The sequence below is a fragment of the Cupriavidus sp. DF5525 genome (assembly GCF_040149425.2).
Classification (GTDB): domain Bacteria; phylum Pseudomonadota; class Gammaproteobacteria; order Burkholderiales; family Burkholderiaceae; genus Cupriavidus; species Cupriavidus pickettii_A.
Map to the genome: position 1 here is coordinate 2,710,920 of NZ_CP168265.1, position 57,671 is coordinate 2,768,590.

Annotated in this window: 48 protein-coding genes (1 of these 48 only partly in view); 21 read left to right on the forward strand and 27 right to left on the reverse strand. The window is 65.9% G+C overall.

The features are described from left to right. The 5 genes in view from ABNX08_RS12625 to ABNX08_RS12645 are tightly spaced (at most 41 nt apart) and all read left to right on the forward strand, a layout consistent with a single transcriptional unit that may run on beyond the window. Positions 1–938, forward strand: partial view of an FAD-binding oxidoreductase gene (locus tag ABNX08_RS12625; protein WP_022535591.1) — the 3' portion only. It extends 190 nt beyond the left edge of the window; the window shows 938 of its 1,128 coding nt (coding positions 191–1,128); its start codon lies beyond the left edge, outside the window; its stop codon occupies positions 936–938. Continuing rightward, positions 928–1,293: a (2Fe-2S)-binding protein gene (locus ABNX08_RS12630; RefSeq protein ID WP_022535592.1), complete on the forward strand. Its 366-nt coding sequence runs from the start codon at positions 928–930 to the stop codon at positions 1,291–1,293. The genes ABNX08_RS12625 and ABNX08_RS12630 overlap by 11 nt, the downstream gene beginning before the upstream one ends. Then, a complete protein-coding gene (locus tag ABNX08_RS12635) occupies positions 1,286–2,665 on the forward strand; it encodes an NAD(P)/FAD-dependent oxidoreductase (RefSeq protein WP_022535593.1) in 1,380 nt (459 codons plus the stop codon). The genes ABNX08_RS12630 and ABNX08_RS12635 overlap by 8 nt, the downstream gene beginning before the upstream one ends. Then, a complete protein-coding gene (locus ABNX08_RS12640; protein ID WP_349609250.1) occupies positions 2,640–3,812 on the forward strand; it encodes an FAD-dependent oxidoreductase in 1,173 nt (390 codons plus the stop codon). Before ABNX08_RS12635 ends, ABNX08_RS12640 begins: the two co-directional genes overlap by 26 nt. A 41-nt stretch (positions 3,813–3,853) precedes the next feature. After that, positions 3,854–4,207 (forward strand): RidA family protein, encoded by a 354-nt coding sequence (locus tag ABNX08_RS12645; RefSeq protein WP_022535595.1) that lies wholly within the window; start codon positions 3,854–3,856, stop codon positions 4,205–4,207. Positions 4,208–4,276: 69 nt separating this feature from the next. Here ABNX08_RS12645 and ABNX08_RS12650 read toward each other — a convergent pair whose 3' ends face one another. Continuing rightward, a complete protein-coding gene (locus ABNX08_RS12650; RefSeq protein WP_022535596.1) occupies positions 4,277–5,194 on the reverse strand; it encodes a YihY/virulence factor BrkB family protein in 918 nt (305 codons plus the stop codon). A gap of 359 nt (positions 5,195–5,553) precedes the next feature. Here ABNX08_RS12650 and ABNX08_RS12655 point away from each other — a divergent pair, with 359 nt between their 5' ends. Together ABNX08_RS12655 and ABNX08_RS12660 are read left to right on the forward strand one after the other, a co-directional pair. Continuing rightward, positions 5,554–5,943 (forward strand): hypothetical protein, encoded by a 390-nt coding sequence (locus tag ABNX08_RS12655; protein WP_349609247.1) that lies wholly within the window; start codon positions 5,554–5,556, stop codon positions 5,941–5,943. Positions 5,944–6,137: 194 nt separating this feature from the next. After that, positions 6,138–6,599, forward strand: a complete 462-nt coding sequence (locus ABNX08_RS12660; RefSeq protein ID WP_022535598.1) for a transposase — start codon at positions 6,138–6,140, stop codon at positions 6,597–6,599. Positions 6,600–6,720: 121 nt separating this feature from the next. Here ABNX08_RS12660 and ABNX08_RS12665 read toward each other — a convergent pair whose 3' ends face one another. From ABNX08_RS12665 to ABNX08_RS12685, 5 genes are all read right to left on the reverse strand, one after another. Next, complete coding sequence (locus ABNX08_RS12665) at positions 6,721–7,449, reverse strand: GntR family transcriptional regulator (protein ID WP_022535599.1); 729 nt, start codon at positions 7,447–7,449, stop codon at positions 6,721–6,723. Between the two features lie 95 nt (positions 7,450–7,544). Then, a complete protein-coding gene (locus tag ABNX08_RS12670; RefSeq protein ID WP_022535600.1) occupies positions 7,545–8,786 on the reverse strand; it encodes an NAD(P)/FAD-dependent oxidoreductase in 1,242 nt (413 codons plus the stop codon). Between the two features lie 3 nt (positions 8,787–8,789). Continuing rightward, positions 8,790–9,113 (reverse strand): 2Fe-2S iron-sulfur cluster-binding protein, encoded by a 324-nt coding sequence (locus tag ABNX08_RS12675; RefSeq protein WP_022535601.1) that lies wholly within the window; start codon positions 9,111–9,113, stop codon positions 8,790–8,792. A gap of 21 nt (positions 9,114–9,134) precedes the next feature. Further along, complete coding sequence (locus tag ABNX08_RS12680; RefSeq protein WP_349609244.1) at positions 9,135–10,571, reverse strand: glutamine synthetase family protein; 1,437 nt, start codon at positions 10,569–10,571, stop codon at positions 9,135–9,137. 79 nt (positions 10,572–10,650) lie between these two features. Next, the gene (locus tag ABNX08_RS12685; protein ID WP_022535603.1) at positions 10,651–11,964 is read right to left on the reverse strand and encodes an aromatic ring-hydroxylating dioxygenase subunit alpha; all 1,314 of its coding nucleotides are present in this window, start codon (positions 11,962–11,964) and stop codon (positions 10,651–10,653) included. 375 nt (positions 11,965–12,339) lie between these two features. Here ABNX08_RS12685 and ABNX08_RS12690 point away from each other — a divergent pair, with 375 nt between their 5' ends. Next, the gene (locus ABNX08_RS12690) at positions 12,340–13,122 is read left to right on the forward strand and encodes a gamma-glutamyl-gamma-aminobutyrate hydrolase family protein (RefSeq protein ID WP_022535604.1); all 783 of its coding nucleotides are present in this window, start codon (positions 12,340–12,342) and stop codon (positions 13,120–13,122) included. Positions 13,123–13,565: 443 nt separating this feature from the next. On the opposite strand, the gene ABNX08_RS12695 is transcribed toward ABNX08_RS12690, so the two are convergent. Next, positions 13,566–13,913: a hypothetical protein gene (locus ABNX08_RS12695; protein ID WP_022535605.1), complete on the reverse strand. Its 348-nt coding sequence runs from the start codon at positions 13,911–13,913 to the stop codon at positions 13,566–13,568. A 309-nt stretch (positions 13,914–14,222) separates the two neighbouring features. Here ABNX08_RS12695 and ABNX08_RS12700 point away from each other — a divergent pair, with 309 nt between their 5' ends. From ABNX08_RS12700 to ABNX08_RS12715, 4 genes are all read left to right on the forward strand, one after another. After that, the gene (locus ABNX08_RS12700; RefSeq protein WP_022535606.1) at positions 14,223–14,906 is read left to right on the forward strand and encodes a heavy metal response regulator transcription factor; all 684 of its coding nucleotides are present in this window, start codon (positions 14,223–14,225) and stop codon (positions 14,904–14,906) included. Continuing rightward, complete coding sequence (locus tag ABNX08_RS12705) at positions 14,903–16,321, forward strand: heavy metal sensor histidine kinase (RefSeq protein WP_349609241.1); 1,419 nt, start codon at positions 14,903–14,905, stop codon at positions 16,319–16,321. The genes ABNX08_RS12700 and ABNX08_RS12705 overlap by 4 nt, the downstream gene beginning before the upstream one ends. Before the next feature lie 290 nt (positions 16,322–16,611). Next, entirely contained in the window at positions 16,612–18,204 is a 1,593-nt protein-coding gene (locus ABNX08_RS12710; protein WP_022535608.1) for an aspartate:alanine exchanger family transporter, read from the forward strand. 52 nt (positions 18,205–18,256) lie between these two features. After that, the gene (locus ABNX08_RS12715; RefSeq protein ID WP_022535609.1) at positions 18,257–19,252 is read left to right on the forward strand and encodes a 2-hydroxyacid dehydrogenase; all 996 of its coding nucleotides are present in this window, start codon (positions 18,257–18,259) and stop codon (positions 19,250–19,252) included. An 18-nt stretch (positions 19,253–19,270) separates the two neighbouring features. Here the strand turns inward: ABNX08_RS12715 and ABNX08_RS12720 are convergent, their stop codons facing one another. From ABNX08_RS12720 to ABNX08_RS12740, 5 genes are all read right to left on the reverse strand, one after another. Continuing rightward, the gene (locus tag ABNX08_RS12720) at positions 19,271–20,188 is read right to left on the reverse strand and encodes a LysR family transcriptional regulator (RefSeq protein ID WP_022535610.1); all 918 of its coding nucleotides are present in this window, start codon (positions 20,186–20,188) and stop codon (positions 19,271–19,273) included. A 198-nt stretch (positions 20,189–20,386) separates the two neighbouring features. Beyond that, positions 20,387–21,835 carry an efflux transporter outer membrane subunit gene (locus ABNX08_RS12725; protein WP_349609239.1) on the reverse strand — a complete coding sequence of 483 codons (1,449 nt, stop codon included), beginning with the start codon at positions 21,833–21,835 and terminating at the stop codon, positions 20,387–20,389. Next, positions 21,832–25,014 (reverse strand): efflux RND transporter permease subunit, encoded by a 3,183-nt coding sequence (locus ABNX08_RS12730; RefSeq protein ID WP_022535612.1) that lies wholly within the window; start codon positions 25,012–25,014, stop codon positions 21,832–21,834. The genes ABNX08_RS12725 and ABNX08_RS12730 overlap by 4 nt, the downstream gene beginning before the upstream one ends. Next, positions 25,011–26,198: an efflux RND transporter periplasmic adaptor subunit gene (locus ABNX08_RS12735; RefSeq protein ID WP_349609237.1), complete on the reverse strand. Its 1,188-nt coding sequence runs from the start codon at positions 26,196–26,198 to the stop codon at positions 25,011–25,013. Before ABNX08_RS12735 ends, ABNX08_RS12730 begins: the two co-directional genes overlap by 4 nt. A gap of 72 nt (positions 26,199–26,270) precedes the next feature. Continuing rightward, positions 26,271–26,675 (reverse strand): hypothetical protein, encoded by a 405-nt coding sequence (locus ABNX08_RS12740; protein ID WP_022535614.1) that lies wholly within the window; start codon positions 26,673–26,675, stop codon positions 26,271–26,273. Positions 26,676–27,104: 429 nt separating this feature from the next. On the opposite strand from ABNX08_RS12740, the gene ABNX08_RS12745 reads away from it, so the two are divergent. The 3 genes from ABNX08_RS12745 to ABNX08_RS12755 are packed head-to-tail and all read left to right on the forward strand — an operon-like array spanning position 27,105 to position 30,142. Next, entirely contained in the window at positions 27,105–28,247 is a 1,143-nt protein-coding gene (locus ABNX08_RS12745) for an alkene reductase (RefSeq protein ID WP_022535615.1), read from the forward strand. 57 nt (positions 28,248–28,304) lie between these two features. Then, entirely contained in the window at positions 28,305–29,243 is a 939-nt protein-coding gene (locus ABNX08_RS12750; RefSeq protein ID WP_022535616.1) for a TIGR03571 family LLM class oxidoreductase, read from the forward strand. Continuing rightward, positions 29,240–30,142 (forward strand): LysR substrate-binding domain-containing protein, encoded by a 903-nt coding sequence (locus ABNX08_RS12755; protein WP_022535617.1) that lies wholly within the window; start codon positions 29,240–29,242, stop codon positions 30,140–30,142. Before ABNX08_RS12750 ends, ABNX08_RS12755 begins: the two co-directional genes overlap by 4 nt. A gap of 73 nt (positions 30,143–30,215) precedes the next feature. Here the strand turns inward: ABNX08_RS12755 and ABNX08_RS12760 are convergent, their stop codons facing one another. Continuing rightward, positions 30,216–33,683 (reverse strand): adenylate/guanylate cyclase domain-containing protein, encoded by a 3,468-nt coding sequence (locus ABNX08_RS12760; RefSeq protein ID WP_349609233.1) that lies wholly within the window; start codon positions 33,681–33,683, stop codon positions 30,216–30,218. Positions 33,684–33,884: 201 nt separating this feature from the next. Between ABNX08_RS12760 and ABNX08_RS12765 the strand changes: the two genes are divergently transcribed. The 3 genes from ABNX08_RS12765 (at position 33,885) to ABNX08_RS12775 (ending at position 35,575) form a co-directional block, all read left to right on the forward strand. Beyond that, positions 33,885–34,301 carry a cupin domain-containing protein gene (locus ABNX08_RS12765; protein WP_022535619.1) on the forward strand — a complete coding sequence of 139 codons (417 nt, stop codon included), beginning with the start codon at positions 33,885–33,887 and terminating at the stop codon, positions 34,299–34,301. A gap of 9 nt (positions 34,302–34,310) precedes the next feature. Then, the gene (locus tag ABNX08_RS12770) at positions 34,311–34,766 is read left to right on the forward strand and encodes a carboxymuconolactone decarboxylase family protein (RefSeq protein ID WP_022535620.1); all 456 of its coding nucleotides are present in this window, start codon (positions 34,311–34,313) and stop codon (positions 34,764–34,766) included. Positions 34,767–35,035: 269 nt separating this feature from the next. Next, positions 35,036–35,575, forward strand: coding sequence for a YkgB family protein (locus ABNX08_RS12775; protein ID WP_022535621.1), 540 nt, complete (start codon positions 35,036–35,038; stop codon positions 35,573–35,575). A 156-nt stretch (positions 35,576–35,731) separates the two neighbouring features. Here ABNX08_RS12775 and ABNX08_RS12780 read toward each other — a convergent pair whose 3' ends face one another. From ABNX08_RS12780 to ABNX08_RS12795, 4 genes are all read right to left on the reverse strand, one after another. Then, on the reverse strand, positions 35,732–37,759 hold the full coding sequence (locus tag ABNX08_RS12780; RefSeq protein WP_349609230.1) for a galactose oxidase-like domain-containing protein: 2,028 nt from the start codon (positions 37,757–37,759) through the stop codon (positions 35,732–35,734). A 311-nt stretch (positions 37,760–38,070) separates the two neighbouring features. Further along, positions 38,071–38,568, reverse strand: coding sequence for a DoxX family protein (locus tag ABNX08_RS12785; protein WP_022535623.1), 498 nt, complete (start codon positions 38,566–38,568; stop codon positions 38,071–38,073). A gap of 38 nt (positions 38,569–38,606) precedes the next feature. Beyond that, the gene (locus ABNX08_RS12790; RefSeq protein WP_022535624.1) at positions 38,607–40,745 is read right to left on the reverse strand and encodes a xanthine dehydrogenase family protein molybdopterin-binding subunit; all 2,139 of its coding nucleotides are present in this window, start codon (positions 40,743–40,745) and stop codon (positions 38,607–38,609) included. 12 nt (positions 40,746–40,757) lie between these two features. Further along, positions 40,758–41,213: a (2Fe-2S)-binding protein gene (locus tag ABNX08_RS12795; protein WP_022535625.1), complete on the reverse strand. Its 456-nt coding sequence runs from the start codon at positions 41,211–41,213 to the stop codon at positions 40,758–40,760. Positions 41,214–41,586: 373 nt separating this feature from the next. Here ABNX08_RS12795 and ABNX08_RS12800 point away from each other — a divergent pair, with 373 nt between their 5' ends. After that, positions 41,587–43,362: an ABC transporter ATP-binding protein/permease gene (locus ABNX08_RS12800; RefSeq protein WP_022535626.1), complete on the forward strand. Its 1,776-nt coding sequence runs from the start codon at positions 41,587–41,589 to the stop codon at positions 43,360–43,362. 39 nt (positions 43,363–43,401) lie between these two features. Here the strand turns inward: ABNX08_RS12800 and ABNX08_RS12805 are convergent, their stop codons facing one another. From ABNX08_RS12805 to ABNX08_RS12815, 3 genes are all read right to left on the reverse strand, one after another. Further along, the gene (locus ABNX08_RS12805; protein ID WP_022535627.1) at positions 43,402–43,932 is read right to left on the reverse strand and encodes a lecithin retinol acyltransferase family protein; all 531 of its coding nucleotides are present in this window, start codon (positions 43,930–43,932) and stop codon (positions 43,402–43,404) included. Positions 43,933–44,431: 499 nt separating this feature from the next. Next, positions 44,432–46,018, reverse strand: a complete 1,587-nt coding sequence (gene aceB / locus ABNX08_RS12810; RefSeq protein ID WP_349609227.1) for a malate synthase A — start codon at positions 46,016–46,018, stop codon at positions 44,432–44,434. Between the two features lie 49 nt (positions 46,019–46,067). Beyond that, entirely contained in the window at positions 46,068–46,769 is a 702-nt protein-coding gene (locus tag ABNX08_RS12815) for a haloacid dehalogenase type II (protein WP_022535629.1), read from the reverse strand. Between the two features lie 261 nt (positions 46,770–47,030). Here ABNX08_RS12815 and ABNX08_RS12820 point away from each other — a divergent pair, with 261 nt between their 5' ends. Both ABNX08_RS12820 and ABNX08_RS12825 read left to right on the forward strand, forming a co-directional pair. Continuing rightward, positions 47,031–47,981: a LysR family transcriptional regulator gene (locus tag ABNX08_RS12820; protein ID WP_022535630.1), complete on the forward strand. Its 951-nt coding sequence runs from the start codon at positions 47,031–47,033 to the stop codon at positions 47,979–47,981. A 169-nt stretch (positions 47,982–48,150) separates the two neighbouring features. Then, positions 48,151–48,585, forward strand: a complete 435-nt coding sequence (locus tag ABNX08_RS12825) for a universal stress protein (RefSeq protein WP_022535631.1) — start codon at positions 48,151–48,153, stop codon at positions 48,583–48,585. 1,153 nt (positions 48,586–49,738) lie between these two features. Here the strand turns inward: ABNX08_RS12825 and aceA are convergent. From aceA to ABNX08_RS12860, 7 genes are all read right to left on the reverse strand, one after another. Continuing rightward, positions 49,739–51,034 carry an isocitrate lyase gene (aceA, locus tag ABNX08_RS12830; RefSeq protein ID WP_022535633.1) on the reverse strand — a complete coding sequence of 432 codons (1,296 nt, stop codon included), beginning with the start codon at positions 51,032–51,034 and terminating at the stop codon, positions 49,739–49,741. A gap of 395 nt (positions 51,035–51,429) precedes the next feature. Beyond that, positions 51,430–51,846: a gamma-glutamylcyclotransferase family protein gene (locus ABNX08_RS12835; RefSeq protein WP_349609224.1), complete on the reverse strand. Its 417-nt coding sequence runs from the start codon at positions 51,844–51,846 to the stop codon at positions 51,430–51,432. Positions 51,847–51,848: 2 nt separating this feature from the next. Then, positions 51,849–52,346, reverse strand: a complete 498-nt coding sequence (rraA, locus tag ABNX08_RS12840; RefSeq protein ID WP_349609222.1) for a ribonuclease E activity regulator RraA — start codon at positions 52,344–52,346, stop codon at positions 51,849–51,851. A gap of 43 nt (positions 52,347–52,389) precedes the next feature. After that, positions 52,390–54,129, reverse strand: coding sequence for a thiamine pyrophosphate-binding protein (locus ABNX08_RS12845; protein ID WP_349609220.1), 1,740 nt, complete (start codon positions 54,127–54,129; stop codon positions 52,390–52,392). A 59-nt stretch (positions 54,130–54,188) separates the two neighbouring features. Then, positions 54,189–55,436: an MFS transporter gene (locus ABNX08_RS12850; protein WP_041681517.1), complete on the reverse strand. Its 1,248-nt coding sequence runs from the start codon at positions 55,434–55,436 to the stop codon at positions 54,189–54,191. 144 nt (positions 55,437–55,580) lie between these two features. After that, a complete protein-coding gene (locus ABNX08_RS12855; RefSeq protein ID WP_022535638.1) occupies positions 55,581–56,408 on the reverse strand; it encodes a LytTR family DNA-binding domain-containing protein in 828 nt (275 codons plus the stop codon). 81 nt (positions 56,409–56,489) lie between these two features. Beyond that, positions 56,490–57,671, reverse strand: a complete 1,182-nt coding sequence (locus ABNX08_RS12860; RefSeq protein WP_349609217.1) for a sensor histidine kinase — start codon at positions 57,669–57,671, stop codon at positions 56,490–56,492.

Below are 57,671 nucleotides of genomic sequence, written 5' to 3' on the forward strand. Positions count from 1 at the left end.
GGACCATGGGCTCGGCCCGGCTCTGGCCGCAACTGCGCGATGCCTTGCGCGATGAAACCGATATCGATGTGCAGCTCAGGCAGCCAGGCGGATTTCATCTGTGTTTCTCCGGGCAGGAGATGGCGGCACGCCAGCAGCGCCTGCAGAGCATTCAGGACGATCTGGGCGGCGACTATCCGTTCGAGATGCTCGACCATCATGCGGTCGCACAACGACTGCCCGGTGTGGGCCCCGCTGTCATCGGTGCCAGCTACACGCCGATGGACGGGCACACTAATCCGCTGAAGCTTCTGCGCGCCCTGCACAGCGCCTGCCAGCGCCGCGGTGTGCACATCCTTGGCCGGCACGGCGCGCAGCGAATCACGCCCGAAGCGGGCGGCTTTACGGTCCATTCCGGCAATACCCGTTTTGCGGCACCGCGCATCGTGCTCGCCGCCGGCCTTGGCAATCGCCTTCTGGCGGAACAAGTCGGCCTGCATGCACCGGTGGCACCGAACCGCGGGCAGGTCCTCATCGGCGAACGCGTCGCGCATTGGCTCGACTTCCCGACGACCTACGTCCGCCAGACCGACGAAGGCACGATCCAGCTCGGCGACTCGATGGAGGACGTCGGCCTTGACGACGGCACCACCGTCGACGTGCTCGCCAGCATCGCGCAACGCGGCGTGCGCAGCTTCCCGGCCCTGGCCGGGCTCAAGCTGGTACGCGCGTGGGGCGCGTTGCGCGTGATGAGCCCGGACGGCTTTCCGATCTACCAGGAAAGCGCCAGCCATCCGGGCGCTTTCGTCACGACCTGCCACAGCGGCGTCACGCTGGCGGCCGCGCACGCCTTCCTGGTCGCCCCGTGGGTGGCCGGCGGCTCGCAGCCACCGGGCATCGACGTCTTTGCGGGCGACCGCTTCCTGAATGCCAACCAGCCTTTCCATCATGCCCACTGAGCGCTTGTTCCAACGGATCGCCCCGCCTGCAGGCAGTGCCGGCGCGGCCACCGTCACCATCGAATTCAACGGCGACCCGCGCCAGGTGCCGGCACAGTGCAGCGTCGCCGCGGCACTGCTGGCCAGCGGCGTGACGCGCTTCCGCAATTCCCCCGTCAGCGGCGCACCGCGCGCGCCGTACTGCATGATGGGCGTGTGCTTCGAATGCCTGATGGAGATCGACGGCGAGCCCAGCCGGCAGAGCTGCCTGGTCACGGTCCGCGAGGGGATGCGCGTGCGCACCCAGGATGGCGCCCGCACGCTGCCCTTGCCGCCCGTGCAAATCGATCACGCCGAGGAGGTCGAGCATGGCTGACATGGACGTCGATATCGCCATCATCGGCGCGGGCCCGGCCGGCATGGCTGCCGCGGTGGCCGCCGCCGCAAACGGCGCACGCGTGGCGCTGCTCGACGAGCAGGACGCCTGCGGCGGACAGATCTATCGCGCGATCCAGAGCGCCACGCCGGAACGCCTGCGCATTCTCGGCCCCGATTATGCCGCGGGGCGCGCGCTGGCCGACCGGTTCGCCGCCAGTGGCGCGCTGCATATCACCGGTGCGGCGGTCTGGCAGGTCACACGCGAGCACACCGTCCACTACCTGCGCGGGGGCAGCGTCGCCAGCCTGCAGGCAAGGCAGGTCATCCTGTGCACTGGCGCCATGGAACGCCCCTTCCCGATTCCGGGCTGGACCTTGCCCGGCGTACTGACCGCGGGCGCCGCGCAGATCCTGCTCAAGAGCGCTGACGTGGTACCGGCCGAACCCGTGGTGCTGGCCGGCTGCGGGCCGCTGCTCTACCTGCTGGGATGGCAGTACGTCCGCGCCGGGGTGCCGATTCGCGCCATCGTCGATACGACGGATGGCGCGGATCACCAGCGCGCACTCGCGCACCTGGGCGGTGCGCTCGCCGGCTGGCGCTACCTGAAGAAGGGACTGGCGCTGATGCGAACGCTCAAGCGCAGCGGTGTGCCGTTCCACAAGGGCGCCGCCGCGCTGCACGTGGAAGGCGAGACGGCCGTGCAAGCACTGCGCTTCACCAGCGGCGGCAAGGCCCAACGCATCAAGACGTCAGCCGTACTGCTGCACCAGGGCGTCGTGCCGAATACCCAGTTCACCTGGGCCCTGCGCGCGGCGCATCGCTGGGACGACGCCCAGCTTTGCTGGCAACCCGTAGTCGATGAATGGGGCGCGCTGGACATCCCCGGCATCCTGGTGGCTGGCGACGGCGGCGGCATTGGCGGCGCCGTGGCTGCCGCCCTGCAGGGCGAGCTGGCCGGCCTTGCCGCAGCCCACAATGTCGGCAAACTCGACGCGGCGCAACGTGACCGGCTGGCGGCGCCGCTGCGCCCGGCGCTTCGGTCCAACCTCAGGATCCGGCCTTTCCTCGATGCGTTGTACCGCCCCAAGGCGGCAAACCGCGTGCCGGCGGACGATGTGGTCGTCTGCCGCTGCGAGGAAGTGACCGCGGGCGATATCCGCGGCTTTGTGCAGCTCGGCTGCAGCGGCCCCAACCAGACCAAGTCCTTTGGACGATGCGGCATGGGCCCGTGCCAGGGCCGCCAGTGCGGGCTGACCGTGACCGAGATCATCGCCGACGCGCGCAAGGTCTCGCCGCAGGAAGTGGGCTACTACCGCATCCGCCCCCCCATCAAGCCAATCACGCTTGGAGAGCTGGCCCGTGAACCCTGATACCGCAACGGGTGCCGATGTCATTGTCATCGGCGGCGGGCTGCAGGGAACCTCCAGCGCGCTGCATCTGGCACGCCGGGGTCTGCGCGTCACGCTGCTGGAAGCCGAGTATTGCGGCCGGCATGCCTCCGGCGTCAATGCCGGGGGGGTGCGCACGCTGGGCCGGCACGTCGCCGAGATCCCGCTCGCGTTGGCCGCGCGCGAGTTGTGGCACCGGCTCGCCGAACTGACCGGAGACGACGCGGACTTCGTGCCGAGCGGACAGCTGAAAGTGGCGGAAACCGACGCGGAACTCGATGTCCTGCGCCAACGCGTGGCGGAACTCGAGGCCCTCGGCTTCACCCACGAGACCATCGTTGACGGGCACACCGTGCGCGAACTCGTACCCGCCATCGCGCCGCATGTGACGGGCGCTATCTGGGTGCGGGACGATGGCCACGCGTTGCCCTATCGTGCCGTCACCGCCTTCCGCAGGGCCGCCGAGCGCGCGGGCGTGAGCGTGCATGAAGCCACGCCGGCACAGCGCGTGGCGTACATGGGCAACCAATGGCAGGTGAACACGCCGCGCGGCGTATTCCGCGCAGGCCAGCTGGTCAACACAGCCGGCGCCTGGGCAGGCGAGTTCGCGGCGCAGATCGGCGAACCGGTGCCCGTCGAGGCGGGCGGACTGATGCTGATGATCACCCATCGTGTCGCGCCGTTCGTCAAACCCGTGCTTGGCGCGACCGGACGTGCCCTTTCATTCAAGCAGTTTGCCAACGGCACGGTACTGATCGGCGGCGGCCTGCGCTGCCCGGCGGACATCGAGGCGCGTCACGGCGAAGTCGACATGCTCAAACTCGGCACCAGCGCGCAGACCGTGACCGCCCTCTTCCCGCATCTCGGCCCGCTCGGCATCAATCGCGCGTGGGCCGGCGTGGAGGCCTTCATGCCCGACCAGATCCCGGTCATCGGTCCCAGCCGCACGGCGCCGGGCGTGGTGCATGCGTTCGGGTTTTCCGCACATGGCTTCGAGCTGGGGCCAATCGTCGGGCAGATCGTCGCCGAGCTGGTCACCAAAGGACGTAGTACATTGCCGATCGACGCCTTTGCCGTCGACCGCTTCAGCAAACCCCGCGCCGCCGTTGCAGGCGCGTTGCGGGACTAGCCATCTTTCTTGTTCAACCCTGAGCCTTGAGGAAATACACAATGAGCGAAATCCAGCGCTTCGATTCCAGCAAACGCCTGTCCCGCATCGTCGTGCACAACGGCGTGGTCTACGTAGCCGGCGTCACCGCAAGCGACACCTCCGGCGATATCGGCGCGCAAACCCGCGACGTGCTTGCCAAGATCGAGGGCTATCTCTCCAGCGTCGGCAGCGACAAGACCAGGCTGCTGTCCGCGCAGATCTGGCTCAAGGACATCGACAGCGATTTCGCCGGCATGAACGCAGCCTGGGAAGCGTGGATCCCGGAAGATGCCGTGCCGACCCGCGCCACCTGCGAAGCGAAGCTGGCCCGGCCGGAATTGCTGGTCGAGATTATCGTGACTGCGGCGGTCTGATGACCATCCGAAATCGATAGCCAGTGAAGCGGCCTGTCCCGTGCGTTGAGAGAACGGACAGCGCCGCCTTCAGTTCGTCGCCTCGGCGGCTTTTGCGCGCTCCTCCGCCGCTTCTTGCCGGCGCGAGCCGAAACGCCGTGCGTACTGCCAGGTAAATTCCGCGCCCAGCAGGAATATCTGCGCGGAGTAGTACACCCACAGCAGCACCACCACCAGTGATCCAGCTGCCCCATACCCGTTGGCCACGCCGCTCTTGCCGATATAGAGGCCGATCAGGAACTTCCCGAGCGTGAACAGCAACGCCGTCACCGCTGCCCCCAGCCACACGTCGGGCCATCGCACTTTCACCCGGGGCATGATCTTGTAGATCATCGCGAACACCACCGTGATCAGGACCAGGCTGACGATCATATCGAGCAGGTGCCCGATCAACTCTTCCGCGCCAAACAGCGGCCCCCAAAGCCGGTTAAGCGCCGAGATGGCCGCGCTCAGCACCAGCGACACCACCAGCAGGAAGCCGATGCCGAGAATCATGCCGAAGGACAGCAACCTCGCGCGCAGCAGCGCCAGGATGCCGGAGATCTTGCGGCGCTCCGGCACGCGCCAGATCCGGTCCAGCGCTGATTGCAGCTCGGCGAATACCGTGGTCGCGCCCACCAGCAGGACAAAGACCCCGAGCACCGCGGTCAGCGTGCTGGCAGCCGGCTCGCTGACCGCCAGCAACATGGTCTCGATGGTCTTGGCCCCATCCGGCCCCAGCAGGCCCTGCAGCTGCGCCACCACCTCGCCGCGCGCGGCTTCGGCCCCGAACACCACGCCGGCCACCGAGATCACGATCAGCAGCAGCGGCGCGATGGAAAAGACTGTGTAATAAGCCAGGGCCGCGCCCATGCTGGGCGCGTAGTCGTCGATCCACGCACTGACCGTATCACGGAGCAGTTCGAAGAGTAGGCGAGGTGAGGACACAATAACGGACAGGGACGGCATCGCTCGGAGGGAATGAGGGACACTGACCCACTGCTGCAATTCTCGTTCCCGCCGGCCTGGCAACGCTGTCATGGCGGGAGTGGCGGCGGCCAGATGTGGCGCCGTGCCGTTTTTCACCGCATTCCGTGCCGGGTTGTTTGCATCCTTTACAACTGGCGCCTTGCACCAGATGGCCAATCTGCAATGGCTACCCAGCCAAACACTGCGGGCGCTAATCAACAACACGCGCGCGTACCTAACCCGCCCCGGTGTCGATGGCAAGTCTCGTAAATCACCGTTGCAAAATCAAACAGAATGTCAGGGGCCTCGGCGCTAAAGTGGCTATTCCCATGCCTGTAGGCACTCTAGGAGGTACACGAATGAAGCAACATCTGGCGAAATCCCTGTTGATGGCTGGCGCGATGATCGCGTCCTACCCGCTGTTCGCACAGCAGGCACAGCCCCTTCAGCCGGCCCAGCCGATGCCCATGACTCAGCCGATGCAATCCCCCCAGCCGGCGCCATCCGCCCAGCCCACGCAAGCCATGCCGGCGGCAGCACCGATGGCGCAGGGAACGGTACCCGCCGCGCGCGACCCCTATGCGCAACCTGCCGGCCAGGCGGCGCAGCCCGGCATGGCGCCCGCACCGGGTGCCCCGGCGCTGGCCGGCAGCCCTGATCCGTCGCTTGACCCCGCCAACCGGACCCTGCCTCCCGATGCGCTCGGGACCCGCGTGGGCCAGCGCAGCCCGTTCCTCGACGGCGCCTGAGCGTTACAGCTTGTATCGCCCGTTGATTCGGTGTTAGCTGTCATGCGCAGCAGTTCGTCGTGCGCCCGGAACAAAAAGGCCGCGGCATAGGCCACGGCCACTGATTCTTGACAAGCTTTACGCGCGGCATACCGACGCGCGCTCCTTCGTTGAGGCTCCGGCCCTCTCCCCCACCCATCTCCCGCGCGCGGGAGATGGGTGCGTATGCCTGGGCACGGGGCTTTGCTCAGATGTGCGAGCGTGCGGATGCGCGGCTTTTAACTCGATGGCCTACCGAGAAACACTTCACCGCATGGATGGGCCTGGCACCGGGAAGCCGCCAAAGCGGCAAGCGCCGCGGCAGCGTCAAACGCCACCGCAATCGCGCCGGTCGACTGTTCTGCCTGATGGCCCGGAGTCTGGCGCGTAGCAAGGACATCGCCTTGGGTGGCTTCTACCGACGCATGGCAGCACGACGCGGCGCACTGATTGCCAACATTGCGTTGGCACGCAAGCTGGCCATCCTCTTCTGGCGCGTCATGGTTAAGGGAATGCAGTACGTCGAAAGTGGCTTGGCACACTACGAGGCCCGCGTCCTCGAAACCAAACGGCGGGCACTCAGGCACCTGGCCAAACAACTCGGCCAGGAGCTAGTTCCCCTCCCTACTGCCGCATAGAAACCAATGGTTCATGGAAAGGGGCGGGCGAGAGGGCAGGCGCTTCCGGATGCGTCGCGCCTTGCCAAACCAAACCACCTCTCCCACTGAGACGACGCCCATTGCGCAGCGGCGCTTAACCTTAAGCCGCGCTGACAAACAACCGCATCGCCGGCATCACCTGCGATGCCTGTTCAGGCCGATCCAGCGCACTCTCCAGATTCATGCGTGCCACGTTGACGTGTTCCGTCGCAAGCGCCTGCGCGCGCGCGCCTTCGCCGCGCCGCATGGCGTCGAACAAGCTGTGATGCTGCCGGTGTGCATAGACCAGCCATTGCCCGCCCTCTTCCACCGCCGACTGCATCGGCAACATGGCGCTCGCCGCGGCGAATGGCAACCGGTTGTTGAGTTCGATGGCCCGTGCCAGCGCGCTGTTGCCGCTGCCCTCGACGATCAGCGCGTGAAAGCGATCGTTCATATTGCTGTACGCGACATAGTCGTCGTAGTCGAGCTGTGCCTTGGTCAGGACCCGGTCGCCTTCGCGCAGGCAGTCCTGGAGGTCCAGCGATAGTTGCCGTGACAGCCCATGCTCGGCAACCAGCCGCGCGGCCATGCCCTCCAGGTGTCCGCGTACCGCGATCGCATCCTGGATCTCCCGCGGCGTGAAGCGGCGCATCATGTAGCCGCTGCTCGGCGAAGGCTCGATCAGCCCCTCCTGCTCCAGCGCGGCGAGCGCAAGCCGGACCGGCGTGCGCGAGACGCCGAGCTTCTCAGCCAGCGGGATCTCGGCCAGGCGGGCGCCCGGTTCGAATTCGCCCTTAAGAATCAGGTCGCGCAGTTGCACCAAGACCCGTGTCTGGTGGGATTCCATTACACACCCTCGTCAAATCGTAGCCGCGGCCGCTGCATGCGAGGTTGGCCGGGCTGCATACAATATGCGTCATGGTACACCAGACAACGGCCTGATCAGCTCGGAAACAGGCTCTTCAGCGCGACAGAGTCATCAGCGAGCACATCGGGATCGGGGCGAACGCGCGCGGCGATCAGGCGCCGTGCCGCCATGTGATCCTGCGGGCGGTTGATCGAATCCGCGGCGACGATCACTTCCTGCTTCAGGTACACGGCCGTGAATCGCCCCGCCAGCACGTCGCCGCGCACCACCGCCTGGTCATGCCCCGCCGAGAAGCCAGCCATCTGCAGCTTGTAGCCATGCTGGTCCGACCAGAACCACGGCACCGCCTCGTACGGCGCGGGACGATCGGCAACCGTCGCACCGGCCACCCTGGCGAGGTCGTTCGCGCTTTGTATAGATTCGACGCGCACGCACCGGCCTTGCGCTTCGCTCGCATCCGTAGGCATCCATGGATTTGGATACGCAGCACAATCGCCGGCCGCGACAATGGCGGGATCGCTGGTGCGCGCAAAGCGGTCGACCACGATGCCGTTGTCCACCGTCAGGCCGCAGTCCTCGGCAAGCTCCACGTTCGGTACCACGCCGAGGCCTGCGATGACCAATTCCGCCGGAAGGACCTCGCCGGAATCGAGCTCGACCCCGCTGACCGCATCATTGCCGAGCAGCCGCAGAATCCGGGTCGCAAGCCGAATGCGGACCCCTTGCCGCTGATGCACCGTCTGCAGGAACGTCGAGATCAGTGGCGGCACCGCGCGCTGCAGCAACCGCTCCTGCAACTCGACCACGGTCACATCGAGGCCGAGCGTGCGCAACGACGCCGCCACCTCCAGCCCGATAAAGCCGCCGCCCACTACCACGGCCTTGCTGGCCTCCCGCGCACGCGCCTTGATGTCGCACGCATCCGCGAGGTCGCGCAGGTAGTAGACGTGGCGCAGTTCCGCTCCCTCGCATGGCAGGCGCCGACAGCGCGCCCCAGTGGTCAGGGCCAGGTGGTCGTAGCGCAGCAGTGCCCCGTCGGACAATGCAACCGTGCGCGCCTGCCGGTCGATGCGGCGCGCCGAGACTCCGGTCCGCAGCGTGATCCGCTCTTCCCTGAACCGCTCGGGCGACTGCAGCGGCAGGCTCGATGCATCCACCGCGTCGCTCAGGAAGCCCTTGGACAGCGGCGGCCGCTGGTACGGTGCGTGGGGCTCGTCGCCGATCATGGTGATGCTGCCCTGGAAGCCGTTGGCGCGCGCGGCCAGCGCCAGCTGGGTGCCCGCGTAGGAGGCCCCGATGATGACGAGATCGGCCATGGTCTACCCCTGCTTTTCCGGGACGCGCACGACCAGGCCGTCGAGCGCGTCGGTCACGACGATCTGGCAGCTGAGCCGGCTGGCCGGCTGCCGTACGGCCGCCACGCCCTCGAGCAGTTCGTCTTCCATTTCGTCGGGCGCGGGCATATGGTCGGCCCAGGGCGAATCGATATACACATGGCAGGTCGCGCAGGAACAGCAACCGCCGCACTCCGCATCGATCCCGCGGACATTGTTGGCGATCGCGACTTCCATCAGCGTCTTGCCGCTGGCCGAAGCCACTTCCTTGCGGCTGCCGTCTTTCAGGACATAGGTAATCGTCGGCATGACATCCTCACTGCGGTTCGGTTAAAACGTGTCGAAGTACTCGCGCTGCTCCCAGTCGCTCACCTCAAGATTGAAGCGCGCGATCTCGGCCTGCTTGATATGGCAGAAGTAGTCGACAAAGCCACTGCCCATGCCTTCACGCAGGGCATCGTCTTCTTTCAGGCAGGCCAGCGCCTCGTCGAGCGTCCTGGGCAGATGGGGTGCGGGGGTCTCGTATGGCGAATCGGCGGACGGGCCCGGATCCAGGCGCCACTGGATACCGTCCAGCCCCGAGATGGCCTGCGACGCGAGATAGAGATAGGGATTTGCCGCGGGTTCGCCCACGCGGTTTTCGATGCGCGTGGCCGCATCGCCCGCGCCGCCCAGCACCCGCAGCATTGCGCCGCGGTTGTCGCGCGCCCAGATCGCGCGGTCGGGCGCCAGCGAATAGGCACGGAACCGCTTGTAGCCATTGATGGTCGGCGTGGAGAACGCGGTCGCCGCGCAGGCGTGCTGCAGCAGGCCGGCCAGGTAATGACGCCCGGTCGCGGACAGGTCTTGCCCGACCTCGTCCGGCATCATCGCATTCGCGCCGTTGTCCAGCCGCTTCAGCGACTGGTGCAGGTGCCATCCGCTCGACACTACGTTGCGGATCTTCGGGCGGCACATAAAGGTCGCGTGGTAGCCATGCCGCTTGCACACCTGCTTGACGGCGCTGCGGAACAACACCATCGCGTCCGCGGTGGCAACCGGCGTCGCCGGCGCGAAGGTGAATTCGAACTGGCTGGGACCGAACTCGATTTCCAGCGACCGCACCGGCAGGCCGAGCTGCTGCACGTTCTTGCGGATCAGCTCGATCACTTCCTCGGTCGCGTCATAGCGCAGCTCTGTCAGGAACTGGTAGCCGTGCGACAACAGCTCGACCTCGGGCGGCTCGCCCGGCTGGCCGGCATCGTCCGGCGTCATGTGTTCGCGCAGCAGGCGGAACACATGGAACTCGACTTCCAGTCCGGTGACGAGCTGGTATCCCGCTGCCGCGAGGCGCTCCTCCGCGTTGCGCAGGATGCGGCGGGTGGCAAAGGGCACCGCCCTGCCATCCTGGAAATACGGATCGCAAAGCAGCCAGCCGGTGCGCGGCGACCAGGGCAGCACGCGGAAGGTGGTGGGATCGGGAACCAGCGTGACGTCCGCCCCGCCCAGCATGCCAGGCATGTCGAAGCCGCCGCCAGAACTGAACACGGGGAACACCGTCCGGTGCGAAGTGTCCTTGGCGAACAGCGTGGTGGTCACGTTCACGCCGCCGCGCAACGCCTTGATCGCCTCCGACGCGACCAGCGTCTTGCCGCGCAGCACGCCATGCTGGTCCGGGAAGGAAAAGCGCACCACGTCGATGTCTCCCCCGGCGAGCTGACGCGCAACGTCGTCAGCAGCACGGGCATGGGTATCGGTCCAGAGGCTGAATTGTTCTACAAGCGCCATATGGGTCCGGCTCGCCGCATCGTGCAACGCGGTGGAGCCGCCTCGGTTAGTTAGTCGTGATCCTGTGGCTGCGTACCGGTCAGGCGCGCGACGCCCATTCCGATTCGGCCCGGCGCTTGGCATCGGCCCCGACCCAGTAGTCGTCGGGCGACTGCTCCACGCTGACCCCGTCGATCGATGCCGGCCCGGTAAGCGTACTGGCCTGCTGCGCGTCCACCATCATCAGCGCCCTCTCGCCGCGCTGGTTTGCCTCGATCGCCGCGACCAGCTGCTTGCGGTAGGCGATGATGCCCTTGTCGGTGGTGCCCAGGTGCTCGCGGGTGCGGTCCTGGATCGCGCCCTGCGATTCCACGGCCCACTGGTCGTGGACGTTGATGTCGTGGCCCATGCCCGTGTAGGTCTGCGTGCGCTGCTCGTAGGGGTTGAAGCCGTAGTGGTTGCGCTTGTTCAGCCGCGGGCGGTAGTCGGGCAGTTCGTACAGCGCCAGGCGCTGGTCGCGCATCTGCTGCTTGTCGACCGGCGCGGTGAAGCTGGTGAAGATGGCGTACCAGTAGCAACTGGTGTCGTCGACCGGCACATGCCATTGCGCAATCGTCATCTCGGCGCTCATCGGGATAATGAACGCCTGCGGAAACACGACGTTGGTCACGCGCACATGCTGCTGGCCGTCGCCGAGTTCGCGCAAGGCGGTCAGCCGCATGCCGTAGTCGGTCGGCGCGATGCTGATTTCCGGGCAGTCGAATTCACGGAGCACCTTCGTGATCGGCATGCCGGAATCGGCCGACGCGCCGCGAAACTGCTTGCCGTAGCTTTCCGCGACGTCTTCATCCTCGAAGAACCGGTGCAGGAAGGAAGCGTGCGCCGGATCGATGCCGACCTCGAGCGCCTGCAGCCAGTTGCACTCGAGCAATCCCTTGAAGGCGAAGGTGTACTGGTCAGGGGCGACAAAGCAGTCAAAGGCCGGGAATGCCGGCGGCTCGCCTTCGCCGATAAAGGCAAACAGCACGCCGCCGCGCTCGACGATCGGATAGGCGTTCTGGCGGATGCGCTGGCACAGCTTGCTGCCGGCGGGTTCCGCGGGCGTTTCCAGGCACGTGCCGGTACGGTCGAACAGCCAGCCGTGAAACGGGCAGCGCAGGCCGCCGTCCTCCAGCCTCCCGAAGCTCAGGTCCGCACCGCGGTGCGGGCAATCACGATCCAGCATCGCGTAGTGGCCTTGCTCGTCGCGGAACACGACGAAGTCCTGGCCCATCAGGCGCACGGCGCGCACCGGGCGCTCACCTTCGAACTCGTCCACCAGCGCAACCGGTTGCCAGTATTGCCGCAACAGCTTGCCGGCTGGGGTATCCGCGCCGACGCGGGTGATGAGTTCGTTCTGTTCCTTGGACATCATGATGGGGACATCTCCTGCTGGGTGGGTGGTTCCTGGGTGGGTTTTGCTGTATGCAGCGTCGTTGTATGCAGCATATTATTTGCTGCATACAGTCAAGACAAGGTCGATTTTGGGCGCATGCTCGGAAGCCATGCCGAACTTACTCCGCACTCGCGCCATTAAGTCACAATAGGCTATTGTTTTTATTACATATTTTCAGATATTTAGGGCCCATGAACTGAGGATTTAAGTGTTTACCCGCACCAACGAGGCGAGCTTCATATGACTGCTAAATAGCGCCTGTTGGTGCACATATTTTCATCTTTCTGGAATATCTGCATGCAGTGATATATTATCTGCATGCAGTGATGACCAGATGACCCAGGAGACCCACCTTTGCCCGCCCCCAACCCAATATCCGCCCAGCCCACACGTACCCATTGCCCGCTGGTCGGCATCGTCTGCGACCGGTTCTTCGTCGGGGATCACGACGTGCATGGCGTCAAGGAGAGCTACCGGCGCGCCCTTACCGAGGTCGCGCGCGTCGCACCGGTCTTTATCCCGGCCAGCGAGGACATCGATGACTTCAGCCCCTATCTGGCGTCGCTGTCCGGGCTGCTCTTTCCTGGCGGCGCGTCCAATGTCTCGCCCGGCCGTTACGGTGGACGCGAGTCTGCCGAATTCCTGGTCGACCGAGCGCGCGATCATGTCGCGCTGCACCTGATCCGGCGTGCCGCCGACCTCGGCATCCCGATGCTGGCGATCTGCCGCGGCTTCCAGGAAATGAACGTGGCCTTCGGCGGCACGCTGCGTGCCGATATCCATGCGGCCGGCCATTCGCCGGAGCACCGGGAAGACGCGTCGGAAGACCTGGTCGCACGCTATCGCTACAAGCACACGGTCGCGCTCGCGCGGGACGGCATGTTCAGCGCATGGATCGGTGACGCAAGCGCGCGCGTCAATTCCCTGCATACGCAAGGCATCGACACATTGGGGAACAACCTCGCGGTCGAGGCCAGCACCGATGACGGCCTGGTCGAGGCGATCCGCGTCGAGGGCGTCAAGTTTGCGGTGGGTGTGCAATGGCACCCGGAAGTCACGGCCGATTCCGATCCGCTATCCCGGTCGTTGTTCACCCACTTCGGCGACGCGTGCCGGCGTTACGCACGGCACGCCTGAGCGCCGCCTTGCCGGAACCTGGACGGGTTCCGGATCGAACCCCTCGAATGAGGCGAACTCATTCACCGCAACATGGTGGTGGCGCTCAACGACGGCGCAGCGCTCGGTGACCCGAGAGGATGGTGCTACGGCGGCTGGGCGGTTCCTGTCCTCGAAGATCGCGTCAAACACGCGCAACAGGTTGAGATCGACTCTGCCGAGGTTCATGGCGCCGCTCCAGCTCGCTACCGATTCACGAGTGTATTGAGCTGGAAGCGGCGTCCCGTTGTGCGCGGGGCGCGTGGATTCTCTCTGGCGATCGCCCTCCTGCGTGTGGGTCAAAGCCATGAGCCGGCACGCGGCGTGTGCCGGCCAGACTGCAAGGCGATAGTGATACCGACAGCGACGGACGCGGCCGCCAGCGGTCGGGGGTGCGGTTGGGGTGTTTACGGCCCTTCGCGGGCTCAGCCGTTCGCGTCCGCCGGCCGCGACTCACTACGCGCGCCATCCGTGAATGTGTCGCGCGGACCATTCACGCTGGCCCCGTCGGTGTACACATCGAAGCGCTTCTCGGCCGCCGCCGCGCTGGCCGCGCCATCGGTGTACGGATCCGCCGGCCGCGGCGCCGCCTTGGCCGATAGCGCAAAGGTGGCGCTGACCATCATCAGCAATGTCGGGAGCAAGGCATGCAGCATGGCGCGGCGGTAAGTTCCGGCATGCAGCCAACGCAGGTGCGGCCAGCGCGTTCTGGTCGCCCGCGCGGCGCGGCGGCCTGCGGTGTCAGGGAGGCGGGAGAGCTTGGATAAGGTCATGGAAGGACTCCGGTGCGTGAAGGAAAGCCGGCCTGGCCAGGCACCGGTGGAGTCTAGCGATCGCAGCCGACGCCGCCCTGACCCTACCCTGACAATTCCGTCAGGCAGGCGCGTTATCGGGGTGTGCCTTGCGCCAACAGTCTTTCCAGCCACGCAGAATCATGCCGGCGCGCAGCTGTGCCATGCTTGCGCAGCAGGCGCGCTCGGCACGCCCGCACCTGTTCAGTGCAGCCCCCGCAAAACTGACAAGACTGACAGGTTGGATTCGCACGCATCTTCTATATTTCTAGGATTCCGAGGAATGGACCCATGAAACTCCTGCTGGTCGAAGATGAGATCAAGACGGTCGACTACCTGCGCCGCGGCCTGTCCGAGAACGGCTACGTGGTCGACACGGCGCACAACGGGCTGGACGGCCTGCACCTGGCCTGTACCGAGCCGTATGACGCGATCGTGCTCGACGTCATGTTGCCCGCGCTGGACGGTGTCTCGCTGCTGAAGTCGCTGCGCCGCGAGCAGCAGACACCGGTGCTGATGCTGACCGCGCGCGACGACCTCGACGATCGCCTCAACGCCTTTGATGCCGGTGCCGACGACTACCTGTCCAAGCCCTTCTCCTTCCTGGAACTGCTGGCGCGCCTCAACGTGCTGACGCGCCGCGGCCGGCAGACCGAGCCATCGCAACTCACCGTCGGCGACCTGCGCATTGACCTGCTGTCGCGGCGGGCGACACGCGGCACGCGCCGGCTGGACCTGAGCGCGCGCGAATTCACGCTGCTGTCCGTGCTGGCGCGGCGGCAGGGGCAGATCGTTTCCAAGACCGCGATCACCGAACTGGTCTGGGACATCTCCTTCGACTGCAACACCAACGTGGTCGAGGTCGCCGTCAAGCGCCTGCGCGCCAAGCTGGACTGGCCCGGCGAGCCCAAGCTGCTGCACACCATCCGCGGCATGGGCTACGTGCTGGAACCCCGCGACGGGCTGACGGCATGAACCGGCATCGCTCCATCGCAGCGCGCCTGGCCGCGATGTTCGGCCTCGCGGCGGCCTTTGTCTTCGCCATCACGGGCGTGGTGCTCTACCAGGTGCAGTGCGTGGAACTGGAGAAGCGCCAGCTCGAAGAGATCCACGCGCGCTTCGACCTCGCCGGCCCCAAGGCGGCAGGCCTGGGCACCACGGCGCAATGGGAGCGCTTTGCCACCATGCTGCGCAGCATGACGCCGGCAGACCGCAGCGTGCGCTACTTTGTCGAGAGCACCGATCCGCGCTTCCGCTACGGCGAGCCGTTCCCGCGCGAGGCCGAAGCCACGCCGCGCGCCCCGCACGTGTGGGCGGTGGAGTTCGGCGACAACCGTTTCCTGATGCTCAAGCGCCCCATCCCCGCACTGCAGGACCGGCCGGAGGTGGCGCTGGCGGTCGCGGTCGACCAGGCGCCCTTCTTCGAGACCAGCCGCACGCTGGGCATTGCGCTGGTGGTGTCCTCGGTGCTGGGCGTGATCGCGGTGAGCCTGCTCGGTTGGCGTATCGCCAAGTCGGGCCTCGCGCCGATCGAGCGCTTGTCGCGCCATGCCAGCGCGCTCGATCCCAAGCAGCTCGAGCGCCTGCCCGACGCCAACCTGCCGGGCGAACTGTGTGGCCTGGTCCATGCCTTCAACGGCGCGCTCGACAAGCTCGAGCGTGCCTACCGGCAGCTTTCCGCCTTCAATGCCGACGTGGCGCATGAATTGCGCACGCCGCTGGGCAATGTCATCGGCCAGACCCAGGTGGCGCTGTCGCGGCCACGCAGCACTGCCGAGCTGGAAGAGATCCTGCAGTCCAACCTGGAAGACCTGGAGCGGCTCAGCCGCATCGTGATCGACATGCTGTTCCTGGCCCAGTCCGACCGCGGCGCGCTGGCGCGCGACCTGGTCGAGGTCTCGGTCGCGCACGAGGTGCGGCGCAGCGCGGACTTCCTCGACCTGCTGTTCGAAGACGCCGGCTCCACGCTGCACGTGACGGGCGATGCGCGGGTGCGCGTCAATGTCTCGCTGCTGCAGCGCGCGCTGACCAACCTGATGAGCAACGCCCTGCAGCATGGAAGGCCCGGGCGGCCGGTGACGGTGGCGATCGCGCAGGCGGCAGGCACGCTGACCATCACCGTGCGCAACGAGTCGGACCGCCTGTCCGCGATCCAGCCGAACCGCCTGTTCGACCGCTTCTACCGTGCCGACGCGGCGCGCAGCGACAGCCGGCAGAACCACGGGCTGGGGCTGGCCATCGTCAAGGCGATCGCCACCATGCACGGCGGCAGCGTGTTCGCGCAGGTGGAGCCGCACGCGATCCGGATCGGCATGACGCTGCCGGTCAGCCAGCCGGTGCCCGACGCGCCCGCGCCGGCGCGCCCGCTGGCGCGTCCCGCCGCAGCCTGAGGGCGGGCCGATTGCAGGTTTGGCAGATTTGGCAGGCCTGGCATCCACCACTGGCGCGCCGCTTCGATTCTTGAATTCGTGCGGCGCATCGTATATTTTCGAGGGGCATTCCCGTGGTTGCGCCGTGCCAGCCAGTGCCTGTCACGATGATCGGATTCGCGGCAAGCCACACCCGACAACGCATGTCCGGAACCGAAGGGCCTGGCAACCCCGTCCGCGCGGTGTGCGCGTGATCCTGCGCGGTTGCCTGTCGCTGCGCCCTTGCTCCTGTCCATCGAAGAGGAGCTGCCATGGATGCAGTCAGGACATTGCTCGAAACCCAGCCGCTGCTCACGCTGTTCCTCACGGTTGCGCTGGGCTATGTCATCGGCGAGATCAATATCAAGGGTGTGTCGCTCGGGTCGGGCGCGGTGCTGTTCGTCGGGCTGGCGATCGGCGGGTTCGCGCCCAAGTCCGCACCGCCCGCCCTGCTCGGCACGCTTGGGCTGCTGCTCTTTCTCTATGGCATCGGGATCCAGTACGGCGAGCAGTTCTTCAAAGGCCTGACCAGCCCGGACGGCCTCAAGGCCAACGCCGCCGCCGTGCTCGGCGTGGTCGGCTCAGGGCTGGTCGCGGTCGCGCTGGTGCCGCTGGTCGGCGTGAAACTCGACGAGTCGCTGGGCATGTTCGCCGGCGCGGGCACCAGCACGGCAAGCCTGCAGGCCGCAATGGCGGCGATGAAGAGCGACGGCGCCGCGGTGGGCTACAGCGTCGCGTACCCGGTCGGCGTGGCCGGGCCGATCCTGTTCCTGTATGCCCTCACCGCGCTGCTCAAGCCGAATATCGTGCGGCCGCCGCCAAAGCTGATCGAGACCGCCGAGATCGCACTGACAAACCCTGCGTTCATCGGCGCGCGGCTGTCGGAGCTGGTCGCACGCCTGCCGGACGGGGTGGTGATTGCTGCAGTGCGTCGCGCACACCACAACCAGCCGCCCGCCGACGACCTGGTCCTGCAGGCGGACGACGTGCTGCTCGCGACCGCCACCGACCCGGCCGTGCTGCGTGAAGCCACCTCGCTGTGCGGAGAGCTGCAGCCAGGCCGCATGACGAGCCATCGCGAAGACCTGGACTATATGCGCGTGTTCGCCTCGAGCCGGCTCGTGGTCGGGCACACGCTGCGCGACATCCGCTTTCCCGAAGGCATGGCCTGCTCGATCGCCCATGTGCGGCGCGGCGATGCCGACCTGATGCCCAGCCAGGATCTCATCCTCGAATTCGGCGACCGCGTCGGCCTGCTGGTCAATCGCGCCCACATGAAGCCGATTCGCGCGCTGTTCGGCGACTCCATCAAGGGCACCGCCGAGCTTAGCTTTATCTCGATCGGCATCGGCGCGGCCCTCGGGCTGCTGGTCGGGCTGGTCCCGGTGCCGATTCCCGGCGTCGGCACGCTGGCGCTGGGGCTCGCCGCGCTGCTGCTGGTCGCCCTCGTGCTCGGCCGGGTGCGCCGTCTCGGGCCGTTCGTCTGGACCATGCCGCTATCGGCCAACCTGGTGCTGCGCAACTTCGGGCTGACCATCTTCCTGGCACAGGTGGGCATTGCGTCGGGGCCGAAGTTCTTCGCCACCATCGGCGTAACCGGGGTGTCCTTCCTGATCTATGGCGTGGTGATCCTGCTCGCCCTGCTGCTGATCACTGCGATCTTCTGCCTCTGGGTCTTCAGGCTGCCGTTCGACCTGGCGGTGGGCGTGATCTGCGGCGCGACCGGCAATCCCGCCATCCTGGCCTTTGCCAACCGCGTCGCGCCCACCGACCGTCCCGACCTCGGCTACTCGATGATCTTCCCGTCGATGACCATCGTGAAAATCCTGTTCGTACAGGTCGCCGCCACGCTGGCTGGCGGATAGTGCGGCGCAACTTGGGCGCATCGCTGCACGCGATTCGCCGCGGAGACACATCATGGAAATCGCCGTCTTCAGCGCAAAGTCCTACGATCGCCAACATCTGGATGCCGCGAATGCGGCGGAAGGTCATCAGCTCAAGTACTTCGAAGTCCCCCTGGACAGTGAAACGGTGGGCCTCGCCGCGGGCCACGGCGCGGTGTGCATCTTCGTCAATGACCGGGCCGATGCGACTGTGCTGGAAGCGCTCGTGCGCGGCGGCACCAAGCTGGTCGCGCTGCGCTGCACCGGGTTCAACAACGTCGACCTGAAAGCCGCCCAAGCGCTCGGGATCAAGGTAGTCCGCGTGGTCGACTACTCGCCCAATTCGGTCGCCGAGCATGCGGTGGCCCTGCTGATGGCGATCAACCGCAAGATCCACCGGGCCTACAACCGCACGCGGGATTTCAATTTCTCGCTCGAAGGCCTGATGGGCTTCGACCTGTGCGGCAAGACCGTGGCCGTGATCGGCACCGGCAAGATCGGGCGCGTGTTCGCAAAGATCATGGTCGGGTTCGGCTGCAACGTAATCGGGTACGACAAGTACCCGTCTCCGGAATTCGAGGCCCTTGGCGGCCGCTACGCGGACGAGGGAGAAATCGGCGCAAGCGCGGACTGCATCTCGCTGCACTGCCCGCTCACGCCCGAGACCCATCACATCATCAACGCCGAAACGCTGTCGCGCGCCAAGACAGGCGCCTTGCTGATCAACACCAGCCGCGGCGGGCTGATCGACACGGAAGCGGTCATCGACGCGCTTAGGAGCGGACAACTCGGCGGGCTGGCGATCGACGTGTACGAGCAGGAGGCGGAGCTGTTCTTCCGCGACCTGTCCAGCACCATCGTCGACGACGCCGTGCTGCAGCAGCTCATCACGTTCCCGAACGTGATCGTGACCGGGCACCAGGCCTTCCTCACGCGCGAAGCCGTGACGACCATCTGCGAGACCACGCTGCGCAGCGCGACGGAATTCGAGGCCGGCAAGCCGCTGACGAACGAGGTCAGCGCCAGTTGAACGCGGCCGCTGCCGGCCTCATGCCGCGCCGCGCAGCGGCCCGAATCGCTCGACGTACAGCCCCGCCACCCAGTCCACGAACACGCGCACGCGCGGCGCCAGTTGCCGGTGGAACGGGTACAGCGCCGACACCGGCAGGTCCGGGCACGGCCACTGGGCCAACACCTGCACCAGCCGGCCAGCGCGCAGGTGCTCCTCGACGCGGAAGCGCGGCACCTGGACCAGGCCGCAGCCGGCCAGCGCCGCGCTGGTATAGCACTCGGCATCGCTGACCGAGATCCAGCCGCGCGCCTTGAACTCCTGCACCTCGCCATCGACGGTCAGCGTGAACGGATACCGGTTGTCACTGTTGCGCGAGAAGAAACCCACGCCCACATGCTCAGCCAGCTCGGACGGCTCCTGCGGCGTGCCGTGCGCGGCCAGGTAGCCGGGGCTGGCGCACAGCACCTCCGGCATATCCGCCAGCCGCCTGGCCACCAGCGACGAATCGCGCGGACGCCCCGCGCGCACCACGCAGTCGATGCCCTCGCCGACCAGGTCGACCAGCCGGTCGCCGCTGCTGACGACCAGGTCGATATGGGGATAGCGGTCGCGGAACTCACCGATGCGCGGCAGGATGATCATGGTCGCGTGGGTGCCGTGCAGGTCGAGCCGCAGCGTGCCGCGCGGGCTGGCCACCTGTGTGCTGAGCGAGGTCTCGGCGTCTTCCAGGTCCTGCAGCACGCGCTTGCTGCGCTCGTAGAACGCCTGGCCGTCCAGCGTCGGGCGCACCTGGCGCGTGGTGCGTTCCAGCAGCCGTGCGCCCACGCGGGCCTCCAGTTCCTTGATGGCGTGCGTGGCGGTGGCGCGCGGGATATCCAATGCGCTGGCGGCGCCGGTGAAGGAGCCCAGTTCCACGATCCGGGTGAAGAGTTGCAGCGCGTCGAAGCGGTCCATAGCGGGCAGTCATAACGGAACGGTCACCCCCGGATTGGAAGCAGGTTCGAGGCTGGCGTCAAGCCCGGCCGCAGCCGGCGCGCAGGGGCGGGTCGCGTTCGGGCCTGCCGCACAAGGGGCAGGTATGGGTCATGAACGGTCTCTTCAGGGAATGCCCCGCCGGAGGCGGGGCTGTTCAGGAAGGCCGGCGCCGGGGCCCTACTGGCCCAGCGCCGTCACCACGCCCACCTGGCTGCGCAGCGCGGCGGCCTGGGCGATGGAGAGCTCTTCCTCTGCCTCCAGCAGCGTGCGCTGGACCTGCAGCGTGTCGATAAACGCGGATTCGCCGGCGCGCCAGGAGCGGTTGATCTGGTCATACGCGGCCCGCGCACTTGACGCCGCCTGCTCCAGCCGCGCCACTCGGTCGCGGTTGCGCGCCGATGCCGCCACCGCGCCCTCGACCTCGGTGACCGCGCGCAGCACCGTGGTGCGATAGCGCTGCAGGGCCTGCTCTGCCTCGGCCTCGCGCAGTCGCACCGTGCTGCGCCGGCGCCCGCCGTCGAACAGGGGCAGCGCCGCGTCGGCGCCGAACATCCACGCCAGCGAGCGCGCCAGCGTGGCGCCGGAAACCGCATCCGCGGCCACGCCGATCGCGCCGGCCAGCCGCAGGTGCGGCAGCAGCTCGGCTCGTGCGACGCCGACACGTGCATACGCCGCCACCACGACGCTTTCGGCCGCCTTCACATCGGGACGCAAGCGCAGCAGGTCGGCCGGCGTGCCGATCCCCGCCGGCGGCGTCCACTGCGGCCGGGCCGCGAGCGGCTCCATGCGCGCATAGATGTCCTGCGGCGTGGTGGCGACCAGGATCGAGAGCCGGTGCAGCGCGTTCTGCCGCTCCAGCTCCAGCAGCGGCAGCTGCGCGTGCGTGGCTTCGGACTGGGCGCGGGCGCGGTCGACATCGGCAATGGGCACCGCGCCGGCATCGAACAGGCGCCGCGTCAGCGTCTCGGTTTCCGCCTGGCTGCGCGCGTTGGCGCTGACCAGTTGCAACCGGTGCTCCAGGTTGCGCGCGCCCAGGTAGGTCTGCACCACCTCGCCGGTCACGGCCACGCGCACGGCCTGCGCGGCGTCGGAGGCGGAGCGCAGCTCGGCATCGGCCGCGGCCACGTCCTGCCGGATGCGGCCGAACAGATCGACTTCCCATGACGCGCCCAGCCCTGCGCCGAAGACGTTGCCGGTGTCCGGGTTGCCCGAGGCCGATTGCGATGCTGACAGCCGCTGCCGGCCCGCCGAGGCGCCCAGCCCCAGCTGCGGCAGCCCCTGCGAGGCCGTGCCGGCCCGCAGCGCACGCGCGGCATCGATGCGAGCGATCGCGGACTTCAGGTCGGTGTTGCCGTCCAGCGCGGACGCGACCAGCTCGTCAAGCACCGGGTCGCCGAAGCGCTGCCACCAGTTGGACAGGTCCGGCACCTCGCCGGCCGCGGCCAGCGATGCGTTAGCGTAGCCGGTCGCCAGCGGCAGCGGTGTGGGTGCGACCGGTTGCGGTGTGGCGCAGGCAGCCAGCAGCATGGCGCCGGTGGTCAGCGCCGCTACGAGCGGGAGGCGCTTTGCGATTGCGATTGCGATTGCGATTTCGATTGCGATTTCGATTGCAACTGGGGCCTTCATTGCGCCACCTCCACCGCCACAGCCGGCACAGTCTTCGCGCCACCTGCAAGCCGCCGCACCACCACATAGAACACCGGCGTGAAGATCAGCCCGAACACGGTCACGCCGATCATGCCGAGGAACACCGCCGAGCCCACCGCCTGGCGCATCTCGGCGCCGGCGCCTTCTGAGATCACCAGCGGCAGCACGCCGAGGATGAACGCCAGCGAGGTCATGATGATCGGCCGCAGCCGCTGCCGGCTCGCCTCCACCACCGCCTCGACCAGCGCACTGCCCTGCTGCTCGAGTTGCCTGGCCACCTCCACGATCAGGATCGCGTTCTTGGCCGCCAGCCCGACCAGCACGATAAAGCCGATCTGCGTCAGGATATTGATGTCCTGCCCCATGGCGCGCACGCCCAGCGACGCGGCCAGCAGGCACATCGGCACGATCAGCAGGATCGACAGCGGCAGACTCCAGCTGCCGTACTGCGCGGCCAGCACCAGGTAGACCAGCAGCACGCACAGCGGGAACACCAGCAGCCCGGTATTGCCGGCCGTGGTCTGCTGGTACGAGAGATCCGTCCACTCGTAGGTGATGCCCGGCGGCAGCACTTCTGCCGCGAGCCGCTCCATGGTCTGGATCGCGTAGGCCGAGCCCAGGCCGGGCAGCGTGTCGCCATTGATCTCGGTGGCCGGGTAGAGGTTGTAGCGCGGCGCGCGGTCCACGCCGAGCGCTTCGCTGACGCGCGTCACACTGCCGATCGGCACCATCTCGCCATCCTTGTTGCGCACCTTCAGCCGCGCCAGGTCGTCGGGGGTCACCCGGAACGGCAGGTCGGCCTGCGCGGTCACGCGGTAGGTGCGCCCGAGGATATTGAAGTCGTTGATATAGGTCGAGCCGAAATAGGTTTCCACGGCGTCATTGATCTCCTGGCTGGGCACGCCCAGCATCTCCGCCTTCTCGCGGTCCAGCTCGACGAACACCTGCGGCGTGGTGGCCGAATACGGCGAATACACGCCGACCATGCCCGGCGCCTGGTTGGCCGCCGCGATCAGGTCCTCGGTGGCCTTGGCCAGCGCGGCGGTACCCAGCCCGTTGCGGTCCTCCAGGCGCATCGAGAAGCCGCCCGTGCTGCCCAGCCCCTGCACCGGCGGCGGCATTGCCACCACGATCGAGGCTTCGGTCACGCCGGCCAGCCGCGCGCGCAGGTCGGCCGCGATCTTGTCGATGGTCAGGCCCTGAGGCTTGCGCTCCTCCCACGGCTTGAACACCGGGAACAGGCCGGCATTGCTGGCGGAGTTGGTGCCGGTGGCCGCGGAGACGCCCGAGAACACCGGCACGCGCTCCACGCCCGGCACCTGCAGCGCGATGTCTTCCACCTTGCGCGCCACCGCACTGGTGCGTTCCAGCGTAGCGCCGTCCGGCATGCGGATCAGCACCACCAGGTAGCCGCGGTCCTGCGCCGGGATAAAGCCCTTGGGCGTCGACACCAGCAGGTAGACCGTGCCGGCGATCAGCAGCACGTACAGCGCGAGCATCGCCGGCGTGATCGCCACCACGCGCCGCACCACGCGGCCGTAGCCATCGGCAAAGCGGTCGAAGCCCGCGTTGAAGCGGCCGGCGAGCCACCGCACGGGCCGCAGGATGCCGCCAAACCGGGACGCAGCCTGGCCGTGGCCGGCTTCGCCCTGCGCATGCCGCTTCAGGATCGCGGCCGACAGTGCCGGCGCCAGCGTCAGCGAACTGAACAGCGAGATCGCCGTCGATACCGCGATGGTGATGCCGAACTGCCGGAAGAACTGGCCGGAGATGCCGGTGATAAAGGCCGTCGGCACGAACACCGCGCACAGCACCAGCGTGATCGCGAACAGTGCGCCGCCCACTTCCTTCATCGTGACCAGCGTCGCTTCGCGCGGGGTGGCGCCAAGCGCCAGGTGGCGCTCCACGTTCTCGACCACCACGATGGCGTTGTCCACCACGATCCCCACCGCGAGCACCAGCCCGAACAGCGTCAGGTTGTTGATCGAATAGCCCAGCATCGCCATCACGGCAAAGGTGCCCACCAGCGACACCGGGATCGCCAGGATCGGGATGATCGACGGGCGCCAGCCCTGCAGGAACACCAGCACCACCAGCACGACCAGCACCACCGCCTCGTAGATGGTCTTGACCAGTTCGTCGATGCTGTCGCCGATAAAGGCGGTGGGGTTGTAGCCGATGTTGTAGACGATGCCCTTGGGGAAGGCCTGGCTCAGCTCGGCCATCTTGTCCTGCACCGCGGCCATGGTGGCGACGGCGTTGGCGCCGGGGCGCTGCAGCACCTGCAGCGCGATGGTGGGGTTGCGCAGCATGTAGCTGTCGGTGGCGTATGCAAGCGCGCCTACCTCCACGCGCGCCACGTCCTTCAGGCGCACCACGCGCCCGCCATCACCCTGCTTGACGACGATGTCGTTGAACGCCACCGGCTCGCGCAGCCTGCCTTCGAAGATCAGGTTGGGCTGGAAGGCCTGGTCCGTCACCGGCGGCTGCGCCACCACGCCGCCGGCCACCTGCGTGTTCTGCGCGCGCACCGCGGCAATCACGTCGCCGGGGCTGAGGTTGAACGAGGCCACGCGCTCGGGATCCAGCCAGATGCGCATCGAATATTCGCGCGCGCCCAGCGGGTTGATATCGCCCACGCCGTCGATGCGCTTGAGCGCGTCGGCGACGTTGCGGATGGCGTAGTTGGAGACATAGAGCTGGTCATAGCTCTTGTCTGGCGAGTACAGGAAGATCGTGCCCAGCTGCGTCGGCGAAGACTTGCGCACCGACACGCCGCTGCGCTGCACGGGTTGCGGCAGCCGCGGCGTCGCCAGCGCGACGCGGTTCTGCACCAGCACCTGGGCCTTGTCGACGTCGGTACCGGGCTTGAAGGTCACGGTGATATTGAGGCCGCCGTCGGAGGTGGCCTGGCTGTACAGGTACAGCATGTCTTCCACGCCGTTGACTTCCAGCTCGATCGGCGTGGAGACGGTTTGCGACACGGTCTCGGCCGAGGCGCCGGGATAGCTGGCCTGGATCACGACCGTGGGCGGCGCGATCTCGGGATATTCGGACACTGCCAGCGTGAAATACGCCAGCGCGCCCGCCAGTGTCAGCACGATCGACAGCACGATAGCGAGCACCGGCTGTTCGACGGAAAGGCGACCGAGGTTCATGGCTGCGCTCCCTGCGAAGCCGGCAGGCTCGCCGTGGCCACCGCACGCACGGTGGGCTTGACGGTCTCGCCGGGGCGCACGCGCTGGAAGCCCTCGACGATGACGCGATCGCCCGCGTTCAGCCCCGACGCGACTTCGCGCAGGTTGCCGAACAGCTTGCCGAGCACCACCGGACGCACCTCGACGCTCTGGTCCGCCTTGACGACATAGACCACGCGCCGGGTGGCGTCGGTGGCTACCGCGGCATCGGGCACCAGCAGCGCATCGTGCGCGGCCTGCGCGGCCACATGGGCGCGGCCGAACTGGCCCGGGGTCAGCTTGTGGCCCGGATTCGGCAGCCGCACGCGCTGGCGCAGCGTGCCGGTGGAGTTGTCCAGCCGGTTCTCCACGAAGTTCATGCTGCCGGCGAGCGTCGGTTCGCCGTCGCCCGGCAGCGCGATGCGGACCGTGCGCGTGCCCGCCGCGGCACTGGCTTCCTGGCGGGTGTAGCGCAGGTAGCTCTGCTCGTCGACATCGAAATAGAAATCGATCGGGTCCTGCGACACGATCGTGGTCAGCAGCGTGGCGTTGCTGTCGCCGCCGTTGACCAGGTTGCCTTCGCTGACGCGCTTGCGGCTGATGCGTCCGGACATCGGCGCGGTGATGCGCGTGAAGGACAGGTCGAGCCGGGCACGAGCAAGCGCCCCTTCGGCGCTGGCCACTTCGGCGCGTGCGCTCTGCAGCGCCTGCTCGCGCTGCTCGAACAGGCTGCGCGCGATGGTGTTGGTTTCGATCAGCACGCGCGCCCGCTCGTATTCCTGCTGGCTCAGGCTCAGTTGCGAACGCGCCTTGGCCAGCGCGCCTTCGGCCTCGTTCACCGCCGCCTGGAACGGCCGCGGGTCGATCACGAACAGCAGGTCGCCCTTTCTCACCAAGGCGCCGTCCGTGAACGCGACCTTCTCCAGGTAGCCGCTGACACGCGCCCGCACGTCCACGTTGTCGATCGCTTCGAAGCGTCCCGTGAAGGTGTCGACGTCAGTGACCTGCCGCACCAGCGGCTGGCTGACCACCACGGCCGGCGCCGCCGGTGCCTGCACAGCCTCCGACTTGCAACCCGCCAGCATCGCTGCCGCGGCAGCGGCAGCGGCAAGGGCCGCGAGCGACGCTGCGCGTGCCGCCATGCCCGTCCTTCGTACCTGTTTCATTCTGAGTTCCCTTCTGCGTGGCAAGAGCAGGCTGGCAACGGCATCGGCCGCGGCGCCTGGCGTCGGCCGGTGTCAGGCGCGGGCGCCGTCGGTGAAGACGTCGCGCGTACGCTGCGGGGGCGCCGACACGCCGCTACGGTCCATGCCGGCGAGACGGGCGCCATCGGTGAAGGGATCGACCTGGCGGGCGCCGTCCGTGAAGGGGTCCGGCTTGCGCGCGGGGTCGGCCGAGGGACCGGTGCGATCCATGCCGGCGACGCGTGCGCCGTCGGTGAACGGGTCTGCCTGGCGGGCACCGTCGATGAACGCATCAAAGGCCTTGCGGGCGCCGTCGGTGAAGGGATCGACGCGCTGGTGCGCGCCGTCGACAAACGGATTGCGTTCGCGCGTGACGCGGTTGGGGCCGTCGGCATGGGCGAGGCCGGCAAGGAGAGCAGTGAGCATGCCGCTGGCGGCGATCAGGGTACGGGTCTTCATGATGTGGATTCCAGTCAATGCGCAGCAAGCGCGAATGGCGTCGGTGGCGTTGGCCGGCACGGAACGGCCCGGCGGCCTGTCGGCATGCATCGGTTGCAAACGCCCTGACACGGAGCGCCGACGGGGCGAAGTATGGTCAGCACCTGCCCCGAAAAAAACCCGCCGCGCAACAGAAGACCTTTGCATCCGCGGAAACAATGGCGCCATGCGCGCCTGCAGCCGCCCCGTCCTCGCGGCCCGGCCGCGCCTGCCCGGCGCACGCATGGAAGGACCGGGCGCCGCGGCGCGACCCTTGACTGCCGCGCAAGAATCATTTGCCCCTGACCGGGTTTTTCCGCGCGAAGCTTGTGCCGACAATGCCCTCATCGCAGCCGTGCCTGCCGCCTGCGCAGGGCCGCTGCCCACGTCACTCACTTGCCGGAGCCGACCATGCTCTTCACCCCTTACCGCCTTGGCGAGCTCGACTTGCCCAACCGCATCGTCATGCCCCCGATGACCCGCTCTCGCGCCGGCGCCGGCGATGTCGCCACGCCGCTGATGGCCGAGTACTACCGCCAGCGCGCGTCGGCGGGCCTGATCATTTCCGAAGGCACGCAGATCAGCCGGCAAGGCCAGGGCTATGCCTGGACCCCGGGCATCTACAACGCCGCGCAGGTGCAGGGGTGGCGCCAGGTCACCGACGCCGTGCACGCCGCCGGCGGGCGCATGTTCGCCCAGTTGTGGCACGTGGGGCGCGTCTCGCATACCTCGCTCCAACCGGGCCAGGGCGCGCCGGTGTCGTCGTCGGCGCTGGTGGCCGAAGGTGTAAAGGTGTTTATCGACCCCGAGGGCCGCGGGCCCGCGCAAGGCGCGGGCGAGATGATCCAGCACTCGGCGCCGCGCGCACTGAAGCTCGAAGAGATTCCGGGCATCGTCGCGGACTACGCCAATGCGGCGCGCCATGCGCTCGAAGCCGGCTTCGACGGGGTGGAGCTGCACGGCGCCAATGGCTACCTGATCAACCAGTTCATCGATTCGCAGGCCAACCTGCGCGGCGACGCCTATGGCGGCTCGCTGCACAACCGGCTGCGCTTCCTGCGCGAGGTGGCGCAGGCGGTGACCGACGTGGTCGGCCCCGGCCGGATCGGCGTGCGGCTTGCGCCGCTGACCACGCTGCAGGGCGCGGTCGACGACACGCCGCAGGCCACCTACCTGGCCGCGGCGCATGCGCTGGCGCAGATCGGCGTGGGGTATATCCATATCGCCGAGGCCGACTGGGAAGACGCACCCGCGATGCCGGCCGCGTTCAAGGAAGCGCTGCGCGCGATCTACCCCGGCACGCTGATCTACTCGGGCAACTACAACAAGGCCCGCGCGGAAGACGCGCTGGCCCGCGGCTGGGCGGACCTGATCGGCTTCGGGCGCAGCTTTATCGGCAACCCCGACCTGCCCTACCGCCTGCGCCACGACCTGCCGCTCAACCCGGGCATCCGCGCGAAATACTTCGGCGGCGGCGCGGCCGGGTACACCGACTACCCCGCACACCAGCCAGCGCACCACGCAACGCCCGCCGCGCAGCCGGCAAGCGCCTGAAACCCCGCCTTGTACCCACTGGCTGGCGCTAGCACGCCTGCCCGGAGAGAAGCTGTCATGTCATCCGCATTGCAAACCCTCGGCGCCGGCGGCTTCAGCATCGGCGTGGAGCTGCCGCTGGACAACGACTGGTCGCCCACGGGCGACAGCGCGCGCCGCCAGGCCGGCCGCCTGCCGGGCGAGCCCGACATGGCCCGCCATGGCGAACTGGCGCGCCTGGCCGACCGGCTGGGGTACCGCGCCCTGTGGGTGCGCGACGTGCCGCTGTACGACCCGCAGTTCGGTGACGCCGCGCAGGTGTTCGAGGCCTTCACCTACCTGGGCTACCTGGCCGGCATCACCGAACGCATCCTGCTCGGCACCGCGGCAGTGGTGCTGCCGCTGCGCGAGCCGCTGCTGACCCTCAAGTCCGCCAACACGGTCAACCAGTTAAGCGGCGGGCGCCTGCTGCTCGGCGTGGCCAGCGGCGACCGCCCGGTCGAGTATCCGGTGTTCGGCCGTGATTTTGCCCAGCGTGACGATAATTTCCGCGGACAGGTGGCGATCTTGCGCAATACCGGCGCCGCCGGCCTGCCGCCCGGCGTGCAGCTGCTGCCACGCACCGAACCGCCGCTGACGCTGCTTGTTGCCGGGCTGGCGCAGCAGACGCCGCAATGGGCCGGCGTCAACATGGACGGCTGGCTGGCCTACCCCGGTTCGCCCGCCGACCACGAACGCCGCAGCGCGCTATGGCGCAATGTCGCCGGCAACAAGCCCTACATCAGCTTTATCCACCTGGACCTGCTGGACGATCCTGACGCGCCGATGCAGCGCCACCGTTTCGGCGGCACGGTCGGCCGGCACGGGCTGATCGCCGAGCTGGAGGCGATGCGCGCAGCCGGCGTGCACCATATCGGCCTGCATTTCCGCCGCAGCCGGCGGCCCGTGGCCGAGGTGATGGAAGAGATCGCAGCCCATGTGCTGCCGCACTTCCACGAGCAGGCACTGGCTGCATGAAAACGACGCTGGACGAGTTGCTCACCTTCACCACGGTGGTCGACAGCGGCTCCATCACGGCCGCGGCCGAGCAGCTGCAGCAGACCGTCTCCGCGGTCAGCCGCGGCCTGACCCGGCTCGAGGAGAAGCTGGAAACCACGCTGCTGCGGCGGACCACGCGCCGCCTGGTGCTGACCGAGGAAGGCGAGGCCTTCCTGGCCCATGCGCGGCGCGTGCTCGACGCCATCGACACCGCCGAGGAGCAGATGGCGATCCGGCGACGCAAGCCCACCGGCAAGCTGCGCGTCAACGCTGCCACGCCGTTCATGCACCACGTGATCGTGCCGCTGGTGGAGGGCTTCCGCGAACGCTATCCGGAGATCGAGCTGGAGCTGCATACCAGCGACCAGATCATCGACCTGCTGGAGCAGCGCACCGACGTGGCAATCCGCATCGGCGCGCTGCGCGACTCCACGCTGCACGCGCGGCCGCTGTGCAGCAGCCGGCTGCGGCTTCTGGCCAGCCCGGCCTACCTGAAACGCCGCGGCGTACCGAAGACCATCGAAGAGCTCTCGTCCCACAGCCTGCTGGGCTTCGCGCAGCCCGATTCGCTGAACCACTGGCCGCTGCGGCATGCGCAGGGCGACAGCCTGCGCATCGCGCCTGATGTGCGCGCCTCCAGCGGGGAAACACTGCTGCGGCTGGCGCTGGCCGGCCAGGGCATCGTCTGCCTGGCCGACTACATGACGCACGCCGGGCGCGCCAGCGGCGACCTGGTGCAGGTGCTGATGGCCCATACCGTCGATGTCCGGCAACCGATCCACGCGGTCTACTACCGCAATACGCAAGTGTCGTCGCGCATCACATGCTTCCTGGACTATGTCGGCGCGCAACTGGCCGCGGACACCGACCAGGCTTGACCCCGCCGGACCAGGCATTTGACGCAGCTTCCGGGCCCGCGTCAAGCCATTCCTGACGGCGGTAACCAGTGGTTCAAGGCTTGTCCGAGCCAACTGTTCCCGGCGCACGATGCTGCCAGGCCGAAGCCTCAAGCAGCGCTTTGGCCTGCTGCAAGTCAGCGGTATCGAATCCTTCGGTGAATGCGCCATGAATCTCGGCCAGCCTGCGCATCCCCGCTTCTGTCTTGCCTGATCGTTGCCACAGCCGAGCCAGGCTGAGGGTCGCCCGCAGCTCCAGCCACCTGGAACTTTGATGGCGAGCCACCGCGATCGCCTTGTGAAAACACGCTTCGACGTCTTCCCCACTCACGGACGCCTGGTCCCGGACGCTCGCACAGTGAAGCATCAGCTCCCCCTTGAGCCGATGCAATTCGGCTTCGTAGTAGCGTTCTCCGGATCTGTCCGCCATGTCCATCGCCTCGTTCAGCACGCTGAGCCCGGTTTCGGCCTGCCCCACCTTTCCATAGGCCTGGGCCAACAGCGCCAGAAAGTGTGACCGGCCCCGCTCGGCCCCGGTGGCGTGATAGGCGGTCAGGCCGCCACGTATCCGCGCGATGCCATCCTCTGCGCTTTCCCGCTCGGCCAGCGCCCAACCCTGAACGATGGTTGCCCACCCCAGCCAGAACGGAAAGCCCTGCTCTGTCGAGAGCGTGATGGCGGCCTCGGCGCATTCCTGCGCAAGTTGCGGGTCACGCCGGAACTGGTGAAGCTCGGCCATGAAGACCAGGGCATGCGCCAGGCTAAAGGGGTGAGACACCTTCCGGGCGAGCGTCAGCGACTCCTGCCCTCGCCTGAAAGCCTGGTCGGGGTAGCCCAGGTACCACAGGGCATGGGCCGAAATCGCAAGCGCACGGACTTCGGGATGGACCCCGTGGAGAAGCGGATGCGCGTGCTGCGCCGCAGGGCTGTAGAGGGCGAGTGCCTGCCCCAGATGGGCATGGGCCGCGTTGAATTCGCCCATGAAAAACAACGTGGCACCGAGCGAGATATGCGCTTCCCCGACCAGTTCCTGGTCTTGTCCGTCCTCGGCCAGGCTGAGCAGCCGCTTACCCAGCTCATGGGCTTTCCCGTATTCCGCGCGCAAGGAAAAGTAGGTACGCAGTCCCAGCTGCGCCGGAAACAGTTGCGGTGTTTTGCCGACCTGCCCACACAGCGCCAGCGCACGGCTATACGCAGCCTCAACCTCCGACGAGGCATAACCCCTGGCAGCAATCAAGGCCCGACCGATGGCGAGCTGCAAAGTAAGTTCCTCGCGTGCGCGTTCGGGTGTGTCGGGCATTCGCTTGAGCAACTCCAGGGCCGCGCCGAGGTGGCGGATCGCTTCGCGATAGGCGGAATGATCGAGCGCCTGCTGCCCCGTCCAGCGAAGGTACTCCACAGCTTTCGGATTGTTGCCGCTAAGGCTGTAGTGGCGCGCCAGCTCACCGCAATAGTCCTTCAGCCGATTGTGGAAGAGTGCCTCGATGGCCTGGCCTATGCGTTCATGCAGCACGCTGCGCTGCTCCGTGAGTTGAGAGTTGCCGGCAACTTCCTGGGTGAGGGCATGCTTGAACGTGTATTCCATATCGGGGAATGCGGGCCGCTCGTAAATAAACTCGCCAGCCTCCAGGCGGGCCAGCAGGTGGCGCAACTGGTCATCAGACTGGGCGACGACCCGCTGGATCAGGCTCAGGGGAAACTCCTTGCCAATCACGGCAAGTGTCTGCAACAAGTCCTTCTCGGCCCGGGGCAGCCGATCTATGCGGGCAGCGAGTACGCCTTGCACCGTGGTCGGGATATGCAGCACGGTGGGGGTTTTGTCGATGCGGTAATGTCCGGGGTCGCCGAGCAGTGCCTTCTCCTCGGACAGGGTCTGCACCACCTCTTCCATGAAAAATGGGTTGCCCTCGGTCTTCTCCAGGATGAGGGTCTTGAGGGGCATCAGCGTGGGATCCTCCCCAAGCAAGGCAGCGAGCAATCCCTGGGACTCGGACTGGCCCAACGGATCCAGCCGAAGCTGGGTGTAGTAGCTCTTGTGGCCCCAGCCATGCTGGTATTCGGGCCGGTAATTCAGGAGGAGCAGAATCCTGGCGCTTGGCAGGCGGTCGATGAGGACATCAAGGAACGCCTCGGTTTCGCTGTCCAGCCATTGCAGGTCCTCGAACAAGAGTTCAAGCGGTTGATTCAGGCTTTCGCGCACAAGCAGCCGCGCGATCGCCTCGAACGTGCGTTGGCGACGGATCTGAGGGTCCATGTTCGGTAATGCTGAACCGGACTCGCTGATGCCTAACAAATGAAGCAGGTAAGGCAAGAGATCTTCCAGACTGCGCTCGAGCATCAGGACCCTACCGGCGACCTTTTCGCGGCTGCTTCGCTCATCATCCTGGGCGTTGATCAGGAAATAGCTCTTCACGAGTTCAATCAGCGGCAGATAGGCAAAGGACTTGCCGTGCGAGACCGAGAAGGTCTCCAGCACCAGGCAGCCTCGCTGCGAGACGCCCTTGAACTCGTGGAAAAGCCGGGACTTTCCCACTCCCGCCTCGCCGACTACCCCGACGATTTGCCCGTGCCCCCCCTTGGCCCGATCCAATGCCCTGTGCAATTGCTCCAGCTCGGCCTGGCGCCCGACAAACCGTGCCAAACCGCGATGCTGCGCCACTTGCAAGCGCGTGCGCAACGCGCCGAGGCGCAGCACCTCGTACACGGCGAGCGGCTCGGGGATGCCTTTCACCTGAGTGGCCCCCAGGGCCTTGAAGTCAAAGTAACCCTCGGTCAGCTTGCGTGTCGACTCACTCACGAGAATGGACGAAGGCGTGGCGATGCTTTCCATCCGCGCGGCGATATGGATCGTGTGCCCCACCGGATCGTAGTCCGTGCGCAGGTCGTCCTTGCGAATCGAGCGCACCACCACCTCTCCAGTGTGGATCCCCACCCGAATCTGGAGCGGTATGCCTTGCTCGAGACGGATCCGGTCGCTGTGGCGGCGCATGGCTTCCTGCATGCGCAGCGCCGCGTACAAGGCTCGCTGAGGATGATCTTCGTGGGCAATGGGAGCACCGAACATAGCGAGGATGCCATCACCCAGCGACTTGGCCACGTAGCCCTCGTAGTAATGCACGGCCTCCATCATCAGGGCCACGACGGGGTCGATCAGGCGGCGTGCTTCTTCCGGGTCCAGGTCGTGGATCAATGCCGTGGAGCCGGCCATGTCGGCGAACAGGGCCGTAATGGTCTTGCGTTCGCCTGCCGTCTCTTCCCTGGCCTCCATTGCCGCCTGCTCCGCCAGGATGCGCTCGGCCAGGTGGCGCGGGGTGTAGTGGATCGGGGCGGGCGGAGCGTTTTGAGTGCGCCCCTTCGACGCTTCAAGCGAGTCGCTCAGGAATGCGCCGCATTCGCTGCAAAACCTGGCTGCAGCGCTCGACTGGTGGCCACAGTTCGGGCAGAGCTGGACAAGCCTGGTCCCGCAGTCCTCACAGAACTTGGCGCCAGCGGGGTTCTCCGCTCCGCAGTTTGTGCAGCGCATAGCGCACCTATTGTTTCCTCAGCCCTCTCCTGAACGATTAGACGCCTTCCCTACTCCCGTATCAAGTTGGGTCCGCGGCTCGGGGCACTGGACTTCGCCATCGCCCATGGTACATCCAAGATTTCGATTTTTGGTTCTTTCGCATGAACCAGGGCGAGCGCATGATGCTTTCACCAAAAGAGATCCCCAAGGAGATCAAATATGAAACTCAAGCGCACCCTCTTGCTGTTGCTGGCCGCCACCGGGATGGCCGCTGCGGGCGTCGCCGCCGCGCACGGGTCTGGAGAAACGGTCAAACCGAACTTCACACACGCGATCCCGAACATCCCGGGCAAATCGCTCGTTGCCCTGGAAGTGCTTTATGCCCCTGGCGGCGCCTCGTTGCCACACCGCCATGCCAAGTCGGCGTTCATTTACGCCTATGTCGTTTCGGGCAGCATCGCCAGCAAGGTCAATGACGGGCCGGAACGCATCTACAAGGCGGGCCAAAGCTTCTACGAGGAGCCAGGGTCAAGTCACCCGGTCAGTCGCAACGCGAGCAAAACGCAACCGGCCAAGCTGCTGGCCGTTTTCGTCGTCGATTCTGACGATAAAGAACTTACCACCAACGAAAAGTAGGAGTCTGAAATGAGACTGGATTACACGAAAGCGTCCCCCGGCGGCGTAAAGGCCTTTGGCAGTGTCTACGGCTACATCATGCAGTCGGGCCTCGACGATGTACTGGTCGAGCTGGTCTATCTGCGCGTGAGCCAGATCAACGGATGCGCATATTGCCTCGATATGCACACGCGTGACCTGGTCAAGAAGGGCGTCAAGATCGAAAAGCTCGCACTGGTGCAGGCCTGGCATGAAGCCGGCAGCCTGTTCAGCGACCGTGAAAAGGCTGCCCTTGCATGGGCCGAGTCAGTGACTCGCGTTGCTGATACGCATGTTCCTGACGACGTGTTCCTGGCAGCCGAGGCAGTCTTCAGCGAAAAGGAACTGGCCGACCTGACCATGGCCATCAGCCTGATGAATGCGTTCAATCGCCTGGCGATCAGCTTCCGCCGCGCGCCGGAAGCGGCGCTCGCGCTCAAGGACTGATTGGCCACGCACGCACTGCGGGTAGCTTCCTGACCGGGGGCGTGCGGTTTTCTGCGGCGGCTTACGCGAAGGCGTGCTTTCCGCCTGGCAAAAACAAATCATCGTCGTAGTGGCACTTGCAACCCGGTGCGCCACTACGTCGAACTCCATACCAGGCGGCGCCGCGACGCAGATGCGACCGATGCGCAGCCCACCGCCGCCGGCTTTGCCGCGGCGATCCGCGCATGCGGTCCTATGACCCACACCACCCATCTGTTCAGGAGTTGAATATGAAACCGATCTTTTCCCTCGCCCCGACACACCCCGCAGCGGCTATCCCAGACTATACGGCCTTGTTGCGCTGGTCCCTGGTCGTGGTCTTCCTATGGTTCGGCGCGATGAAGTTCACCCTCTACGAAGCGCAGGGCATTGCACCGTTTATCGAACATAGCCCCTTCATGAGTTGGCTTCTCAGCGCATTCGGCGTGCGTGGCGCCAGCGGCGTCATTGGTGCGCTGGAACTCGCCACTGCCGTCACGCTGGCCACCGGTGCCTTCCACCGCGGGGCTTCCGTGCTCGGTGCGGCAATGTCGTGCGCGACCTACGCCATCACGCTCACGTTCTTTTTCACCACCCCTGGCGTCGCGGAGCCGACAGCTGGCGGATTTCCGGCAATTTCCGCACCAATCGGTCAATTCTTGCTGAAGGACCTGGTGCTGCTGGCGGCGTCCGCCGTGCTACTGCGCACGTCCCTGGCGCACTGGCAAGTCGCGCGTGGCGCATCTCGCCGACTGCTGACCGGCAGTGCGCACCAGCCGGCCAGTGCCTGACAGCGGCGGCGCGGGCTATGCCCCGACATAGCGCCGCACGCAGACCGTCCACCGACCCCGTTCGGGCGTTCCGTGACCGGAACATCCGATCGGGGTTCAGCAGTTGGGGCGATGCCTGCCAGCTCCCGGCGGGAAGGCAATACGGGGATTGCGTCCTCAATCGGGCTCAGGATCGTCCTTGAACTTCAGTTGCACATGTCGCCCTTCGCTGACGGTTCCATTCTTGGCGACGGCGAAGAGCAAATAGTCCCCGGCAATCGCAAGCCCTGGCAACGGCGGGGCCGTGACTTCCAGCTTGCCGCTGTTTTCCTTCGCGACCGGCAGCTTCACGTACCGGTTGCCCCAAGTCCAGTTGTGGGTGATCGGACCAGTACGAATCAGCGCAACCGATTCGACCTCGGCGCCGGAGACGTCCAGCTTGAACTTCTTGCCGTAGCGGATGCTGTTCGGGGATTTGTCGATGACCGGCTTCACACCCTTGAAGAAATAAGGTGGCTTGTAGAACTCGAGTACCGGGACGGCGGCATCCCGTTGTGCCTGGGTCTGGGGTGATCCTGGTATCAGGTTGACCCTGTTGCCTCCCATCACCCATACGCCACCATTGGGCATCAGTAGCGCAGTGGAATGGTCATGCCGGGGCACCGGCGAAGTGACCACGTCGGTCCTGCTGCCGTCGGCCGGATTGAACAGCTGATAGGCAAGGCTGTTCACGTTTCCATCGGCACCACCGACGACCAGCAGTTTCCCATCTGGCAGCGCGACCACATTGTTCTGCGTGGCCGGCAGGATGAGATTGCTGAGGGGCTTCCATTTTGGTGTCGGACTGGAGAAATTGATCGTTTCCGCAACCGCTGAAGCGGGTGTATTGCCGCCATCCGATCCGCCGAACAGGAACAGATCCTGCGACCAGGTGCCATTCGCGTTGATCGTCACCATCATGACGCCAGCGCCACTGTCATGGGCATTCTGGGCCGTATCCACATAGGTCCAATGGTTCTCTGCGGGCGTGGCGATCAGGGGGTCGGCGAGCGCGCCCTGGACATCGAGCAGGTAGGTCCTTCCGCTGTAGAAGAAGGGATCGTAGCCTCGAATATTCAACCCTCCAGGTTGTCCAGGCAGCGGTGGTACGACTTCGGAGGAGACGGCGACCTTCCAGTCTTTCTCGCCTGGTCCGGTCTGGACCACAAAAGCGCGGGGATACATCGGCAGCAGCTTCTTTGCATTTTCCAGCGCAACCGTCGTATCGGTCTTCGGATCGTACACTTCCGGCACGGCCTGCCGTACCTTGGTGGCGCTCGCATTGGCCGGCCCTACGCTGGTGTCCTGATCAGAGCCAGACAGGACCAGAATTCGCCCATCGGGCAGCGTCACGGCGCTCGGATACCAGCGTTGATACTTCAGGTCCGAGGAATGCGCTGGATCGGTATTGTTCTCATTCAGCGGATCGCAATGTGACAAGACTCCGGTCGGGTCCATTTCAAAGCCGGATCTGACGCATGGTATCGGTCTGCTTACCCATTGCTCGGTCTTGGGGTCGAATATGTTGACCTTCCTTCCGCCATTGTTGCCGCCCTTGTCATGTAGCCCGACTACGTAGATACGGCCATCAGTCCCGGACACGTGGCCATTACAGAACAGGTTATATCCCAGTCCCCTGGAGAAACCGGCATCCGAGAAGAACGGGTCGGTATAGCTAATGTCCGCGCTGGTCAGATCGGCGATAGCCGTCTTGGTGAATGTGCCGGTATTGATCAGGGACTGCAGTCCACAGACATCGACGATCTGGGCGTTTTCCCGTTCGAGGTCAGGGCTGTAGCGTGACCAGCCGCTTTCGTCGAGTTGGCCAAGTGAGAATCCGCCCTGTACCAGATCAATATATTTCTGGTTGAACCCAGGGAATCCACCGCCCTGCACCGGCGGATTGAGATAGTGCGTTGGCTTGTACTCCGATGGCCGCATCCAGATCAGCATCTTCGGACATTCTGCATACTTCTTGTTCCATATCAGCGAGGCATGGATGAAGTCCTTGTGGATCGGAATCAAGCCGCTGTTTTGTCCGCACACCGCCGCACCGGCGGCTGGACATTCAACTGCCGCCAAAGCGGGACCGGCGGATGCCGCAATCAGCAGAAAAGAACAAATTCCTGTCAACGCCAGCGACAGGGCTCGGTGAAAATTATCCATACGACCTCCTTTGAGGCCATCAACGCGAGAACAGGGGTTGGTGGTTTGTCGCATATCGTTTGTCTCGTTTGTCCTCCTTTCCGTCCATTCAGGTGGCGTCTCGACTGACTGGCACTTGTAGCCAGAACGGTGCCATGACCGCTATCTCGTTGATTCTTTTCGGAGATGTCGCCGTGAGAGAACGGCCGGAAAGCGCAAAGCGGAAAATCGGTTTCAGAGTTGAGACGGGCTGGTTGGGGGGACCGGCCTGATGGGAAGTGTTCCGGTCGCCAACGCGCCAGCCGGCCTGCGCCTGACAGCCGCAGCGCGGCCTATGCCCCGGCGTAACGCCGCGCCGCGCGCAGACTGTCGACCGACCACGCCCCAGCGCCGCGCGCGGCGAGCAGCAGCACCACGACAAGCAGCACCAGCGGATACTCCATTCCGCGATCGATCCACGCGAAATGCTGACGATGGATGTAGCAGATAACCGCCATCTGCACCGTCATCAACGCGGCCACGGGTCGCGTCAGCACCCCCGCTACCAGCATGGCGCCGCCAATCGTTTCCAACAGCGCCACCGCCAGCGCAATCTGCGGCGCCATCGGCAGGTGCAGCACGTTGGCGATCAGGTTGGTGGCGCCGGCCATCGGGTTGGCCATCGAGCCATGGCTGGTGCCGAGCAGCTTGGGCAGGCCGTGCGTCATCATGACGAGGCCGAACACGGCGCGCAGCAGCGCATAGGCCAGCGGTTCCAGGCGGGTCAGGCGCAGCGACAGCGATGTCGGCAGCGTCGCGGCAGTCCGCGGTTCAGGCGAGAGCTGGGTCATTTGGTTGCTCCAGGATTTCGAAAGATTGCAGCGACGCTTCAGGCCTGGCGCGGCTGTAGCGGCAGCGTGCGCAGCCGCTCGCCGGTGAGCGCGAACACGGCGTTGGCCACCGCCGCGGCAATGGGCGGCGTGCCGGGCTCGCCGACGCCGCCGGGCGCATCGGTGCCGGGCACGATATGCACGTCGATGCGCGGCATCTCCGGCATGCGCAGCACCGGGTAGTCGTGGAAATTGGAAGGCAGCGCAGCGCCGTCCTTCAGCGCAAGGTTGCCATATAGCGCCGCGCTCAGCCCGTAGACGATGGCGCCTTCCATCTGCGCGCGGATGTTGTCGGGATTGACGGCGATACCGCAGTCGATCGCGCACACCACGCGATGCACACGCAACGCGCCCTTGCTGACCGAAACTTCCACCGCCTGCGCGCAGAAGCTGCCGAACGATGCATGCACCGCCAGGCCATAGCCGCGGCCGCGCGCAGGCCTGCGTTGCCAGCCGAACTTGTCGGCCGCAAGCTCCAGCACGCGCAGGTGGCGCGGCTCGTCCTTCAGCAGCAGGCGGCGATAGGCCAGCGGATCCTTGCGCGCGGCGCGCGCCAGTTCGTCGACCATGCCCTCCATCACGAAACCGCTGTGGCTGTGGCCAACCGAGCGCCAGTACCAGACCGGGACGCTGGTGCGCGGCGAGTGCGCCTCGACGCGATGCGCGGGGCAGCGCGTCACATACGGAGAATCGGCTACACCCTCGACCGAGGTCTTGTGCACGCCCGGCGTATCCGGGTGGATCGATTGCCCGGCGATGCCATGGCGCCATGCCACCGGCAGTCCGGCCCGGTCCAGCCCCACCCGCACCCGGTGCACGAAGGCGGAGCGATAGTAGCCGCCGCGCATGTCATCCTCGCGCGACCAAACCGTCTTGACCGGAGCGCCCGCTGCCTTGGCCACGTGCACGGCCTCGCCGATAAAGTCCTGCACCGCCCGGCGCCCGAAACCGCCGCCGAGGAAGGTGGTATAGATGCGCACCTGCTCCGGCCTGAGCCCGGACACCTGCGCCGCGGTGCGCTGCGCCAGCGTCTGCATCTGCGTGCCGACCCAGACGTCGCAGCCCTCGGCACCCAGGCGCACCGTGCAATTGAGCGGCTCCATCGCCGCGTGCGCCAGGTAGGGCACGCGGTACTCACGCTCCACCACCTGCGCCGCGCCCCGCATGGCCACGGCCACGTCGCCGGCCTCCGCTGCCACCGGACCGGGCGCGCCCGCCAGCCGCGCGAATTCCTGCAACAGCCGGTCGCTGTCGGGTGCTGCGCCCGCGGCCGGCTCCCATTCGATCTTCAGCGCATCGCGACCCTGCCTGGCCGCCCAGTAGTGATCGGCGACCACCGCGACACCGCTTGGCACCTGCACCACCTGGCGCACGCCTCGCACCGCGCGCGCCGCCCCGTCGTCGACGCTGCGCACCCGCGCGCCAAACGTCGGCGCACGCGCCACCACGGCGGTCAGCAGCCCATCGAACTGCACGTCGATGCCGAATTGCGCGCGGCCAGTGAGCTTGGGCAGGTTGTCGAGGCGCCGTGCGCCCTTGCCGATCCACTTCCATTCGCCCGGCGCCTTCAGCGCGAGCGATGCGGCATCTGGCACCGCCAGCCGCCCGGCATCGTCGGCCAGCTCGCCATAGCGGATGCGCTGCGTGCCGTTGACGACCGCGCCAGTGTCGGTGCGCAGGCTCGCCGCCGGCACGTTGAGGCGCTGCGCCGCGGCCTGCAGCAGCATCGCCCGCGCCGCCGCGCCGGCTTGCCGGTAGCGCGTGAATTCAGTGCGAATGCTGGAGGAGCCGACCGTCGCCTGCATGCCGCCGATAGCGCTGTTGCCATAGGTCGGCGCCGCCGGTGCATGTTCAACGTGGATCCGCGACCAGTCCGCATCGAGCTCCTCGGCGATCAGCAGGGGCAGCGTGGTCCACACGCCCTGCCCCATTTCCGAATGGGCCAGCAGTACCGTGATGCTGTCGTCGGCACCGATGCGCAGGAAGGCATTGGGCGCAAACGTGGTGGTTGACACTGCAGCCTCGACGCCAGGCTGGCGACGCGCCACCGGCACGGTGAAGCCAATCACCAGGCCGCCGCCGAGCACGGCACCGGCCGCGAGGAACTTGCGCCGCGAGGGGTTGGAAAGTGCCTGCACGATCGCTCTCCCTCAGTGCCCGGCCAGCTCGGCGGCGCGATGCACGGCCGCGCGGATGCGCTGGTAGGTGCCGCAGCGGCAGATATTGCCAGCCATGGCCTCGTCAATCTGCGCGTCGGTGGGCGTGCGGGTCTGCTTCAACAGTGCCGCCGCCGACATCATCTGGCCGGACTGGCAGTAACCGCACTGAATCACATCCAACTCGGCCCAGGCCCTCTGCACCGGGTGGCTGCCATCCGGCGACAAACCCTCGATGGTGGTGATCGACTTGCCGGCCGCCGCCGACACCGGTAACACGCAGCTACGCTGCGGCGCGCCGTCCACATGCACGGTGCAGGCGCCGCATTGCGCCATGCCGCACCCGAACTTTGTGCCGGTAAGGCCCGCCAGGTCGCGCAACATCCACAGCAGCGGCATATTGGGATCGGCGTCGACGTCGTGATCCGTTCCGTTGATATTCAGCCTCATCGTCGGCTCCTTGAAATGGTCCGGGGCCGGCGCGGGCAAAGGGCCGCACGCCTTGAACCTGTGGGCGATTCTGCCCACGGCGGCAGGTCTCTACAATCCGCCGCGGATTGGCAGGACTATTCAGGGAAATCCAACAATGCGTCGCTGGGGCTGTTCGACTACCCAGTTCAAAGGGTCGCAGCCGGCGCTGCGGGTGCGCTCGTCTTCCCCTCTGTTCAAAGGGGGAGTTGGTGAACCCGGCCAGTCGCGCGAATTAGCCGGGCATCGATTTTGCTGGTCTATATTCCAATGGTGATTTTTTAATCGTCAGACAGTGTTCCCGCGTCGGGATCCGTGTGACGAGTATGTATCCGGTCACCGCTGGAGAGGCAACATGAGCGTCGTTCCTGAGCCGAGGGTCGCGGGCAGCACTTCGGCCCGAAGGAAAGCCCAAAGGAAAAATACTGGCGCCTCCCACCGGCACGTGTGGACCCGATACTGGGCCATTGCAAAACCTTATTGGTTCTCAAAGGAAAAATGGAAGGCCTCGGGCTTGCTGCTCCTGTTGGTCCTGCTGCTGCTGGGCCAAACCCAAACCGAAGTCCTGTTCATCGAGCAAACCGGCGAATTTACCTCGGCCCTGGCGGCACAAGACGCCGATCGCTTCTGGGCCTCGATCAGAAAATGTCTCTACATCCTGATCGTCGCCGTTCCCACCTACAGCTTTTACCATTTCGTGAGAAATAAACTGGGCCTTTTCTGGAGGCGCTGGTTGACCGATCACTATCTGGACGGATATTTCAAGGCCAGGACTTATTACAAACTCAATGCCAATGCCGCGATCGACAATCCGGATCAGCGGATCACCGAGGATATCAATACCTTCACGCGGCAATCCCTGTTTTTTCTTTCTATTGGCGTCGGCGCACTGCTGCAAATCATTGCATTCAGCGCAGTCTTGTGGTCGATCTCCAGGGAGCTGGTCTACTTTCTTGTTATCTATGCCATCGCCGGCACATTCGTAACCGTCTTTTTTTTCGGCCGCGTCATGATTGGCCTGAATTTCTATCAGTTAAAGCGGGAGGCGGATTTCCGGTTCAGCCTGATCCGGGTTCGTGAGAACGCCGAGTCCATTGCGTTCTATCGGGGTGAAGCGCTGGAGTCGTCCCATGTGCGGGGCCGTTTCGAACATGCCTTCCAGAACTTCAACAGACTCATTAACTGGCAGCTCAATCTGAGCCTGTTCCAGTATGCCTATAACTTCCTCACCATCGTACTGCCCAGTGCCATCGTCGCTTCACGCGTGCTTTCCGGCGAGCTCGAAGTCGGTCGCGCTATCCAGGCTGCTGCTGCATTTGCCGCCGTACTGAACGCATTGACCGTGGTCGTTGACAATTTTGAGGACCTGAGTCGATTCGTGGCGGGACTGGATCGACTGGACACATTCTCCGGCGCCTTGAACGGGATGGCAGCAGCCTCCCCCAGGCCAGCGGACAGGATCGAATCCGTCCTGGACTCCCGCCTGGCGCTGGAACATGTCACCTTGCAGACACCGAACCAGGAGCGAACGCTGGTCAACGACCTGACATTGTCGATCAACCCGGGAGAGGGACTTCTCATTGTCGGTGCCAGCGGCGGAGGAAAGAGTTCTCTGATGCGCGCGATCGCCGGATTGTGGAACAACGGCACGGGATGCATCGTGCGGCCAAGTCCGCAGGAAATGCTGTTCCTGCCGCAGCACCCTTACATGGTGGTGGGCAGCCTGCGCAGCCAGTTGCTATACCCGAACCACATCGGCCAGAAGGTACCTGACGAGGAACTTCTGCAGCTGTTGGAGATGATCAATCTGAAGGATATCGTTGGCCGGTTTGGCGGGCTGGACACGGAAGTGGACTGGGGCAAAGTGTTATCCCTCGGCGAGCAACAGCGACTCACGATCGGACGCGTATTACTCGCCAAACCGCGCTACGTGATGCTCGACGAGGCCACCAGCGCGCTGGACAGTGGCAATGAGGAAAGCATGTATATGCTGCTGGCCGACATGCAGGCGACGCTGGTCAGTGTCAGTCATCGGCCCACACTCCTGAGATTTCACCACCAGGTGCTGGAACTGCCCGGGAACGGGAATTGGTGGCTGCACCCGACCCGGGATTATCGCTTTGGGTGGTAGAGGTTCGCCAGGCCCGGAATCTCACGCTGACGACCTGCCCTACTGGCACGCCGCTGTCTTGGCGGAATACCCGAAAGAACGATTCGGGCGATCGCGCCTTGCGCGATCACGGAAACCATGAAACTTCGCCCTGGCGAGCGCAAACAGTGTCTTGATGCCTACCCAAGGATTCCGCAAGCACTGGCGTACCTGCTCGCTCCGCCTGACGCCTGTCACACACCATGTGCAGAAGTGTTCGCAGTTATTGGTCAGGAACTGATATTGGTCTTCGCCCAGGCGGGACTTCGCCCTTTGCACTACCTCGATTCCGGCATAAGCGGCATCCGGTTCAGCCTGGATTTTTATAGCCTTCCCTGCCGCAAAGGCGCGCAACGCTATGTATTCTATGGGGCGCCGTTTCGCCGAATGATCAAAGCCCCCGTAGTGAATGACCTGCCCACCGCCGACATAAATACCGTGGTGTGTGTAGCCATCCCGCTCGCTAATAAGATGGGCCCCAGCCTCGATAATGCGTTCTATGCTGGCCAACTCTGGCGAAGTCATGAGCCAATCAATATACAGAGTTTCCATGGCGAGCCGCTATTATCTTGAAAGCGATTTATTCAGTACCGCTGGTGAACCTCATGGACATACCCATCGAAGCGCTAATGACCCTTCCCCCGGAGTGAAGGCAAAGCGAGTGCCTCCGAGGAGGTTCCTCCTCGGGAAAAGTGTTCACCGCGCTCATTTCAGATTTGCATTGCGCCAGCTATTGCAGGCAATGCGGTGCAGCTCCGTCACCCCAGGGCTTTTGCGAGCGCACTGCGCGATCGCACCGGCCATGAGACAAGGGTAGGCGCGCAGGCGCAACAAACCCATTCTACGGACGGGTAGTGCTGCCCCTACATAGGCTTCGAACGCTCATACTCGGGTATAAGCCGCGGGACCGGGGCACGTACCGCAAGGTGTCGGTCGAGCGGTTTGAGGCCAGGACGTAACTTTGCTTCTCGCTTTTTTGTCGTGCGCTGGCACCCAAAAGAAAACCCGCGGCCAGGCCGCGGGTTTCATTCCTGCTTACTTATTGAGGGACTCAGACTTCCTCATACAACGGCAGCGTCAGGAACTCGGCAAAATCCTCCGACGTAGACATCTGCTCAAAAATCTCGGCAGCCCGGTCATACGTCTTGGTATCGCCACCAACCAGTTCCTTCACCTTGGCCAGCTCTTCCGGAATCAGCTTGCGCACCAGCTCAGCCGTCACCTTGGTGCCGTCTTCCAGCTTGCCCTTCGGCGACCGAATCCACTGCCACACCTGCGAGCGCGAAATCTCGGCGGTGGCGGCGTCTTCCATCAGGTTGTGGATCGGCACGCAACCGTTGCCGTCCAGCCAGGCGCCCAGGTAGTGGATGCCGACGTTGATGTTCATGCGCAGGCCGTGCTCGGTAATCGGCGTTTCCGGCTTGAAGTCGAGCAGGTCCGCACCCTTCACCTGCACGTCCGGGCGTTGCTTCTCGAACTGGTTGGGCTTGTCGCCCAGCACCGCGACGAATTCCTTCATCGCCGGCTCGACCAGGCCCGGGTGGGCCACCCAGCCGCCGTCGTAGCCGTCGGTGGCATCGCGGCGCTTGTCGCTGATGATGCCTTCCATGGCGATGGCGTTCTTCTCCGGATCGTTCTTGATCGGGATCAGCGCGCTCATGCCGCCGATGGCGGGAGCGCCGCGCTGGTGGCAGGTCTTGAGCAGCAGCAGCGCATAGGCACGCATGAACGGCGCGGTCATGGTGACCTTGGCACGGTCGGCCAGGCAGAAGTCCTTGTCGTTCTTGAACTTCTTGATGCACGAGAAGATGTAGTCCCAGCGGCCGGCGTTCAGGCCAGCGCTGTGCTCGCGCAGTTCATACAGGATCTCTTCCATCTCGAACGCGGCCAGGATGGTCTCGATCAGCACGGTGGCCTTGATGGTGCCTTGCGGCAGGCCGATCTCGTTCTGCGCCATCACGAAAATGTCGTTCCACAGACGCGCCTCCAGATGGCTTTCCATCTTGGGCAGGTAGAAGAACGGGCCGGCGCCGCGGGCGATCTGCTCCTTGGCGTTGTGGAACAGGAACAGCGCGAAGTCGAAGATGCCGCCCGAGATGCGCTTGCCGTCGATGGTGACGTGCTTTTCATCCAGGTGCCAGCCGCGCGGGCGCACCTGCAGCGTGGCGATCTTGTCGTTCAGCTTGTACTGCTTGCCCTTGGATTCGAGGGTCAGCGTGCGGCGCACGGCGGCCTTCAGGTTGACCTGGCCTTGCAGCTGGTTGTGCCAGTTCGGGGTGTTGGAATCCTCGAAGTCGGTCATGTAGCTGTCAGCGCCCGAGTTGAAGGCGTTGATGACCATCTTGGCTTCGACCGGACCGGTGATTTCCACGCGGCGGCATTCCAGCGCCTTGGGCACCGGGGCCACCTTCCAGTCGCCTTCGCGGATGTTCCTGGTTTCCGGCAGGAAGTCGGGGATTTCGCCGGCGTCCAGGCGCTTGGCGCGTGCCACGCGTGCGGCCAGCAGTTCCTGGCGGCGCGGCTCGAAGGCGCGGTGCAGCTTGTCTACCAGGGCCAGGGCTTCCGGCGTGAGGATATCTTCGTAGGCCGGCAGGATTTCGCCGGTAATCTTCATGCCCGCGGGCAGCGTGATAGCCATCAGTGTTCTCCTGTAAACGATAGCGATAGCTTGGTTATTGGGGGGCCTGCTACACCGCCACGCCATGGGCGCGGACGAACTCAAGCAGGTCATTCATGTCGTGCCCGGTGCCGGAGGGGGCTACGTCGAGCCGCTCCGCCGGATGGCCGGCACGGTTGATCCAGAAGGTGGTGTAGCCGTACCAGGTGGCGCCGCACGCGTCCCAGCCGTTGGACGAGACAAAGAGCATCTCTTGCGCGTCCAGGCCGAACGCCAGTGGTCCCAGTGCGTACGCAGCGGGCGCGGTCTTGTACTGGCGCACGGCGTCCACCGACAGCACGTGGTCGAAGAGCCCGGCCATGCCGGCGCTCTTGACCGAGATGTCGAGCATCTCGGCATTGCCATTCGACAGGATGCCCAGCGGCAGTCCGGCGCGGCGCAGGCGCTTGAGCGCGCCCAGGTTCTCCGGGAAGGCCGACAGGCAGGCGTATTCCTTCAGCAGCTGCGCTTCGGCGGCCTCGTTCAGCGCCAGGTTCAGGCGCTCGGCCGCATAGCGCAGCGCGTCCACGGTGATCGCCCAGAAGGGCTTGTAGCGCGCGCCGTCGGGCGCGGCCATGGTGCGGATGCGGGTGTAGTCGATCTGGCGGTCGCGCCACAGTAGCGCCAGCGCCTCGCCGCGGCCCGGGAACAGTTGTTCCGCGCGCGCGGTGACGGAATACACGTCGAACAGCGTGCCGTAGGCATCGAAGACGACTGCGCGGATCTTGTTCATAGGGGCTGGGGCAACCGAATGTCTCTGGCAGGACCACAACTGCGTGGCCCTGTACACCGATGGATGCATGGCATTGTAGGGAGACGCTGCAGTGCGGCAAAGGTGCCCCGGGTCACTTGATCTTTTACTTTTGCACCACTAATCTTGGCTGACTAAAACGATACTCCGCACCAAATCCTCCTCATTGCCGGCCGCACGGGCGCAGAATACCTGTCCACGTGATCGTGCCCGCACAATCAGTGCAACCCCGGGCGAACATTCGTGGACCATTTCAAGCAACTGGAGACTTTTGTATCCGTCGCCTCGCGCGGCAGTTTGTCGGCGGCGGCCGCCGCCGAAGGCGTGGCGCCGGCCATTATCGGGCGGCGCATCGATGCGCTGGAGGAGCGCCTGGGCGTCAAGTTGCTGGTACGCACCACGCGCAAGATCAGCCTGACCTTCGAGGGCTCGGCCTTCCTGGAGGACTGCCAGCGCATCCTGAACGACTTGCACAATGCCGAGGCCAGCGTGTCCGCCGGCGGCGTCAAGGCCAGCGGACACCTGCGCGTGACCGCGCCGGCGGGTTATGGCCGCAAGCACGTGGCGCCGCTGGTGCCGCTGTTTATTGAGTCGCACCCGGATGTGAGCATCACGCTGGACCTGTCGGACCGCGTGGTCGACCTGGTCAATGAAGGCTTCGACTGCGCCATCCGGCTGGGCGACCTGCCCGACTCCAGCCTGGTGTCGATCCGGCTGGCCGAGACGCGCCGCGTGGTGGTGGCCTCACCCGATTACCTGGCGCGCGCGGGCCGCCCGAAGACGCCCGAGGACCTGCAACGCCACAATTGTCTTGCCTTTGGCGCCAGCGCCAACGTGCAGCGCGGCTGGGTGTTCCAGGAGGACGGCCGCGCGGTCACGGTCAAGGTGGGCGGGACCATGGAATGCAGCGACGGCGCCGTACTGCATGAGTGGTGCCTGCAGGGCAACGGGCTGGCCTGGCGTTCGTGGTGGGAAGTGGGCCGCGAAATCGCCACCGGGCGGCTGGTGACGGTGCTGGACGACTTCCAGGCGCCGCCGATCGGCATCCACGCGGTGTTCCCGCAGCGCAAGCACTTGCCGCTGCGCGTGCGGCTGTTTATTGACCACCTGAAGAACACCTATGGCAACCCGGCCTACTGGCGCCGGGCCGAGCAGGCGCTGGTCGTGCCCACGGACGTAGCGCTGGCGGAATGAAGGCGGCGGCTCGTGTGCGCTGAGACACTTTGTTGCCGTTGATATTGCGCAATGCCCTACTCGGCACACTGACTACAATGGATTCGAGACAGGCGCATTCCCGGCGCCGCGGCACCCCCGATGCCGCCCCGCTGCCTGCCCAGATCCCTAGTCAGCAAAGGAGCCCCGCATGTTCCAACACATCCTGTTACCCACCGACGGCTCGGAACTCTCCAAGAAAGCCATCAACGGCGGGCTGGAGCTCGCCAAGGCCATCGGCGCGCGCGTCACGGCCTATGTCTGCCTGGAGGAATATCCGTACACCCCGTTCAGCGAAATCGTGGTCGAGGCGCCGCAGGCCTTCAAGGACCGCATCGAGAACCAGGCCAAGCTTTACCTGAAGGAAGTCGAGAACCTGGCCACCACGGCCGGCGTGACCTTTGACGCCGACATGTCGACCTTTGCCGTACCCTACCTCGGCATCATCGACGCGGCCGAGCGCCATGGCTGCGACGTGATCTTCATGGCCTCGCACGGGCGGCGCGGGCTGTCGGGCCTGCTGCTCGGCAGCGAGACGCAGAAGGTGCTGACGCATACCGACATCCCGGTGATCGTCTATCGCTGAGCCCGCGCGCAGCGCCTATGAACTGCCCCAGGAGCTGAAGCCCGACTCTTGGGGCGTTTTCCTTTCAGGTCCAGCGTCAAAAGGGGAAGCGCTGAGGCCATGCTTTCGAATTGCGAGCATCAGTACTGGTGCAACCCGGCGGCCACCGCCGCGGTATGGAACGCGGTGGGCTTGTCGATCAGGCTCCCTCTTCCCACCGTAGGTGCTGCGGTGACTAGCAGGGCACCGTCACCCTGCAGCAACACCTCTATTTAGAGGGATGCGCGATTGCACGCCATGTACGACCATCCCCAACGGGCGGTTCCGCGACACGCCCACTGCGATTCATAGCCCTCGCCTACCCTGGCCGAGGGCTTTTCTTTTGTCGGACGGCGCCTGATACCGTCCCCGATCTCCCCGGCAGAGACGGGGGAAATGTTTCGTCTCCGTGGCTGGGCACTATTGCCCATTCCACCAATCCGTCAAAGCGCTCTCCGGCCCAGGACGAGGGCTTTTTCTTGGGGAAGCACAAACACCCTTGCCATTCCGCGAAAGCACGCACGCATCCCTCTATTTAGCAGGATGACGGCCCCGTACCCCCACCCTACGCTGAAAGCGTGTGGCGGATCCCCCGGTGCGCCGCGCAATTGCGCCCCGCCGCCGACTTGCCTAGGCGGCGGGGTGCTACTACGACTTGGTTGGCCACGCCCGCACCGTCTTCCTATGCCGCGCTGCACACCCGGCCAGCGCACCTGGCAGCGATCCCATCACCCACACTTGCCAGGCATCGTAATCGGCCTCATTCGGAGCATCGGGTACCGCGCACGGCACGCAGAGGATGCGCCGACCTTCCACAAAATCCTCAGCCTGTGCATGGAACAGGGCGGCATCGACACCAAGGCGCTGCTTGGCCACATGACGGATGCGATGGCGGATCTGTACGCGAACTCGCGCGGGCTGGAACCGATCAAAGCGCGCATCAATGCCGCATAGGTTTTGAACGAATTTTGAACACTTGTTGAACAGCTACCCGCTAACCCGCCCCAGCATTAGGAAACAAAAAAACCGCGCCGTCCCTGAGAGAGAACGGCGCGGCGCCTAAAGCAGAAGACGTGATGGTCGCACGCCTTCCATACTGCCGGGCCCCACGACCCGGCGGAGGTGACCAGGAGAGTCAGGCCACTTTCTTGTCTTCGAAGAACTGCTCGTCTTCGGTAGAACCCTTCAGCGCGGTCGTCGACGACTGGCCGCCTTCGATGGTCTGGGTCACGGCGTCGAAGTAGCCGGTGCCGACTTCGCGCTGGTGCTTGACCGCGGTGAAGCCCTTCTCGGCTGCCTTGAACTCGGCTTCCTGCAGTTCCACGAACGCGCTCATCTGGTTGCGGGCGTAGCCGTAGGCCAGGTTGAACATCGAGTAGTTCAGCGAGTGGAAGCCGGCCAGCGTGATGAACTGGAACTTGTAGCCCATTGCGCCCAGTTCCTTCTGGAACTTGGCGATGGTGGCATCGTCCAGGTTCTTCTTCCAGTTGAACGACGGCGAGCAGTTGTAGGCCAGCATCTTGCCCGGGAACTTGGCGTGCACGGCTTCGGCGAACTTCTTGGCGAACTCGAGGTCCGGCTTGCCGGTTTCGCACCACACCAGGTCAGCCACTTCAGCGTAGGCCAGGGCGCGCGAGATCGACTGATCCAGGCCGTTGCGCACGCGGTAGAAACCTTCCACGGTGCGCTCGCCGGTGCAGAACGGCTTGTCGTTTTCGTCCACGTCCGAGGTCAGCAGGTCGGCAGCTTCGGCATCGGTACGGGCGATCACCAGGGTCGGCACGCCCGAGACGTCGGCAGCCAGACGGGCAGCGGTCAGCTTGGCGACGGCTTCGCGGGTCGGTACCAGCACCTTGCCGCCCATGTGGCCGCACTTCTTCACCGAAGCCAGTTGGTCTTCAAAGTGAACGCCGGCGGCGCCCGCTTCGATCATGGACTTCATCAGTTCGAAGGCGTTCAGCACGCCGCCGAAGCCGGCTTCCGCGTCAGCCACGATCGGGGCGAAGAAGTCGGTGTCGCCCTTGCCTTCGCTCCACTGGATCTGGTCGGCGCGCTGGAAGGTGTTGTTGATGCGCTTGACGACTTGCGGCACCGAGTTGGCCGGGTACAGCGACTGGTCGGGGTACATTTCACCGGCCAGGTTGGCGTCGCCGGCGACTTGCCAGCCCGACAGGTAGATGGCCTTCAGGCCGGCCTTCACTTGCTGCATGGCCTGGTTGCCGGTCAGCGCGCCCAGCGAGTTGACGAACGGCTCGGTGTGCAGCAGGTTCCACAGCTTTTCGGAGCCTCGGCGGGCCAGGGTGTGTTCGACCTGGACCGAACCACGCAGGCGCACGACATCTTCGGCGGTGAAGTTGCGCTTGATACCCTTCCAGCGGGGATTGGTATCCCAGTCTTTTTGCAGGGCCTGGATCTGTTCTTGGCGGTTCATGGTCACTCTCCTGAAGCTGTTTTGGGGATGGCTGAGAATCACTTGATCACCTGGCCTGACCGCGCTGCCGTGGGGCTGTATTTCGCGTCTCAAGTCATGTGTCTTATATAAGAGTGTAGGGAATGCTCCCGCGTCGCAACAAGCCCGATATGCAGTTGATGCTTAGTTTTTTTGTTATTTAAATTCAATAACTTGCAGAATTTATTTCACGATGCGGGACATAGTCTTTCATCATGAGAAATGCCCTTGTGCTCTGCAAACCATGTATTTTTGCGGTCCAAAACAGCTTTCCACATCGTGAAAAATAGCCGTTTGCGCCACACGTGAGCCCGTGAGGCTCAGAAAAAGCAAAACGGCGCCGCAAGGGCGCCGTTTGTCTGGGGGAAGCAGCCGGATCAGGCCGCAACCGTATCGCGCGCGCGCCGATACGCAACCCAGTCGCCGCCGTCGATGCGCGGCAACGCCGCGACCGCCGCATCGGACACCGGATAAAGCAGGCAACTCACGGCATGCCGGCCGTGCAATACGTCCCGCTCCACACGCACGAACAGCGTGGCCTGGCCGGGATAGACCTCCTCGATCTCGTCCAGTACCGGCACAAGTGCGTCCGCCACATCGTAGATATCGCCCACTACCGGGCCGGCGTTGTCGTCCAGCACCAGCCCGGGATAGCTGCCGAAGTCATACAGCCTGCCCGCCACCGTGGCCGTGCCCAGCAACGTGGGCGCGGCAATGCCGTGACGCTGCGCGGCGGCGTTCAGGTCATTGACCTCGCCCGCGCGCAGCGTGCCGTAGACAAAGACGCGCGGCATGCTCAGCCCTCCAGCTTTTCGTCCGAGACCAGCACGCCATCGGCGTCGGCATAGATCCAGTTGCCGGGGCGCACGACGGCGCCAGGCATCTGTACCGTGACGTCGCTTTCGCCGATATTGCGCTTCTGGCTCTTCTGCGGATGCGCGGCGAGCGCGCGGATGCCGATATCGCACGCGTCCAGCTCGGCGGTATCGCGGATGCAGCCGTTGACGACGATGCCAACCCAGCCATTCTTCTCGGCCAGAACACCGAGGTTGCCGCCGACCAGCGCGCAGCGCTGCGAGCCACCGCCGTCGATCACCAGCACCCTGCCCTGGCCCGGCGCTTCCAGCACAGTCCGCACCAGCGAGTTGTCTTCGAACACCTTCAGCGTGGCCGCGGGGCCGGCAAAGGCGCCTTGCTTGCCGAAGGCACGGAACACCGGCGCCATGACGCGCAGGGTGCCGGCTGCAAGGCGGTCTTCATGCGCGTCGCACAGGTCGGTGGTGACAGGCTTCATCGATGGTCTCCTGATGGGATGGAAAGAATTCTGTGGGGCCGCCTCAGGCCTTCTGGCTGGCAAGCGCCTGCGCGCGGATCGCGCTCAGCGTGGTGCGCGGCGTGATCACGTCCGGGTCGACGCGGATCTCGATCAGCGTCGAGACCGGCGCGGCCAGCGCCTCGCGCAGCGCGGGCGCGAAGGCCTCGGTGGTGGTCACGATCTCGCCGCGCGCGCCATAGGCGCGTGCCAGCGCGGCAAAGTCCGGGTTATGCAGTTCGGTGCCCAATACATGGCCGGGGTACTCGCGCTCCTGGTGCATGCGGATGGTGCCGTACATGCCGTTGTTGACGACGATAAACACCACCGGTGCCTGGTATTGCATCGACGTGGCCAGTTCCTGGCCATTCATCAGGAAGCAGCCGTCGCCGGCAAGCGCAACCACGGTTCGCTGCGGGAAGGCGATCTTGGCGCCGATCGCGGCCGGCACGCCGTAGCCCATCGCACCGCTGGTCGGGGCCAGCTGGCCGCGCGCGCCGCTCACATACGGGCGGTAGTGGAAATAGCGGTGCAGCCAGCCTGCATAGTTGCCGGCACCGTTGGTCACCACCGCATCGGCCGGCAGCATCTGGTCCAGCGTGCGGATCACCTCGGCCATGTCGACGCCCTGCCCCGTGAACGCCGGGGGCTGCAGGTAGCGTTCATAGTCGGCATGCGCGGCCTCGGTCCAGGCCTTCCAGCGCGGCGTGGCGGCCGGCTGCAGGACGGCGAGGCGCGCGGCGATGGCGGGCATCGACGCGTGGATCATCAGGTCGGCCTGGTAGACGCTGCCCAGTTCCTCCGCGCCGGCATGCACGTGGATCAGCGTCTGCGCCGGCCGCGGCGCGGCGATCAGCGAATAGCCGCCGGTGGTCATCTCGCCCAGCCGCGGGCCGATCGCCAGCACCAGGTCGGCATTGCGAATGCGCTCGGCCAGCGCCGGGTTGATGCCGATGCCGACATCGCCGGCGTAGTTGGGATGGCGGTTGTCGAACAGGTCCTGGCCGCGGAAGGCGCAGCCGACCGGCAGCGAGAAACGTTCGGCAAAGGCCTGCAGGTCGGCGCACGCCTGCGGCGTCCAGCCGCTGCCGCCGGCCAGCACGAAGGGGCGCTCGGCGGCATTGAGCATGTCGGTGAGCCGCGCCAGGTCGGCCTCGCCCGGCCAGCTCATCACGCGCTGGTAGGCGCGCAGTTGCGGCACGGTGGCGGTCTGCGCCAGCATGTCTTCCGGCAGCGCCAGCACCACCGGCCCCGGGCGGCCCGAGGTGGCGGTCTGGTAGGCGCGTGCGATGTATTCGGGGATGCGTTCGACGCGGTCAATCTGCGCCACCCACTTGGCCATCTGGCCGAACATGCGGCGGTAGTCGATCTCCTGGAAGGCCTCGCGGTCCATGAAGTCGGTGCCGACCTGGCCGATAAACAGGATCATCGGCGTCGAGTCCTGGAAGGCCGTGTGCACGCCGATGCTGGCATTGGTGGCGCCGGGCCCGCGCGTGCAGAAGGCCAGCCCGGGGCGGCCGGTCAGCTTGCCGTAGGCCTCGGCCATCACCGCGGCCCCGCCCTCCTGGCGGCAGACGATAAAGCGGATCTGGTCGCGGCGGCGGTGGAAGCCGTCGAGCACCGCCAGATAGCTTTCACCCGGCACGCCGAAGGCCAGCTCGGCGCCGTGCGCCAGCAGCGCATCGACCAGGATATGGCCGCCCGGCAGTGGCGTGTCGCGATCGGAACCGTCTTGCTGGGGGGAAGTGGCCGGCGTCAATGACATGGAAGCGTCCTCAGGCAAACGAATTCGGAAAGCGGTGCGCGGGTGCGCCGCGGTCGTCGCTAGGCAGCCGCCGCCGCGCCACGGCGCGAGCGGTTGCCGTTGCCCACGGTCACCGCGGTGAAGATCGACAGCAGCTGGAAGCCGCCGATCATGAAGAACACCCAGGCCGGCAGGCGCGCGTCCATCAGCGCGCCGAAGAACAGCGGGCCGCTGGCCAGGCCGATATCGAGCCCGGAATAGACCACGCCATAGACGCGCCCGGTGGCGCCCGCGGGCGCGGCCGCACGCACCAGCAGGTCGCGCGAGGGTCCTGCGGTACCGGCGCCAAAGCCGATCAGGCCCATCAGCACCGGCACCAGCAGCCCCGGCACCACGTTCAGCCCGACCAGCACCGCCAGCAGGCCCGACACGGTGAAGCTGACCGCGATCAGGCGGTCATGGTTGCTGGTGCGGCTGGCGGCAAAGCCGCCGACGATCATGCCGCCGGCGCTGCACAGCATGTAGATGGTATAGGAGGCAGTGGCCAGCGTGAACGGCATGCCGTACAGGTAGGTCAGCGCGGTAGGCGCAAAGCTCTGGATACCGGCGGCCGAGAACGTGGTCAGCAGGAAGAAGGCCCAGCACACCCACACCTGCGGCAAGCGCAGAAAGCCCAGCAGGCTGCCGCCGGCGGCCTTGGCCGCGGACCGGCCCACGGCGCCGTGCACTTCGCGCGGGTCCAGCACATGGCGCAGCACCACCAATACGGCCAGCACGATAAAGGCCACCGCAGAGGCCGCCGCCAGCGCCACGCGCCAGCTGGCGAGATTGGCGATTGTGACCAGGAACAGTGGCGCCGCGGCCCACCCGAGATTGCCGGAAATGCCGTGCACCGAAAACGCATGGCCCAGCCGCGGCTGCGACACATGCTTGTTCAGCAGCGTGAAGTCGGCTGGATGGAACACGCCGTTGCCCAGCCCCGCCACCGCCGCGCCGAACAGCAGCGCGGCGTAGCCCCCGCTGGTCGACAACAGCAATGCCGCGGTGCCCAGGAAGGCCAGGCCGGCGAACAGCACGGGCCGGGCGCCGAAGCGGTCCACGACGAAGCCCGAGGCCGTCTGCACCACCGCCGACACGGCAAAGAACACCGTCATCAGCAAACCCAGTTCGGCGTAGCTCAGGCCGAATTCCGCCTTGATCCACGGGAACAGCGGCGCCAGCAGAAGGTGATAGAAGTGCGAGACCCCGTGCGCCAGCCCCACCAGCCCGATCACCTGGGCGTCATGACGAAGGGAATTGCGCGTGGGATCGAGTGCGGCGGTGGACATGGTGCTGGCGGTTGGTGGCTCTGCGGCAGGACAGAAATGCGGGGCGGCGGCGCACAAAGAAAAACGCGGGCCGAAGCCCGCATCATAGAGGAAAACCGCCCTTCGCTGCAGCCAGGTGGCGGCCAAGCCGCCCGGCCGCATCCCTTACATCTGCTTGAACAGGTGCGCGTACTGGCGCGCCACCGGCAGCAGTTCCGGCCGGTCGCGCAGCCGCAGCGACAGCCGGCCCAGCGACTGGTTGACCGCGCTGGCCACGCAACTGATGTTGACCACGGTGCCGCGGTGGACCTGCCAGAAGCGCTCGGGGTCGAGCTGCTGGGTCAGCTCGCGCAGGCTGGTGCGGATCAGCGCCTCGCCGTTGCTGGAGACCACGTTGACGTACTTGTCGGTGGCTTCCAGGTAAATGACCTCGTCCACGGGGATGATGCGCACCTCCTGCCCCACCAGCGCCTTGATAAAGCGCAGGTACTGCCGCTGCGGCGCGCCGGGGGTGGCGTGTTCGAGCGACTCCAGGCGCGCCAGCAACTGCCCGAGGCGGTCGGTATCGAGCGTGTCGCTGCCAGACTCGTCATCGTCGGCCGTATCGGCGTCGTCGGCATCGGCCTGCAGCCGCTCCTTGAGGCGGTTTACCGTCGCCTCCAGCCGTTCGCGCTGGACCGGCTTGAGTACATAGTCCACCGCCGCGCGCTCGAAGGCCTCCAGCGCAAACTGGTCATACGCGGTGACAAAGACCACCAGCGGCGGCGTATCGAATTCGATCAGCTCGCGCGCCACGTCCATGCCGCTCATGCCCGGCATCCGGATATCCAGGAAGCACACGCGCGGCTGGTGCTCGCGCGCGGCGGCCAGCGCCGCCATGCCGTCGTGGACCACGGAAACGATACGGGCCTCGGGCCACAGCGACTTCAGTTCGGATTCCAGCACGCGCGCCAGCAGCGCTTCGTCGTCGGCAATCAGCAGGGTCGGGGTCATGGGGGGCCTGGGGGCTTGGTCCTGCGCTATCAGCGGCACCGCTCGTGGCGGTGCCTGATGTTCTTGTCAGGGGTGCGGCAGTCAGGGCCGCGGCATTGCCGGAGCCGATACCGGCATGCCCTCCGGCACGGTGGTGGTGGTGACCGTCTGGGTGAGCGTGGGCGCATCGGCCGGCCACACCAGCGGCAGCGTCAGCCGCACCACCACGCCGCGCGGCGTGTTCTCTTCCATCTGCATGCTGGCCGCCGCGCCGAAGATCCGCGCCAGCCGCTCGCGCACATGCGTGATGCCAAGGCCCGAGCCCTTGCCCGAGGCATGACCAAAGCCCACGCCGGTATCCTCGATGATGACCTGCACCGCATCATCCCCGGCCGCGCGCGCCGACAGCCGGATATGGCCGCCGATCATGCAGGGCTCGATGCCGTGCGTGACCGCGTTCTCCACCAGCGGCTGGATCAGCATGGGCGGGATCTCCACCTGCGCCAGGGCCCGCGGCAGGTCGATGTCGAACGAGAGCCGCTGGCCGAAGCGCATGGCCTGGATATCGAGGTAGCTGCGCAGCAGCTCGAACTCCTGCCGCAGCGTGCATTGCTCGGCGCGGGTGTGCGCCAGCGACATGCGCAGGAAGCCGATCAGGCGCTGCAACAGCAGGCGCGCGGTGGGCGGGTCGGTGGCGATCAGGCCATCGAGGTTGGCCAGCGAATTGAACAGGAAGTGCGGCTCGATCTGCGCCTGCAACGCCATCAGCTGCGCGCGCACCAGTTGCTTTTCCGCTTCCTCGCGCTGCAGCGCGTCGAGCGCGGCCTGGCGCTCCAGGTAGGCGAGCTTCTCGCGCGACCAGTAGAAGTAGATCATCGAGGCCGAGGCCAGCATGCCCACCACCAGGCACATGCGCAGCATGTCGCCGGTTTCCGCGATCGACTTGGGCGGCAGTTCCAGCGCCACGCGCGTGGCCCAGCTGCCGATCACCACCCCAGCCGGCACCGCGGCCGCGGCCAGCAGCAGGAAGGGCCAGCGGCGCGGCCGGTCGTTCCACCAGATCAGCACGCGCGGAATATCGATCAGCAGCCAGATCGACAGGCCGATCAGCTGGCTATAGACAAAGTTGTGCCACAGCGTGCCGCCGGTCTGGAAGCCGTAGTTCAGGCTGACGGCGATGACCGTGTTCATGCACAGCACGAACAGCAGGTCGCGGCCGAGGATGGTGAGCCGGGAGGGGATGGCGGTGGCGACGGAGGAGAGGCAGCGTTCCATGGCGGTCAT

Coding starts and splice junctions, on each gene's coding strand:
- ABNX08_RS12680 (WP_349609244.1), bottom strand. CDS start 10,571: ATGGCGCTTGTAGAACAATTCAGCCTCTGGACCGATACCCATGCCCGT.
- ABNX08_RS12755 (WP_022535617.1), top strand. CDS start 29,240: ATGAAAACGACGCTGGACGAGTTGCTCACCTTCACCACGGTGGTCGAC.
- ABNX08_RS12715 (WP_022535609.1), top strand. CDS start 18,257: ATGGAAATCGCCGTCTTCAGCGCAAAGTCCTACGATCGCCAACATCTG.
- ABNX08_RS12650 (WP_022535596.1), bottom strand. CDS start 5,194: ATGCCGTCCCTGTCCGTTATTGTGTCCTCACCTCGCCTACTCTTCGAA.
- ABNX08_RS12675 (WP_022535601.1), bottom strand. CDS start 9,113: ATGCCGACGATTACCTATGTCCTGAAAGACGGCAGCCGCAAGGAAGTG.
- ABNX08_RS12795 (WP_022535625.1), bottom strand. CDS start 41,213: ATGAGGCTGAATATCAACGGAACGGATCACGACGTCGACGCCGATCCC.
- ABNX08_RS12835 (WP_349609224.1), bottom strand. CDS start 51,846: ATGCCGCGCGTCTTTGTCTACGGCACGCTGCGCGCGGGCGAGGTCAAT.
- aceA (WP_022535633.1), bottom strand. CDS start 51,034: ATGAACCGCCAAGAACAGATCCAGGCCCTGCAAAAAGACTGGGATACC.
- ABNX08_RS12800 (WP_022535626.1), top strand. CDS start 41,587: ATGAGCGTCGTTCCTGAGCCGAGGGTCGCGGGCAGCACTTCGGCCCGA.
- ABNX08_RS12850 (WP_041681517.1), bottom strand. CDS start 55,436: ATGTCCACCGCCGCACTCGATCCCACGCGCAATTCCCTTCGTCATGAC.
- ABNX08_RS12740 (WP_022535614.1), bottom strand. CDS start 26,675: ATGAAGACCCGTACCCTGATCGCCGCCAGCGGCATGCTCACTGCTCTC.
- ABNX08_RS12845 (WP_349609220.1), bottom strand. CDS start 54,129: ATGTCATTGACGCCGGCCACTTCCCCCCAGCAAGACGGTTCCGATCGC.
- ABNX08_RS12805 (WP_022535627.1), bottom strand. CDS start 43,932: ATGGAAACTCTGTATATTGATTGGCTCATGACTTCGCCAGAGTTGGCC.
- ABNX08_RS12670 (WP_022535600.1), bottom strand. CDS start 8,786: ATGGCCGATCTCGTCATCATCGGGGCCTCCTACGCGGGCACCCAGCTG.
- ABNX08_RS12665 (WP_022535599.1), bottom strand. CDS start 7,449: ATGGAATCCCACCAGACACGGGTCTTGGTGCAACTGCGCGACCTGATT.
- ABNX08_RS12705 (WP_349609241.1), top strand. CDS start 14,903: ATGAACCGGCATCGCTCCATCGCAGCGCGCCTGGCCGCGATGTTCGGC.
- ABNX08_RS12750 (WP_022535616.1), top strand. CDS start 28,305: ATGTCATCCGCATTGCAAACCCTCGGCGCCGGCGGCTTCAGCATCGGC.
- ABNX08_RS12695 (WP_022535605.1), bottom strand. CDS start 13,913: ATGACCTTATCCAAGCTCTCCCGCCTCCCTGACACCGCAGGCCGCCGC.
- aceB (WP_349609227.1), bottom strand. CDS start 46,018: ATGGCTATCACGCTGCCCGCGGGCATGAAGATTACCGGCGAAATCCTG.
- ABNX08_RS12660 (WP_022535598.1), top strand. CDS start 6,138: ATGGGTGCGTATGCCTGGGCACGGGGCTTTGCTCAGATGTGCGAGCGT.
- ABNX08_RS12725 (WP_349609239.1), bottom strand. CDS start 21,835: ATGAAGGCCCCAGTTGCAATCGAAATCGCAATCGAAATCGCAATCGCA.
- ABNX08_RS12770 (WP_022535620.1), top strand. CDS start 34,311: ATGAGACTGGATTACACGAAAGCGTCCCCCGGCGGCGTAAAGGCCTTT.
- ABNX08_RS12720 (WP_022535610.1), bottom strand. CDS start 20,188: ATGGACCGCTTCGACGCGCTGCAACTCTTCACCCGGATCGTGGAACTG.
- ABNX08_RS12735 (WP_349609237.1), bottom strand. CDS start 26,198: ATGAAACAGGTACGAAGGACGGGCATGGCGGCACGCGCAGCGTCGCTC.
- ABNX08_RS12775 (WP_022535621.1), top strand. CDS start 35,036: ATGAAACCGATCTTTTCCCTCGCCCCGACACACCCCGCAGCGGCTATC.
- ABNX08_RS12635 (WP_022535593.1), top strand. CDS start 1,286: ATGGCTGACATGGACGTCGATATCGCCATCATCGGCGCGGGCCCGGCC.
- ABNX08_RS12710 (WP_022535608.1), top strand. CDS start 16,612: ATGGATGCAGTCAGGACATTGCTCGAAACCCAGCCGCTGCTCACGCTG.
- ABNX08_RS12785 (WP_022535623.1), bottom strand. CDS start 38,568: ATGACCCAGCTCTCGCCTGAACCGCGGACTGCCGCGACGCTGCCGACA.
- ABNX08_RS12655 (WP_349609247.1), top strand. CDS start 5,554: ATGAAGCAACATCTGGCGAAATCCCTGTTGATGGCTGGCGCGATGATC.
- ABNX08_RS12780 (WP_349609230.1), bottom strand. CDS start 37,759: ATGGATAATTTTCACCGAGCCCTGTCGCTGGCGTTGACAGGAATTTGT.
- ABNX08_RS12730 (WP_022535612.1), bottom strand. CDS start 25,014: ATGAACCTCGGTCGCCTTTCCGTCGAACAGCCGGTGCTCGCTATCGTG.
- ABNX08_RS12645 (WP_022535595.1), top strand. CDS start 3,854: ATGAGCGAAATCCAGCGCTTCGATTCCAGCAAACGCCTGTCCCGCATC.
- ABNX08_RS12700 (WP_022535606.1), top strand. CDS start 14,223: ATGAAACTCCTGCTGGTCGAAGATGAGATCAAGACGGTCGACTACCTG.
- ABNX08_RS12685 (WP_022535603.1), bottom strand. CDS start 11,964: ATGATGTCCAAGGAACAGAACGAACTCATCACCCGCGTCGGCGCGGAT.
- ABNX08_RS12760 (WP_349609233.1), bottom strand. CDS start 33,683: ATGCGCTGCACAAACTGCGGAGCGGAGAACCCCGCTGGCGCCAAGTTC.
- ABNX08_RS12765 (WP_022535619.1), top strand. CDS start 33,885: ATGAAACTCAAGCGCACCCTCTTGCTGTTGCTGGCCGCCACCGGGATG.
- ABNX08_RS12825 (WP_022535631.1), top strand. CDS start 48,151: ATGTTCCAACACATCCTGTTACCCACCGACGGCTCGGAACTCTCCAAG.
- ABNX08_RS12860 (WP_349609217.1), bottom strand. CDS start 57,671: ATGACCGCCATGGAACGCTGCCTCTCCTCCGTCGCCACCGCCATCCCC.
- ABNX08_RS12815 (WP_022535629.1), bottom strand. CDS start 46,769: ATGAACAAGATCCGCGCAGTCGTCTTCGATGCCTACGGCACGCTGTTC.
- ABNX08_RS12630 (WP_022535592.1), top strand. CDS start 928: ATGCCCACTGAGCGCTTGTTCCAACGGATCGCCCCGCCTGCAGGCAGT.
- ABNX08_RS12745 (WP_022535615.1), top strand. CDS start 27,105: ATGCTCTTCACCCCTTACCGCCTTGGCGAGCTCGACTTGCCCAACCGC.
- ABNX08_RS12855 (WP_022535638.1), bottom strand. CDS start 56,408: ATGACCCCGACCCTGCTGATTGCCGACGACGAAGCGCTGCTGGCGCGC.
- rraA (WP_349609222.1), bottom strand. CDS start 52,346: ATGAAGCCTGTCACCACCGACCTGTGCGACGCGCATGAAGACCGCCTT.